This window comes from Bradyrhizobium sp. 153, assembly GCF_023073835.1.
Classification (GTDB): domain Bacteria; phylum Pseudomonadota; class Alphaproteobacteria; order Rhizobiales; family Xanthobacteraceae; genus Bradyrhizobium.
Genome location: NZ_JADPKH010000134.1, coordinates 1 through 57,671, shown reverse-complemented (window position 1 = coordinate 57,671; position 57,671 = coordinate 1). Strand labels below are relative to the sequence as shown.

Here is a 57,671-nt window from a genome sequence, read left to right as displayed (position 1 = left end):
ATCTCCGCGCGCGTGCCCGGCCCCGACCATCACTTCCTCATCAACCCATACGGGCTGATGTTCGACGAGATCACGGCGTCGAGCCTCGTCAAGGTCGATTTGCATGGCAATCAGCTCTCCGAGAGCGAATACAGCATCAACCCCGCCGGCTTCACCATCCATTCGGCGATCCACGAGGTGCGCGAGGACGCGATCTGCGTGCTGCATCTCCACACGCTCGACGGCACCGCGGTGTCGAGCAGCGCCGAAGGCCTGTTGCCGCTGAACCAGACCGCCCAGCTCGTCACCCACGACCTCGCCTATCACGACTATGAAGGCATCGCGCTCGACCATGACGAGCGGCCGCGGCTGCAGAAGGACCTCGGCGACCACAACCACATGCTTTTGCGCAATCACGGCACGCTGACGGTCGGCCGCTCGGTCGCTTCCGCCTTCGAGCGCATGTACCACCTCGAGCGCGCTTGCTCGATGCAGGTGCGCACGCGCGCGCTGGGTACGCCGATCTATCCAGTCGACGACGTCGCGATCGACAAGAATACCGAGCTACTGTCGAACCGCGACCGCGCCGAGCTGCGCGCCACCAATCTCGTGTGGCCGCCGCTGCTACGCAAGCTCGACCGCGTCAATCCGGGCTATCGGACTTGAGATTTTCGGGATTTGGTGTAGGGTAGCGTGCAACGAACCTCTACGCCTTTTGGAATGAAACGCCGCCCAATTCCGGGCGGCGTTTTTATTTAGGGGTAACTCCCCACGCCCGTCATTCCGGGGCGCGCGAAAAGCGCGAACTAAGGTGCGCAATTGCGCACCTGAGAATCTCGCGCAACAATCTCCAGATTCCGGGTTCGCCTCTTCGAGGCGCCCCGGAATGACCGCTACGCGGTCACTTCACCTCCGCCAGCGCGGCGAGGATGCGGGCCCAGGAGCGGATGCCCTTCTGGAAGCTGCGCAGATCGTACTTCTCGTTCGGCGAATGGATGTTGTCGTCGTCGAGGCCGAAGCCGACCAGCAGCGAATCGAGGCCGAGCGTGCGCTTGAAATCGGCGACGATCGGGATCGAGGCACCCGATCCCATCAGCACGGTCTCCTTGCCCCATTCCTCGGTCAGCGCCTTCTTGGCGGCGGCGAGCGGTTTCATATTCCAGTCGAGCGCGACTGCGGGCGCGGCGGAATGGTCGCCGAACTCGACCTTGCAGTCGCCCGGAATGCGCGCGGTCACGTAGTCGCGGAACGCCTTGCGGATCTTTTGGGGGTCCTGCCCCTCGACCAGACGGAACGAGACCTTGGCAGACGCGTGCGACGGGATCACCGTCTTGGAGCCCTCGCCGATATAGCCACCCCAAATGCCATTGACGTCGCAGGTCGGACGCGAGGAGGCCTGCTCGATCAGCAAGCGCCCCTTCTCGCCGGCAGGGATCGACAAGCCCACCGGCTTGAGGAACGTGTCCGGCGTGAATTCGAGCTTTTTCCACTGCACCAAGATGTCAGGGGGCGTGTCCTTGATCCCGTCATAGAAGCCGGGAATGGTGATGCGGTTGTCGTCGTCGAACAGACTGCCCAGAATTTTCGTGAGGACCCGGATGGGGTTCATCGCGCTGCCGCCGAAGACGCCGGAATGCAGGTCGCGATTGGCGGCGGTGATCTTCAGCTCCTCATAGAGCAGGCCGCGCAGCGATGTCGTGATCGCCGGCGTGTTGTGATCCCACATGCCGGTGTCGCAGACCAGCACGTAGTCGGCTTTGAACTCGTCCTTGTTGGCCTCGATGAAGGGCACGAAATTCTTCGAGCCGACCTCCTCCTCGCCTTCGATCAGGAAGGTGATGTCGACCGGCAGCGAGCCCGTCACCTTCATCCAGGCGCGGCAGGCTTCGACGAAGGTCATGACCTGGCCCTTGTCGTCCTCGGCACCGCGCGCGACGATGATCTTGCGACCATCGGCATGGTCGGTGACGACAGGCTCGAACGGCGGACGATCCCAGAGATCGAGCGGGTCGACCGGCTGCACGTCGTAATGGCCGTAGAACAGTACGTGCGGCCGTCCGCCCGCCCTGGCCTTGCCGACGATGGCGGGATGTCCGGCGGTCGGCCTCACTTCGGTGGCGACATCGAGGCTTGCGATGTCCTTGGCGAGGTGCTCGGCCGCGGCCTTGCAATCGGCGGCGAAGGCCGGATCCGCGGAGATCGACTTGATCCGCAACAACGAAAACAGACGCTCCAGGCTGTTATCGAAATCCTTGTCGATGTGGTCGAGCACGGATTGAAGCTGCGCATTGGCCATGGTCGTATTCCCGATTGTTGGTCTCAAGGTGTCTGCGCTTTTAGCGCTGGCGCGGCCTCGGGACCAGCCGGCGGATGCCAGATGTGCCATGCGAGGCTGCCGGCAAGGATGGCGGTCGCAACGAGATTATTGCCCCAGGCCTGGATGACATTGGGAAACCACGGCAGCGATAGCAGCATGAGGATGCCGGCGGCACCCAAAGCGAGCCAGGTTCCCAGCCGCACATTCGCCCGCGCGTCGAGGGTGGCCCGATGCATCAGCACCGTCATGGGCAGGAACAGCCACATGAAGTAGTATTGCCGCGCCAGAGGCGAGGCAATCGTCATCAGGCAGAACAGGATGCCGAGCTCCTCGGCGTCGGAGCGCGCCGTTCGCCGCGCTTGCCGAGGCATGATCGCGACGAAGCCGAGCCCGAGCACCGCCGACAGCGCGAGCACGATCCAGTTCGCCGTGCTGTAGTCGACGTCGATGACGTTCATCGTACGCGGCGGCTTGTTGGGGTCTTCCAGATTGTAATTGATCGGCCGGACCAGGCGATGCGTGACAGCAATGAGGGACTGGTTGACCCACGACCAATTCTGCTCGCCGCGCTGGCCAAAGCCTTGTTCCGAGTTGGTACCGACCATGGCCTGGTACCAGGTCGCAAGTTCGGCTGCGTTGCGCTCGAAGCCGCGGATCGGCGCCGGCACGACGTAAAGAAGAATGCCGGTGAAGGCGACCGTAGCGACGGCGGCCGCCCACTTCTGCCGCCACATCAGGTAGGGCAGCACCGCGATCGGAAACACCTTGATGGCCGTCGCGAGCGCAAACATGAAGCCAGCAAGCCAGGGGCGCTGATGCCGCAAGCTCCAGAAGCCGTAGAGCATCATCGCCAACAGGACGAGGTTCGGCTGGCCGAGGTCGAACATGTCGAACACGAAAGTGACGGTGACGAAGGCGGGCAATGCTTCCAGCCAGGGACCGGGCTTGCGGTCCGAGCCAGCCAGGACCTGGGAGAACATCCCGGTGTACCACCACGCCACTGCATTCAGGATGGACAGGACGGTATAGAGCGGGATCTTGCCGAACCAGCTCGGGATCGCCAACATGATCGCCGGAAGCGGCGGATAGATGAATTCGAAGTAGTCGCTGATATCGCCGGGATAGAGCGAGCGTCCCTCCAGGATCTGCTGCCCGGCCCAGTACCACAGCCCGTAATCCTTGGTCTTGCCGTGGCCGAAGATCTCGGGAATGAGCACATCGGCGGTCAGGAGGACGCAGCAGAACAGGAAAAGCAGGTCCAGCGGCGCGCGCAGCGACAGGCGTCTCGGCGCATCAGGTTTGGCTAACGGGGCGGTGGAGGTCACGGTGGAGTCCAGTCGGCGGCGGACTACCACGTAGCAGACGGGCGGATGCTTGGAGAGCCCCTCACCGGAATTTGTGCGCTGTGATGGCCTCCCGATGGCCGCTAAACCTCCGGCGGCGTGATGGCCGGGCGTGCTGCCTAAGGCGCGACGAGATCGGGATGAATCGTCATCGCGCTTCAGGTTATTGTTTGAACATGATCTTTTCGGAAAACCGCTTCACACTTTTCCGGATCACGCTCTAGCGCCGCAGCAATCCGCCGAGCGCGCCGCGAACCAGGGTGCGGCCGATCGAGCCGCCGAGCTGGCCGCCGACCGACTTGCCGATATTGGCGGCCATCCCCCCGATCACCTGGTTGGTCACCGATCGCGTCACGTCGCGCGCGATGACCTGGCCGGTTGACAGACGGCCGCGCTTGACGTTGGTGCCGAAGATAGAGCCGACGATCGAGCCGATCTGGCCGAGGATGCCGCCACCGCTTCCACCTGCCGAACCATCTGCCGTTGCCGCCGTGCCGGCGATGCGCTTCTGAAGAATCTCGTAGGCAGACTCGGAATCGACAGCGGTGTCGTATTTGCCCTTGACCGGGCTTATAGCCATGATCGCCTTGCGCTCCTCCGGCGTGATCGGTCCAATCCGGGCCGACGGCGGCCGGATCATCACCCGCTCGACCATCGAAGGCGTGCCGTTGCCCTCGAGGAAGGACACCAGCGCCTCGCCCTTGCCGAGCTCCATGATCACCTTGGCGGTGTCGAGCTTCGGGTTGGGCCGGAAGGTCTGGGCTGCGGCGGCGACCGCCTTCTGGTCGCGCGGGGTGAAAGCGCGCAGCGCGTGCTGCACCCGGTTACCCAACTGCCCGAGCACGCGATCGGGCACGTCGACCGGGTTCTGCGTCACGAAGTAGACGCCAACGCCCTTGGAGCGGATCAGACGCACCACCTGCTCGATCTTGTCCATCAGCGTTTTGGGCGCATCGTTGAACAACAGATGCGCCTCGTCGAAGAAGAACACGAGCTTCGGCTTGGGCAGGTCGCCGACCTCGGGCAGCTCCTCGAACAGCTCCGACAGCATCCACAACAGGAATGTCGCATAAAGCCGCGGGCTCTGGAGCAGCTTGTCGGCGACGAGGATGTTGACCATGCCGCGCCCGTCGCGGTCGGTCTTCATGAAGTCCTTCAGCGTCAGCGCCGGTTCGCCGAAGAATTTGGAGCCGCCCTGGTTCTCCAGCACCAGGAGCTGGCGCTGGATGGTGCCGACGGTCGCCTTGGTGACGTTGCCGAAGCCCTGCGCGGCCTTGCGGATGGCGGCGAGCGGATCCGCCGCCGCGTCCGGCCCCTTCTTCCCGCTATCGGGCACGATGGCGTCGAGCAGCGCGCGAAGGTCCTTCATGTCGATCAGGACGAGACCGTTGTCGTCGGCGACGCGGAAGGCGACGTTGAGCACGCCTTCCTGCACGTCGTTGAGGTCGAGCATGCGCGCGAGCAGCAGCGGTCCCATCTCGGTGACCGTCGCCCGCACCGGGTGGCCCTGCTCACCGAACACGTCCCAGAACACCGTCGAGAACTGGTCGGGCTGGAACGTCAGCCCCATCTCGGTGGCGCGCTTGACGATGAAATCCTTTGGTTCGCCGACCTCGGAGATGCCGGAGAGGTCGCCCTTGATGTCGGCTGCGAAGACCGGAACGCCGGCGCGCGCAAATCCTTCCGCCATCACTTGCAGCGACACGGTCTTGCCGGTTCCGGTTGCACCGGTGACGAGGCCATGGCGATTGGCGAGCGCCAGCGTCAGCCATGCCTGCTCGTTTCCCTTGCCGACGAAGATCTTCTCGTCGGTGTCACCGAGCTTGCTGTCCTGTGCGGTCATTATGGTCTCTGATCTCTGCAGTTTCGCGTATCGAAACTCGAATACACCAGTTCCGGAGTTTAACGCATGTCGCGAGCCGATTGAAACCATTCAACGTGGTCCGGACATGCGACATCGTCGGAAACATCAGCCGAAAGTCGGAAAGGTGCATTCGCACCGCGGTATTTTCTTGCTGATTCCATCTCCGCTCTTGCATCGCTGCAACACTTTTCGCGCGTTCGAAACGTTGGTCGCGTTCATCGCTTGTATTTCACATCGCACCGGCTCAAGATCATTTTCGAAAGCAATACTCCGGCATGTGAACCGGCTGAGGGGCAGGCCATATGGACGAGCTGATCGGGCGGCTGGCAACAAACGCCAGCATAGATAGTGCTGTCGCTGAAAAGACTGTCGGCATTATCCTGGGTTTCCTCCGCAGCGAGGGTCCTTCCGACAGCGTGCAGGCCCTGATCGACCAGATTCCCGGTGCGGAAGCCGTGATCGAGACGTCCGGGAGCGGCGGCGGACTGTCGCGGCTGATGGGCGGTGGCCTGATGGCCGTCGGCTCACGCCTGATGGGCCTCGGACTCGGCATGTCGGAGATTCAAAACATCGCCCGTGAACTTTTTCGCTTCGGCCGAGACAAAATCGGAGCCGATCAGATGGGCAAGATCATCGCGGGGACGCCGGGCCTCAGCCAATTCGCCTGAAGCTTTCGCATTTCATATCGAGAATCATGACATATCCCATCTCCGAGATTGAGGGCCTGTCGGCCTTTGCCGCCAACAAGTTGAAGGCGCAGGGAATCCGCACCACCGACGCGCTGCTCGAGGCTGCCGGCACCGTGAAAGGCCGCAAGGCGCTGTCTGCCAAGACCGGCATCAGCGAGCAGCTGCTGCTCGAATGGGCCAACGTCTCTGACTACATGCGCATCCCCGGCATGGGCCGGGCCAAGGTCGGCCTGGTCCGCGCTGCCGGCGTCACCACGGTGCGCGAGCTCGCTTATCGGAATCCGGCAAGGCTCGCGCAGAGCATGCGGGACGCGAACGAGAAGAAGAAGCTCCTCCGCATCCTGCCTTCCGAGAAGTCGGTCGGCGAGATCATCGCCAAGGCGAAGAAGCTGCCGCCGAAGATTACGTATTAGCCACACACTCTCTCCGTCGTACCCCGCGAAGGGGTATCCAGTACGCCGCGCCTCCTCCACATTGTCGCAATGCCTCGGAGTATTGGATTGCCCGCTTTCGCGGGCAATGACACGAGGGGTTGGTCTTGAACTCCCCCTCCCCGACCGCTAAAGCCACCCGCATGAGCGCCTCGCCCTCCCCATCCGTCCCGCCGGCCGGCTCGGCCGGGGCCGACGTGCTGCGGACGCTGTTGGAACGGCCGCTTCCGGCGGTGATGGGGGTGCTCAACGTCACCCCGGATTCCTTCTCTGACGGCGGCGCGTTCATCGCGCCCGAGCAGGCCTTGGAGCGTGCCCGGACGATGATCGCTGATGGCGTCGACATCATCGATATCGGCGCGGAGTCCACCCGGCCCTACAAGGGCGCCCAGCCGGTCACAGCGGAACGCGAGCTCGCCCGGCTGAAGCCGGTGCTGGCTGGCGTCGTGGCGCTTGGCGCGCCCGTCTCGATCGACAGCATGAAGGCGGAGGTGGTGGCGTTCGCGCTCGACCAGGGCGCGGCGATCGTCAACGACGTCTGGGGCCTGCAACGCGACGCCGCCATGGCACCGCTGGTCGCGGCTAAAGGCGTTCCGGTCATCGTGATGCACAACCGCGACAATGCCGACCCCACCATCGACATCGTCACGGACATGAAAACCTTCTTCCTGCGCTCGCTGGATATCGCGGCCAAGGCTGGTATCGCGCGGGACAAAATCGTACTCGATCCCGGCATCGGCTTCGGCAAGACGGCCGAGCAGAGCATGATCGCGCTGGCGCGGCTGCGCGAACTCGACATGTTCGGCCTGCCGATCCTGGTCGGCGCCTCGCGCAAGCGCTTCATCGCCGCGGTGTCGCCGTCGGAGCCGAAAGAGCGACTCGCCGGATCGATCGCCGCGCACGTCATCGCCGCGCAGCGCGGCGCAAAAATCATTCGGACCCATGACGTCGCCGAAACCTTGCAGGCCCTGCGTGTAGCAGCAGCAATCGAGAGCAAGCCATGACCGATACGATCTTCGTCACCGGCCTGTCGATCCACGCGCGCCACGGCGTCATGGATCACGAAACCGAAGTCGGCCAGCGCTTCGTCATCGATCTCGAACTCTATACCGACCTGTCGGAGCCTTCGCGCAGCGACCGGCTCGCCGATACCGTGTCCTACGCCGAAGTGGTGGCGACCACCACGGCGGCGTTCAAGAACACCAATTACAAGCTCTTGGAGCGCGCCGCCGGCGCGGTGGCCGATGCCATCCTGTCGCATTTCCCGCGCATCCGCGCCGTGAAGATCACCGTGCACAAGCCGCATGCGCCGATCGCCGCGATCTTCGACGACGTCGGCATCATGCTGACGCGCTCGCGGCATCCATAAGATGGCGAGCGTCTTGATCGCATTCGGCGGAAATGTCGGCGATGTCCGCGCGACATTCCGCAAGGCGATCGCGCATATCTGCGGCATGGCGCAAGCCGCGCTGATCGCGCGCTCGTCCGACTATGCAACGCCGCCCTGGGGCGATGAGGACCAGGAGCCCTTCATCAACGCGTGCATCGAGATCGAGACCAGCCTTGATCCGCATGCACTGCTGTTCGTGCTCCAGAAGATCGAGCAGAAATTCGGCCGCACGCGGGACAAGGAGCGGCGCTGGGGCCCGCGCACGCTCGATCTCGATATGATTGCCTATGACAATGTCAGCTTGCAGAAGCCCGATCTGACCCTGCCGCATCCGCGCCTGTTCGAGCGCGCCTTCGTGCTGGTGCCGCTGGCCGAAATCGCGCCCGACCGCCTCATATCAGGCGTTCGTGTGCGTGACGGGCTCGCCAGCGTCTCGACGCAAGGCATTGAGCGGCTTCCGGATACCGGTTAACCAAAAACAACCGTTTGCAGGGGCGGTCCGCCGTGGCAATTTCGCCTGCGAATAACAAGATTTCGGGAGCCCCTCGCCGCATGACCTCCGTGACTGACGACCTGCCGCTGGCGGCGGATTTCCCCAAGGCGACGATCGAAGACTGGCGCAAGCTGGTTGACGGCGTGCTGAAGGGCGCGCCGTTCGAGAAGCTGGTCGGCAAGACCTATGATGGCCTGAAGATCGAGCCGCTCTACCCACGCGCCAAGGGCCTTGCGCCCGTGGTGGGCCGGCCGCCAGCTGCGCCCTGGCAGATCATGCAGCGGATCGACCATCCCGATGCGGCTGCCGCGAATGCGCAGGCGCTGACCGATCTCGAGAACGGCGCGACGGGGCTCGCGCTGGTGTTCGCCGGCGGCAGCGGCGCCCACGGCTTCGGCCTGGAACCGTCAGCCGATGCGGTCGCAAGAGTCTTGAAGGACATCCATCTCGATGCCGGCATCGGCCTCGAGCTTCAGATCGGTCCGCAATCGCGGATGGCCGCGATCCATGTCGCGGAATATGTGAAGAGCGCAGGCTTCGATCCCGCCGCCTGCAACATCCGCTTCGGGCTTGATCCGCTCGCGGCCGGCGCGGTGTGGGGCCACAGCCCCTATACTTGGGAGGAGATCGTTCCAGCCATCACCGGCGCCATCAAGGGTCTCGCTGGGCTCGGCTTCAAGGGGCCATTCGCCTCCGCCGACGGACGCGTGATCCACGATGCCGGCGGTTCGGAAGTGCAGGAGCTTGCCTTCGTGCTCGCCTGCGGCGTTGCCTATCTGCGCGCGATCGAAAATGCCGGCATTGCGCTGCAGCAGGCGCAGGACATGGTCTATGCGCGGCTTTCCGCCGATGCCGACCAGTTCCTGACCATGGCCAAATTCCGCGCGCTGCGGCTGCTGTGGGCGCGCATCGAGCAGGCCTGTGGCCTGACGCCGAAACCGCTGTTCATCGCTGCCGACACGGCCTGGCGCATGCTGACGCAGCGCGACCCTTACGTGAACATGCTGCGCGCGACCATCGCGACCTTTGCGGCCGGGCTTGCCGGCGCCAACGCGATCACCGTGTTGCCGCATACGCTGGCGCTCGGACTGCCCGATCCGTTCGCACGACGCGTGGCGCGCAACACGCAAGCCCTGCTGCTGGAAGAAAGCAATCTCGCCAAGGTCAGCGATCCCGCGGCGGGCGCCGGCGGCATCGAGACGCTGACCGCGCAGCTCTGCGAGGCCGCTTGGGCGCTGTTCCAGGAGAGCGAGAGAGCCGGCGGCGCCTTTGCCGCGCTTCAGCAGGGTATTTTTCAAAGTAAAGTAGCGGCTACGCGAAAGGCGCGCGAGGCCAACATCGCAAAACGCCGAGACGTGCTGACCGGCGCCAGCGAGTTTCCGAACCTGCATGAGAGCGAGACGGCCGTGCTGAAGGTGACGCCAATCGCGCTTCCGCCTTACGGTGAGCAAAAATACAAATTCGATGCACTGTCGCCGATCCGGCTGGCGGAACCGTTCGAGGCGTTGCGTGACAAGTCGGATGCCGCGTTGAAAGCACGTGGCGCCCGGCCAAAGGTGTTCCTGGCCAATCTCGGCACGCCCGCCGATTTCACCGCGCGGGCGACGTTTGCCAAGAGCTTCTTCGAGGCTGGCGGCATCCAGGCCCTCGACAGCGAGGGTTTTGCCGATCCGTCCAAGCTTGCTACCGCGTTCAAGGCCTCCGGCGCGGAGCTTGCCTGCCTCTGTTCCAGCGACAAGGTCTATGCCGGTCACGCGGAACCCGCCGCCCGGGCCCTGCAAACGGCCGGCGCCCGACATATCTATCTGGCAGGCCGCCCGACCGATGCCGAGGCGGCGCTGCGTGCGGCCGGCGTCACCGGTTTCGTCTTCGCCGGAGGCGATGCGCTTGCGACGCTGCAAGACGCCTACCGGCGGATGGAGCAGCCATGACCGAAACCAGCAAAACCGTTCTCACCGGCGGCTGCCAATGCGGGGCCGTGCGCTTTCGAGTCACGACGGCACCGACCAAGGTCTCGATCTGCCACTGCCGGATGTGCCAGAAGGCGGCTGGCGCCCCGTTCGCCTCCTTCGCCGACATCAACAAGACGGACTTTGCCTGGACCAAGGGACGGCCGTCGTTCTTCCGCTCCTCCTCCATCGCCGAGCGCGGCTTTTGCGCCGCCTGCGGCACGCCGCTGAGCTTTGGCCGCATCGACGGCGACCGGATCGAGATCATGACAGGCACGTTCGACCGCCCCGACCACGTTGTCCCAACGCGGCAGTTCGGCACCGAATCTCGCCTCGGCTGGGTAGTCGGCATCTCCAATTTGCCGAGCCAGACCACCCAGCAGAATTACGGACCGGAGAAGATGGCGACCATCGTCAGCTATCAGCATCCGGATCATGATTGAGGCCGTCCGGTGTTTCAGCTGCTCGGACAAAGCTTGCTAGGTCTCGCAGAATGGAAGTTTGTCGAGCTTTTCGCGCGCTTGCCGCGGAGCGGGACTTGAGCGATGACTGAGAGCCGGCTGGATGATCCGGTCTACAAGAAGAATGTGCAAAGGCTGATCGAGCATCATCGCAGCTTTGAGGATTCCAAGAGATGAGCCGCATTCCCAATTTCGCCGATGTCGCCTTCGAGCGGACCGCAACCACAGCGCCATTAGGCAGCGCCGAGCCGTGGCTGACGCCCGAGGGCATTCTCGTAAAACCCGCTTATGGCGAGGCCGATCTTGCCGGCCTCGATTTCCTCGAGACCTATCCCGGCATCGCGCCCTTTCTGCGCGGTCCCTACCCGACCATGTATGTCAACCAGCCCTGGACCATCAGGCAATATGCCGGCTTCTCCACGGCAGAGGATTCCAACGCGTTCTATCGCCGTAATCTCGCCGCTGGACAGAAGGGCCTCTCGGTCGCCTTCGATCTCGCCACGCATCGCGGCTATGACAGCGATCATCCGCGCGTCGGCGGCGACGTCGGCATGGCCGGCGTCGCGATCGATTCCATCTACGACATGCGCACGCTGTTCGCAGGGATTCCGCTCGATCAGATGAGCGTGTCCATGACCATGAACGGCGCGGTACTGCCGATCCTGGCGCTCTATGTCGCGGCCGCCGAGGAACAGGGCGTGCCGCCGGAAAAACTCTCGGGCACCATTCAGAACGACATTCTGAAAGAATTCATGGTGCGTAACACCTATATCTATCCGCCCGCGCCATCGATGCGGATCATTTCGGACATCTTCGCCTACACCTCCACGAGGATGCCGAAATACAACTCGATCTCGATCTCCGGCTATCACATGCAGGAGGCCGGTGCGACGCAGGACCTCGAGCTCGCCTACACGCTCGCCGATGGCGTCGAATATCTGCGTGCCGGACTCGCTGCAGGCCTCGACGTCGACCGCTTCGCGCCGCGCCTGTCGTTCTTCTGGGCGATCGGCATGAACTTCTTCATGGAGGTCGCCAAGCTGCGCGCCGCGCGCCTGCTCTGGGCGAAGCTGCTGAAGCCATTCAATCCGAAAGACCCGCGCTCGCTGTCGCTGCGCACGCATAGCCAGACCTCAGGCTGGTCGCTGACCGCTCAGGACGTCTTCAACAACGTCATGCGTACCACGGTGGAGGCGATGGCGGCCACCCAAGGCCATACCCAGTCGCTGCACACCAACGCGCTCGACGAAGCGCTGGCGCTGCCGACCGATTTCTCGGCGCGCATCGCTCGCAACACCCAGCTCTTCCTCCAACAGGAGAGCGGCACCACGCGCATCATCGATCCCTGGGGCGGCTCGTATTATGTCGAGCGGCTCACGCGCGACCTCGCCGCCAAGGCCTGGAGCCACATCCAGGAGGTCGAGGAGCTCGGCGGCATGGCCAAGGCGATCGAGGCGGGCGTGCCGAAACTGCGCATCGAGGAAGCCTCGGCCAAGACACAGGCCCGCATCGATGCCGGCAAGCAGGCCGTGATCGGCGTTAACAAGTACAAGCCGACCGATGAGGCGCCGATCGAGATCCTCAAAGTCGACAACAGCAATGTCCGCCGCTTGCAGATCGACAAGCTGACGCGGCTGAAATCCGAGCGCAATCAGAAGGACGTCGATGCCGCCCTCGCCGCGCTGACGCGCTCGGCCAGAGAAGGCAACGGCAATCTGCTCGCGCTCGCCATCGACGCGGCGCGCGCCAAGGCGACCGTCGGCGAGATTTCGGAGGCGATGGAGAAGGTGTTCGGCCGGCATCGCGCCGAGATCAAGTCCATCACCGGCGTCTACAAGCGGGAGGCCTCCAGCATGGGAAACCAGGTCGAGAAGGTTCAGGCGCTGATCGACGCCTTCGAGGAGGCGGAAGGCCGCCGCCCGCGCATCCTGGTGGCCAAGATCGGCCAGGACGGCCATGACCGCGGCCAGAAGGTGATCGCGTCAGCCTTCGCCGACATCGGCTTCGACGTCGACATCGGGCCGCTGTTCGCGACCGCCGACGAAGCTGCGCGGCAGGCGGTCGAGAACGACGTGCACATCCTCGGCGTCTCCTCGCTCGCCGCCGCCCACCTCACGGCGGTGCCGGAACTGAAGGCCGCGCTGAAGAAGCAGGGCCGCGACGACATCATGATCATCGTCGGCGGCGTAGTGCCGCCGCAGGATTACGACGCGCTGTACGCGGCCGGCGCCGAAGCCATCTTCCCGCCGGGCACCGTGATCGCCGATGCGGCGGAGGAACTGATCCGCAAGCTGAACGTCCGGCTTGGGCATAGCGAGGCGGCGGAGTAGTGATGGACTGGTCGTGCGCCCGGCCAGGTTGTGTCCATGACACCTGACGAAATCATTGCTGCAATACGCAAGAACGCGGATGCCATCAAAGGCAAGGGCGTATCGAAGCTCTCCATCTTCAGCTCGCACGTCCGCGACGATTATCGTCGATATAAACGGGATAGTTGTTGAAGTCGCGAATTAGCGACCAGACTTCGTCCAGCGGGTGATCCAGCACCGTGCTGTAATAGGCTTGGGTCATGGCTTGCCTTTGGCACTTGTTGCGCGCTGAGGTTGGCGACTTGCGCCGGCAAAACCCACCCGATTTCCGACTGCCCGTCCGATGGTTTCACACAAACGGCGATCTCGCTGGTAGCGCTACCTTGCGGCGCCGCCGCAAAGCCGACTAGAATGCCGCCGTTGACAAGAGCGCTCGACGTCGCGGGCGCCGCTGGGAGGCATTCAATGTCCAAGATCACCCGCCGCGCCTTTGCGGCCTCGTCTGCCGCGGTCGCGGCATCCGCCGCTTTCGGGTTCAAGCCGGCACTCGCACAAGCCTATCCGGCGCGTCCGGTCACCGTGATCGTGCCTTGGGGCGCGGGCGGCGGCACCGATGCGACCGCGCGCATCGTCGCGGCGCTGCTGGAGAAGGATCTCGGCCAACCCTTCAACGTGGTCAACCGCACCGGCGGCTCCGGCGTCGTCGGCCATAGCGCGATCGCGAGCGCGCAGCCCGACGGCTACACGATCGGCATGCTCACGGTCGAAATCTCGATGATGCACTGGCAAGGCCTCACCGAGCTGACGCCAAAGAGCTACACGCCGCTGGCGCTGATGAACGAGGATCCGCCCGGCATCCAGGTCTCCTCCTCCTCGCCCTACAAGACGGTCAAGGAGCTCGCCGACGCGATCAAGGCGGCGCCTCCGGGCAAGTTCAAGGCTTCGGGCACCGGCCAGGGCGGCATCTGGCATCTGGCGCTGGTCGGCTGGATGCAGGCGATGGGCCTGCCTGCCAACCAGGTCGCCTGGGTGCCGTCAAATGGCGCAGCGCCCGCGATGCAGGATCTCGCCGCCGGTGGCCTCGACCTGACCACCTGCTCGGTGCCGGAAGCGCGCGCCATCATCGAGGCTGGCAAGGCCAGGAGCCTTGCCATCATGGCGCCGGCGCGCAACCCGATCTTCAAGGACGTGCCGACATTGAAGGAGGCGATGGGCATCGACTACGCGACCGGTGCCTGGCGCGGCATCGGCGCCCCGAAGAACCTGCCGCCGGAGATCGCAACGAAGCTGACCGCAGCGCTGAAGAAGGTCTACGACTCAGCCGAGTTCAAGGACTTCATGAGCAATCGCGGCTTCGGCACCGTGTGGGGCGATGCCGCCCATTTCGCCGCCTTCATGGACAAGGGCGACGCCCAGATGGGCGAGGCGATGAAGGCGGCGGGCCTGAGCAAGGCGTGATTTTCACCTCTCCGCGCGAGCGGCAGGGCTGTCGCATATGAAGAACGTGGCGAGTAGCTCGCTTGCAGCCCATCCTTCGAGACGCCTGCCTACGGCGGGCCCTCAGGATGAGGTCGCGTTTTGCGGCGAGATATCAAACCCTCATGGTGAAGAGCCCGCGAAAGCGGGCGTCTCGAACCATGCAGGCCGAGCAGCTTCATCATATGCGCTAGCCCAACCCACGCGGGGAGAGGGAGTGCACTTCTCATAGGACTCTCCCATGCGTCTTCCCGACTCCGTCACGGGATCGTTTCTCGTCGCACTCGGCGCGGCCGCCGCCTATGGCGGTTGGATCTTGCCGCCGGTGCCGGGCCAGCCGGTCGGCCCCAACGTGTTTCCGCTGGTGATCGGCACCGGGCTCGCCCTGTGCGGGCTCGCGATCGTGTTCGGCATCGGCCATTCCTTCGAGGAGGAGGAAGAGCTGGTCCCGCTCGAGAACGGTCAGGCCGCCAGCCCGCCGCCGCAGGGCAAGCTCTACGGCCTTCGCGCCTTGCTGCCGCCGGCGCTGCTGCTGTTCTACGTCTTTGCCGCCGACCGGCTCGGCTTCATCCTCGCTGCCGCGATCATGGTCTACGTGACCTCGACCGCGTTGGGGGCGAAGTGGAAGCTGGCGCTGCCGCTCGCGGCGCTCTCGCCATTCGCCATTCACCTCATTTTCGGCAAGCTGTTGCGCGTGCCGCTGCCTGCCGGCCTGCTGCCGACGCCCTGGTAATCCCATGCTGAAAACCCTGATTGATGCGTTCGCACTGATCTCGACCTGGGAGGTCATCATCGCGATGTTCGCGGCCTCCGTGTACGGGCTCGTGATCGGCTCGCTGCCGGGCCTGTCGGCGACGATGGCGACCGCCCTGCTCGTCCCCGTCACCTTTTACCTGTCGCCGATCGCGGCGATTGCGACCATCGTCGCGGCGTCCTCGATGGCGATCTTCTCCGGCGACATTCCCGGCGCGCTGCTGCGCATTCCCGGCACGCCGGCTTCCGCCGCCTATGCCGACGAAGCCTATGCCATGACCCGCAAGGGCCAGGCCGAGCTCGCGCTCGGGGCCGGCGTCTGGTTCTCCGCGGTCGGCGGCATCGCCGGCGTGCTGTCGCTGATGATCCTGGCGCCGCCGCTCGCCGAGATCGCGCTGTCGTTCTCGACGTTCGAATATTTCTGGCTGGCGCTGCTCGGCCTGATGTGTGCCACTTTGGTCGCGCGCTCCTCGCCCGTGAAGGCGATCGCCGGCATGTTCATCGGCCTGCTGGTCTCCTGCATCGGCATCGAGAATCCCGGCGGCGTCCCGCGCTTCACCTTCGGCCTCACCGATCTGTTCGGCGGCATCGAACCGATCCCGGCGCTGGTCGGCGTGTTCGCGGTGGCGCAGGTGATGCGCGCGATGCTGACGCCCGAGCCGCCACCGCTGCCGCGACGAAAATTCGGAAGCATCATGGCCGGCCAGTGGAAGCTGACCAAGAAGTATCATTGGCAGATGACGCGCGGGAATATCGTCGGCATCATCATCGGCGTGCTGCCCGGCGCCGGCGCCGACATGGCCGCCTGGGTCTCCTACGCGATGTCGAAGCGCTTCTCGAAGGAGCCTGAAAAGTTCGGCACCGGTCACGTCGAAGGCCTGGTCGAGGCCGGAGCCAGCAACAACGCCAGCATCGCCTCCGGCTGGGTGCCATCGCTGCTGTTCGGCATCCCCGGCGACACCATCGCCGCGATCGCGATCGGCGTGCTCTACATGAAGGGACTCAATCCCGGCCCGACGCTGTTCACCGAGAAGGCGTCGAGCATGTACGCGATCTATCTGATGTTCATCATCGCGAACATCATGATGATCCCGCTCGGCATCGCCATGATCCGGGTCGCGGCCTACATCCTGCTGGCGCCACGCTCCACCGTGATGCCGATCATCATGCTGTGCTGCGCGGTCGGCTCGTTCGCGATCGGCAACAACATGTTTGGCGTCGTCACCGTCGCCGCCTTCGGCGTGATCGGCTATATCATGGAAGCGAACGGCTATCCCGTGGCAGCCATGGTGCTCGGCATCGTCATGGGCACCATGGTCGAGCAGGCTTTCGTCACCTCGTTGATCAAGTCGGACGGAAGCATCCTGCCGTTCTTCGAGCGCCCAGTCGCGGCGATCCTCGCCGCGATGGCAATCGGCGCCCTGCTGTGGCCGGTAATGGTGTGGGTGTGGCGCAAGATGAAACCGCCCCAGGCGGCGGCGGCAACATCCCGGTGATTTGCAGGCGAGCGCCCTCGCCTGCCCAGCCGGGCCGTTGTAAAGCAGGGCATGACTGAGAAGAAGGCCTCGCCGGACACCCAATCCCTCGCCCGCGACGTGCGCGCCGGCAGCCGCGCGGCGCTGGCGCGGGCTATCACGCTGGTGGAGAGCCGGCGCTCCGACCATCAGGCGCTGGCGCGCGAACTGGTGCAGATGCTGCTGCCCGACACCGGCAAGGCGGTGCGCGTCGGCATCACCGGCTCTCCGGGCGTCGGCAAGTCCACCACGATCGACGCGCTCGGCACGTATCTGATCGAACAAGGCCACAAGGTCGCAGTGCTCGCGGTCGATCCGTCCTCAGCGCGCAGCGGCGGCTCGATCCTCGGCGACAAGACCCGGATGGCGCGGCTGTCGGCCTCCACCGATGCCTTCATCCGCCCCTCGCCGTCTTCGGGCACGCTCGGGGGCGTCGCGGCCAAGACACGCGAGGCAATGCTGATTTGCGAAGCCGCAGGCTTCGGCGTCGTGCTGGTCGAGACCGTCGGCATCGGCCAATCCGAGACGGCGGTCTGCGACATGACCGATTTCTTCCTCGCACTTATGCTGCCGGGCGGCGGCGACGAACTGCAAGGGATCAAGAAGGGCCTGGTCGAGCTCGCCGACATGATCGCCATCAACAAGGCCGACGGCGACAACCTCAAGCGCGCCAAGATCACGGCCGCTGACTACCGCGGCGCGCTGCACATCCTCGCGCCGCGGTCCGAGCATTGGCACCCACCGGTCGAGACCTATTCGGCGCTCACCGGCGACGGAATCGCGAGAATTTGGCAGAGGATCCTTGATCACCGCAAGGCGATGAGCGCATCCGGCGAGTTTGCCGCGCGGCGGCGCGATCAGCAGGTGAAATGGATGTGGTCGATGCTGGAGCAGCGCATGCTGGCGCGGCTGCGCAGCGAGGCGTCGGTGCGGACCAAGGTCCGGAAGATCGAGGCCGAGGTCGCCGACGGCCATCTCACGCCGGCCCTCGCCGCGGAGCAGATGCTGGAGTTGCTGCAATGAGCGAAAGGCTCCGCATTCTCCTCACCGGCTTCGGGCCGTTTCCCGGCGCGCCGTTTAACCCGACCCAGCCGCTGATAGCGCGGCTGGCGCAGCTGCGCCGCCCGGCGCTCGATAATGTTGCGATCGCAAGCCACATCTTCCCGGTCACCTATGCTGCGGTCGACCGGCAATTGCCTGACGTGCTCGCGAAGGTGAAGCCGGATGCACTTCTGATGTTCGGCCTCGCCGCACGCACGCCTTACTTGCGCATCGAGACCCGCGCCCGCAATGCGGTCACCATGCTCTGGCCGGATGCCGCCAACACCCGCTCGAGCAAGCGCGGCATCGCCGGCGATGCGGACGCGATGACGTTCGGTCCGCACACCGCAAGGCTGCTGCGCGCCGCACGCCTCACCGGCATCGATGCGCGCGCCTCGCGCGATGCCGGCGCCTACCTCTGCAACTATCTGAGCTGGCGCGCGATCGAGAATGTGAGAGCGGGCGGGCCCAGGCTTGCGGCGTTCATCCACATCCCGCTGCTCGCGCGCAGCGGCGCGGTGCGCCGCAAGGGCGCACCCCGGATCACGCTGGAGGAACTGGTGGATGCGGGCGAAGCGATGCTGATGGAGATGGTGCGATTGGCGCGGAAGGAACGGAACACGCTGGGGCCGTAACCCCTACCGCACCTTGCTTACGTAAACATTTAACCCTACCGCGAACAATCCTCACGCCACCGGCCGTCCTGAGCTACCTAGTCCCCGCGGACACGTCCCGCGTCCGCCGGAGGACGCGTCATGGACCTCAATCGCCGTCACCTCATCGAAGCCTCGACCGCGGGCATCGCCGGCGCGCTCGCCGTGCCGGCCGATGCTGCGCGCGCGGCGCCGCTGACGTCCCTGCTCGGCCGCGACGCCACGCAATACGGTGTGCGGCCCGGCGCCAGCGAGGACCAGACCCGCGCGCTCCAACGTGCGATCGATGAGAGCGCGCGGACGCAGATGCCGCTCGCCTTGCCGCCCGGCATCTACCGCACTGGACTATTACGGCTACCGAGCGGCGCGCAGCTGATCGGCGTGCGCGGTGCGACGAAATTCGTCTTCACTGGGGGCGCGTCGGCGATCCAGAGCGACGGCGCTGACTCCATCGGCCTCACCGGCATCACGTTCGATGGTGGCAACATTCCGCTGCCGACGCGGCGCGGCCTGATCCACGTCCTCGGCGGCCGCGACGTCCGCATCACCGATTGCATGATGATCGGCTCCGGCGGCAGCGGCATTTGGCTCGAGCAGGTCTCAGGCGACATCTCCGGTAACATCTTCTCCAATGTCGCAGTGACGGCGGTCGTCTCGTTCGATGCCCGGGGCCTCAGCGTCTCCCGCAACACCATCACCGGCACCAACGATAACGGCATCGAGATCCTGCGCACCGCGATCGGCGACGACGGCACGCTGGTCGCTGACAACCGCATCGAGGACATCAAGGCCGGCCCCGGCGGCTCCGGCCAGTACGGCAACGCCATCAATGCCTTTCGCGCCGGCAACGTGATCGTGCGCGGCAACCGCATCAGGAATTGCGATTACTCCGCCGTGCGTGGCAACTCCGCCTCGAACATCCATATCACCGGCAACAGCGTCAGCGACGTGCGCGAGGTCGCGCTCTATTCGGAGTTCGCGTTCGAGGCCGCGGTGATTGCCAACAACATTGTCGATGGCGCCGCCGTCGGTGTCTCCGTCTGCAATTTCAACGAGGGTGGCCGCATCGCCGTGGTCCAGGGCAACATCATCCGCAACCTGATCCCGAAACGGCCGATCGGCACCGCGCCGGACGACGATGCCGGCGTCGGCATTTATATCGAGGCGGATTCCTCGGTGACCGGCAACGTGATCGAGAACGCGCCGTCCTACGGCATCGTCGCGGGCTGGGGCAAGTATCTGCGCGACGTCGCCATCACCGGCAACGTGATCCGCAAGGCGCTGGCAGGCATCGGCGTCTCCGTGATGCCCGGTGCCGGCACCGCGCTCGTCAACAACAACATGATCTCGGAGACCCCGCGCGGCGCCGTGGTCGGGCTGGACCACGCGCGCGCCGTGACGTCCGACCTGTCAGCCGACGGTGCGCAGCGGTTCGCGCAGGTGGTGGTCGGCGGGAATGCGGTGCGGCGTTAGAACGCGTTGCGCAGCAGCGGGTATTTGGCCTCCAGGCCATCGAGGCTGAAGGTGAATTCGACGACGCGCTCGGGGGCGGCGACGATTTCGGCGGGAGGTGGGGAGAATTGCGGCAGTAGCGTTGCCGCCGTGGCCGGCGCCATAACGGCAGGTGCCGTGCGCGATGCCATCGCGGGTGGCGCGGAGAGCGGTGCGATCGGGGCTTCGGTAACGTCGGCGAGAACGTCCGGCGTGGGATCGAGCCTGACCGGCACCGCGGTCTCGGGCGCGATGTGGACGGCCTTCGGCTGCACGGTCTGCGCCTGTTGGTCGCGCGGAAATACGCGCGGCATCGTTGCCGGCGACCAGCCGAAGGCGGGCGTCACGCTGGCGGCTGCCGCAGCGACGTCCGCGCCCGTTGCAAGGGCGCGCCAGGTCTGGACCGCACGCTTGGCCTCCTGGATATTTTCGAGAAATGCGATCTCGGAGTGGTAGCGGCGCCAGCGTCCGGTCTCGAACATTTCGGAGAGATGTTGCAGCCGCTGCTCCGCGAGAGCGCACCAGCGTGCCGCAATGTCGCGGCTAACGGCCACGTCGCGAACGACTTCTTGGCGATGTGTCATGAACCAGCCCGTCAGGAGAAAACACGGACGCGGGGACGCAACGCACACGAATCAATTTAGACGCGACATGATTATTTTGTGGAAAAGTTTTGACTTGTCCAGCAACGACACCGCGTCCGCCATCGAGCACCGTAATCGTGCGGAGATTTGCTATGTTTTCGAGTCAAGCTTCGCACAAGCATGACCGGCTTGCGGCGTGCCGCGCGAGCGACGCGGCGGACGCGGGTGCGGTCCTTCAACCGGAAGCTGAACGATCGCGAGGCTTTAAAATTGGATGCCCACAAAGAAAAGACCCGTCCGGGGGGACAACCGGACGGGTCGAGCCATATGGGCGCTTGGGGTGGATGGGCGCTCGCGCCTGATATGACCGATGGGGAGGGATGACCGCTCCCACATAATTTGGTCGTGGCAGCTGGCTGAACGTTCAACGCGGCATTCGCTTTTTTGACCTTCGGCGGGCGCGCGCGTCTTGTCGCAGCCGCTACCGCGGCGCCGGCCTATCCGCCTGAGAAATCGCGGATTTTTCGTCTGCGCTCGACAACGAGGGTTGCTCGATGGCGCGGATGCCGGGCTCGTCGGGACGCTTCCCGGCATCTTCACGTTTTGTTGTACCGGATGCCGCCGCAACCGGCGTCGCACTGTCGGCCGGAACGGCCATGACCGCGGCAAACGCATCGGCCTCGCCGTCGCCGAACAGATCATCACGGCCGGGTGAACCGAGGTCGCGCGCGGTCTTCGCCAGCGTCGTGCGCAGCGCTTCCGGCTTCAAGGCATGGTTGCGCTCGAGCAGCAGCGCCGCGACGCCGGAGACATAGGCGGCGGAGAAGGAGGTTCCGGACGTCATCTGGTATTTGCCGTCAGGCGCCGGCAGGAAGATGTCGACGCCGGGAGCTGCGACCGCGATGTAGTTGCCGCGATTGGAGGCGGTGAACAGCCGGTCCTGCTGGTCGGTCGCACTGACCGCGATCACGTTGGGATTGGCGGCGGGATAGAGCGGCGGCGATTTGGCCCCGGCATTGCCGGCGGCCGCGATCAGCACGAGGCCACGCGCGGCGCTCGCGGCGATGGCCCGCTCGATCAGGGCGTCCTTGGGGCCCGCAAAGCTCATATTGACGATCTGCGCGCCGTGCTCGGCAGCATAGTTCAGCGAGCGCAGGATGATGTAGGACGAGCTCTCGGCCCCGCCCGCAGGGCCGCCGAAGGCGCGGATCGCGATGATGCGCGCCTCGGGCGCGCTGCCCATCAGCCGGCCATGCGCGACGATGGCACCCGCGATGCCAGTGCCGTGAACATGCGGTCCCTCGGTGGTGCCGAGCGCATCGAAATTGTCGGCGATGGAATCAGCGAGTTCGGGATGGCTGGCGTCGATCCCGGAATCGATCACGGCAACCGTGACGTTGGCGCCGTGCGCCAGCGTATGCGCCTGCGGCAGGCGGAGCTTTGTCAGTGCATATTGCGCAGGATCGCCTTCGGTCGGCCCCGACGGTTTCTGGTCCTGGAGCACATAACGGAAGTTCGGCTGAAGCGAGCGCACACTGCCCTCGGCCGCGAGTTCGCGCCGCACCGTCTCGTATGCCCGGCCATCGGTGATGCGGAACAGGCCGAAAGTGGCGCCGATCAGCGGGAAATTCTCGGAGGCAACGCGCGTCAAGCCGTGGCGACGGGCGAGTTCGTCGGCCTCGGCCGGCGAGAGCGCACCGTCGATCTCGGCGATGAGCTCCTTGGCGAAGCTGCGCGAGGTGACCGCGGCCGGCGTGCTGTTGCCACGCCCCTTGCCGGCGCTCTTCTTGACTGATTTTCCACCGCCCTCGCCGCCTGCGTTCGGCTGCGCCAGGCATTCGCCCCCGGCATCGCGATAGGGTGCGGTGCAGGCCGGATAGAGGTTCGGCGAATAGCGCGCATAGGGCATTACCGGCGTCGGCCGTATGCGGGACGACGTGGTGTGGGGGATGGCCGCGATCGTCCGCGGGCCGCGGCCGACGCTGACCGCGCGCGCCGCGACACCGGGGCTTACACGCGGGGCAATGCTCGGAGAGATGGTCGGCGTGCGCGAGGGAACGCTGATCGTGGGCGTACGCATGATCGCCTGCGCCTGCGCAACCTCGACGCCGAGACAGGCTGTGAGCAGCAGCGCGGCTCCGACCGACGAAACGTAGGCCCCGGCGTGTACCCTGCTCTCCGACTGGCGCGTCATCGGTTCAGCGGCGCGGTCAGGGGGTCGCGACGGCCAGATTGACGAACTTCTCGCGCTGCATCTTGCCGAGCAGCGAGGCGAGCTCGTCCTGGCTCATCGCCTTGTTGAATTGGAGGCGGAACATGCCGCCCTTGGCTCCGTCGATGATCGACGCCTGATAGCTGTCGAGCAGCGCGGTGATGTCGGCGATGCGCGCCTCGGGAGTGAAGCGCACCAGCGCACGCGCCGGCGCGGCCGTGCTTCCAAGCTCGCGTGTGATCGGCGCGCTGGTCGAGAGCGAAGCCGTCTGGAAGGTCGCCGGCTGGTTCTTGATCAGCACGGCGCCGATGATTCCGGCTTGCAGCACGAGCGCGACGGCGCCGAGGCTCGCCGACCAGGCCAGCGTCCGCGGCGACAAGCTCGCGAAGAAGGTCGAAATGCGCGCCGACAGCGGCAGCGAACCGGTCGCCCGCGCCGGCTCGGCATCGATCGCGGCGAACAGCTTCTGCAGCGCGCGCGCGGACGGAGCCCCCAGGCTCTCGTTCAGATGGATGGTCTCTTCGTACTCGCCGCGGATCGCGGCATATTGCTTCGCGAGCTCCGGATCGCGCGCCAGGGCTTCCTCGACGCGGCGGGCATCGCGCGCGTTCAGCGTGCCGGCGGCGTGCCAGGGCAGCAGCAGTTCAATTTCACTGGGCTCTTGCTCCAGCATCTTCTTGCTCAACGCCATCATGGCCAGCCTCGCTCAACGCCGGCTGCCTTCAGCAGTTCGGCCAATTTCTTGCGCGCATAGAACAAGCGCGTCTTCACAGTGTTCTCCGGTATCCCGACGATCTCGGCCACTTCTTCCACGGACTTCTCGTGGTAGTAGACGAGATCGACGATTTCCCGGTGTTCCGGCGAGAGACCCGTCAGACACTCCCGCAACGCCTCACTGGTATCCTTCTTCTGCACCAGCGTTTCTGGATCGTCGGACGTATCCTCGATCGCGTTGGCGGCCTCTTCGTCCAACTCAAAATCCTTCCTGCGCCGAAGCGCAGACAGGGCCTTGAATCGGGTGATTGCCAGCAGCCAGGTGGAAACGGCGGATCGACCCTCGAACTTGCCGGCTTGACGCCAGACGTCGAGAAACACCTCGCTGATGAGGTCTTCCGCCGCCTGCTCGTTCCGCACGAGCCTGAGCCCGAACCTGTAAACCCTGACATGGTGCCGCCCGTACAGCACCTGCATGGCGAGCCGGTCGCCTTGAGCGATCCTGGCGATGAGGACCTCGTCCGAAGCCGCCTGTGTCACGCTCAAAGGCCGTCTCGCAAGATTGGTCGGGTCGATGCGGCGGACGGTTCGACCGAAAAGGCGAAATTCTTCAACTTACCGCAGTCATACGCGAGCCTGTGTGATCTACCCCACATACGTGCATTCTTCATATTCGCCCGTGGCGGTCGGCCATTTCGGTCCAGATCGGTAGCATAGTACTGAAATATGTCCTCAGCAGAAAGCCGGTCCAGCACAGCCAGCGCGGCCAAGTCTGGATCCATAGCAGTTCTGCACGCCATATGTCTCACGACCCCCCGTTTTGGCTCGACCGCATCGCCCTGCCTCATCGCCGGCAGATGTCCCTGCCACCGATGTTCCATGACCGGAACGCCCCACACGGATTCGGTTCCGAAGGATACCAAACCTAAAGGCTTGCCACGTAGATTTTTGGGCTGACATCCACCATCGGCAGGATAATGAACACGGCCGCGACGTCCTTTCCGGAGAGGAATGCCGCTGAAGTCGCGGATCTCGTCTTCGCGCGCGAAGCGGCGGCTCCGGAAGTCGTGGCGCGCCGGGCCCGGCAGCGCCGCCAGATGTATATCGGCCAGGTCGCGAGCTACTCGCTCGGGGCCTCGGTCCTGCTGCTGTACGCCCATGACGGCGCGATCTCCATGGGCGTGCCGTCGCTGTTTTGGCTCGGCGGCCTCCTGATCATCGGTACGTTCACCGTGCTGTCGGAAGCCGGCTTCGGTGATCGGTTCGAAGATCATTACCTCACCGTCTTCCAGATATCTGCGCATACGGCGCTGCAAGTGGTGTTCCTGCTCGCGGTACCGACGGTCGGGGTCGCCTTCCTTGCCGTGCTGTTTCTGATCTTCGCGTTTGGTACGCTGCGGATGACGTCGAGCCAGGCGATGGTCACCTGGGGTCTTACCACCTGCGGGCTCGTCGTGGTCTTTCTGGGCTCGGACCTGCCGATCGGCCTGCCGGTTACGACCCGGTTGCAGCGGACCGCCTCGATGCTGTGCTTCGTGCTGGTGATCGGCCAGTGCGCCACCCTCGGCCTGTTTGGCGCAACGCTGCGCAAGATCCTGTACCGGCGCAGCATCGAGCTGAAGGCCGCCTATCAGCGCATCGAGGAGCTGGCCGAGCTCGACGAACTCACTGGCTCCTACAATCGCCGCTGCATCATGCGGCTTCTCGACACCGCGATCGAAGAGTCACGGCAGGCATCAACGCCTTGCGCGATCGCGCTGATCGATCTCGACTGGTTCAAGCGCATCAACGATGCCCACGGCCATCCCATCGGCGACGAGGTGCTGCGCACCTTCGCCATCACCATTTTTGCCAACATCGGCCCGGCCGACTGCTTCGGCCGCTACGGCGGCGAGGAATTTCTGCTGCTGCTGCCCGGAGCGGATGGCGGGGCGGCATCGCGCATGCTCGACCGCTTGCGCCAAATCGTCGCCGATCTCGACTGGAATGCATTTTCTCCGGGCATGCGCGTGACCATTTCCGCGGGCGTCGTGACGCTGCGCGACAACGATACTGCCGACACGTTTCTCGTGCGCGCCGACCGCGCGCTCTATTCCGCCAAGGCGCAAGGGCGCAACCGCGTTATAACGGACTGACCAATTCATTTTTTTCCGACGCGTGAGAAGACGGCGCCGGACCGAACGCTCCAGGACAGGGCCATGAGATCGAAATCCGCAACGTCATCCGAGAACCTGCTCGAGGAATTGCAGGCGGCGCTCTCCCACGGCACCGTTGCGCGCCGGGTCGAGACGCTGCGCCGCGTCACCGATCTCTTCGTGGGCAACGCGGTGGATTATTCCGACGACCACGTCCGCGTGTTCGACGACGTGTTCCAGTGCCTGATCGAGCAGATCGAGGTTTCGGCCAGGGCGCTGCTCGCTGACCGCCTCGCACCGATCGCGTCCGCGCCGCCCAAGATCATCCGTACGCTCGCGCTCGACGAGGTGATCGAAGTCTCCGGCCCCGTGCTGTCGAAATCGGAACGGCTGGACGAAGCGACACTGATCGAGATCGCGCGAAGCAGAGGCCAGGCGCATCTCAAGGCGATCTCGCTGCGGCGGGTGCTATCGGAGGCGTTGACCGACGTGTTGGTGACGCGCGGCAACGAGGACGTGGTGCAGTCGACCGTCAGCAATCCGGGCGCGCGCCTGTCGGAGGGAAGTCTCACCGACCTCGTCAACCGCGCCGAACGCGACGATGACCTCGCCACCTGCATCGGTCTGCGACCCGACCTGCCGCGTCATCACTATTTGAAGCTGATTGCAAAGGCTTCCTTGAGCGTGCGCAAGAAGTTAGAGGCCGCACACCCCGGGCTCGCGGAGGAAGTGTCGAGCGTCGTCCAGGAAGCCGCCCAGCGGGTCCGCGCCGCCGCCACGACCAGGCAGACCGAGACGGCGCGCGCGCTGGTGAAGTCGCTGCACGAGGACGGTCGCCTCAACGAATTTCAGGTCAGCACTTTCGCCGAGCAGGGCAAGTTCGACGAGACCAATGCGGGACTCGCAGCACTCGCGGGCGTCGCGATCGAGACCGCCGAGACCATAATGATCGACAGCCGGACCGAGGGCGTGATGATCCTCGCCAAGATCGCGGGCATGTCATGGTCGAGCGTGCGCGCCATCATCGCCATGCGCGAGAAGCTCTCCGGCGGCTCGCAGACTGACACGCTGACGCGGCGCGACACCTACGAGGCCCTGCGCTCATCGACCGCGCAGCAGGTACTGCGGTTTTACCGCATGCAGCAGAGCACGACGCCGGCGTCGTGAAGCCCGGCGCGCTAGTACCGCAGGACTTTCGAGCCCACTGCCGCGCCGATCGCGGTCACCACCGCGGTCGCGAGCGTGTACCAGGTCGCGACGAACAGCGGAGAATCGTCGGTGCAGTGCGAAGCGTAGAGCGTCGCGGCCAGCCCGGCAGACAACAGCCCGGCGAGCGCGCCGGCGAGCGCCGGGCGCGACGGCGCACCGTGGCGCAGGCCGAACAGCGCTCCCGCAAGCAGCGGCAGCGCCATCGCGGGGATCGCAAACAGGCACACCCTGGAGTTCTTGCCCATCAAGCGCATCGTCATCGGCATGGCCGGCGCCATCATCGCCTCACTGCCGATCGCCACAGCAAGCAGTCCGACGGGAAGCAGCAAGAGCCAGCCCCAGCCGCGCAGCAGGGCTTCGGGACGCGACAGATGCAGGCTGACGATGATGGCGGGAATCGCGAGCGACAGCGTCACCGCGAACTTCATGTCGAAGAACGGGTTGCGCATCGCACTCATCATGTCCGGACGCACACCGAGGAACGTCGCGAAGATCAGGATCGACAGCGGCGCGGCCACCAGCAGTGCCATGGTCAGGACGGTGCCGACGCGCGGCGCGCGATGAACGTTGTCGGCCGCGAGCGAGCGAATGAGTTGATCGGTATCCATGCCTAGTGGTCCCGCAGTTTGGCAGTCAGTGCAGCAAGTCCACGATGCAGCGCAACCCGCACCGCACCTTCGCTCATCGCAAACTTTGCCGCCGTATCCTTGATCGAGGCGGCCTCGACCGCGATCGACTGCAAAACGTCGCGCTGGCGCTGCGGCAGGGTGCTCAGCTGGGCGGCGACCTCGCCCACCGAAGCCGTCTCCTGCGGCGCCGCGCCCGGCAGCGTCTCGGCGAAATCGTCGATGTTGACGAAGACGCGCCTGCCGCGCCGCCGCAGCGTATCGATCAGCTTGTTGCGGGCGATCGCGAACAGCCAAGGCGCGAAGGGGGCTTCGCTATCCCAGGTGTGCCGCTTCAGATGCACCGCCAACAAAATCTCCTGCACGATATCCTCGGCTTGGTCGGGAGACTGGCCTGCCCGCGCCAGCCCACGTCTTGCAGCAGCGCGCAGCACCGGCGTAACCGCCTTCAACAGGCGATGATACGCCGCATTATCGCCCGCCATGGCCGACCGCATCAGGCCGGTCCATTCATCCTCACGTCCGCGCACGCGCGCCCCTCACCATGCAATTCGGCCGCTCTTTCAATTTGTTACCCCTGCGCCCGCGTGATCACGAACTCGTGATCGACGCCGAGCCTCCTCTCCGCTGCGGCCGTAAGAGCCCGCGACGCCTCATAACACCTATCAATCCGGCCCGCATCCGGCGGCCGGCGGCGAGGGGCGGTTTGCCCCGTTTTCGCCCTGTGGAGCCCGAAGAATCCCATTTTCTGCCCCGCTGTCGTCACGCCCCAGGGTCTCTGTTCGTTCTTGGGACGGGCGGAATTGGGGAGATCGTCAACATGATCAAAGCCAGCGGGCGCGCGGCCCTGATCCTTGTGGCCGGGCTTTTCTTGGTGTTTGGCGGCGTTGCACAGGCGGCGCCGAACTCAGCCGAAAGCAGCAAATCCGACAGCGCAGGCAATCAGGCCGACGCGGCCAAGCCGAGCAAGCAGCGGCACCATGAGTCGCGCCGCGCCAGCAGCAAGACGGCGCAAAAGACCGACAAGAAGGACGCTGCGGCAAATACCTCCGAGGCCAAGGCCGGCATCGACGGGAGGGCCTCAAGCCAGATGCCGCCGGAAGTCGCCAACGCGCATGCGCAGCTCACCGCCACCGATATGCCGACCGCTGCTGCGGCCACTGCGATGACGGGCCGTGCCAACGACAACGTCCAGGCGGCGGCGGCCGATGACACCGCCAATAACACCGCGGCCGAGACCCAGGTGGTGGCCCCCGATCAGCTCAACGACATCGACCGCGCCGTGCAACAGGACAACCCGCCGGCGCAGAAGGCCGTGGTCGCTGCAACCGAAGCGCAGCCGCGCCCCACGCCGGTGATGGCAAGCAGCCAGCAGAGCTCGGCCTGGGACCAGAGCTCCCTGATCGGCAAGATCTTCATCGGTGTCGGCACGTTTCTGACGCTGGCCTCAGCTGCGCGCATGTTCATGGCCTGACCGTCAGTTCCGCCAGGACGCACGGCCCCGCGAGTCCTGCGTCCGGCCCCTTGAAGCCCACCGCGCCAGCGGGCACATTGCCCACCCAATCAGAAGCGTGGGTGGACCATGAGCACGTTCGAACACATCATCGTCGAAAGCAAAGGCGCGGTCGGCATCATCAAGCTGAATCGGCCGAAGATGCTCAACGCGCTCTCTTTCGGCGTCTTCCGCGAGATTGCGGCCGCCGTCGACGATCTCGAGGCCGATGAGGCCATCGGCTGCATCGTCGTGACCGGCAGCGAGAAGGCCTTTGCCGCCGGCGCAGACATCAAGGAGATGCAGCCGAAAGGCTTCATCGACATGTTCTCCGAGGATTTTGCCGCGATCGGCGGCGACCGCGTCGCGCGCTGCCGCAAGCCGACCATTGCGGCAGTCGCGGGTTATGCGCTCGGCGGCGGCTGCGAGCTCGCCATGATGTGCGACTTCATCATCGCCGCCGATACCGCCAAGTTCGGCCAGCCCGAGATCACGCTCGGCACCATTCCAGGCATCGGCGGCACCCAGCGCCTGACGCGCGCAATCGGCAAATCGAAGGCGATGGACCTCTGCCTCACCGGCCGCATGATGGATGCGGCGGAGGCTGAGCGCGGAGGCCTCGTCAGCCGCATCGTGCCGGCCGACAAGCTGATGGACGAGGTGATGGCGGCAGCCGAGAAGATCGTGGCCATGTCGCGCCCTGCCGCCGCGATGGCCAAGGAAGCGGTGAACCGCGCCTTCGAGACCACGCTCGCCGAGGGTATGAGCGTCGAACGCAACCTGTTCCACGCGACTTTCGCGCTGGAAGACCGCTCCGAGGGCATGGCCGCGTTCATCGAGAAGCGCAAGCCGGTGAACAAGAACCGGTGAGGGACAAGTCCATCAGGCTGGTGTAAGGCTCTGCCGCGTTCTCGCCGAAACCCTGTGACGAAGCTGCAACAAGCACGGATTTCATGGGGGTTTTCCCCGCGGCAGTTTGCCTGCGGGACCTGCGCTGGTTAAACAGTTAAGAGGGCCCCGTCGGCGGGGGCGGACAGCCAGGATTTTGCGGGATTACATGATTGGGCGTACCGCCAGAGCTGGTCGCGTGATGACGCGGCATCGATCGGGCGTGGCTCCCGTGCTTGCGACATGGACCATGCTGGCGCTCTCGTGCGTCCTTTCCTCCCCAGCGTGGGCCGAGGCCCTGCCAGAGGCGCTCGCCAAGGCCTACCAGACCAACCCCCAGCTCAATGCCGAGCGCGCACGGCAGCGTGCGACCGACGAGAACGTGCCGCAGGCACTTGCCGGCTATCGACCGCAGATCGTGGCCAGCCTCAGCGCCGGCCTGCAATCGGTGCGCAATCTGCTGCCCGACAACACCATCCAGACCGCCAATCTAAAACCCTGGATCATCGGCGTCACCGTGACGCAGACCCTGTTCAACGGCTTCCGCACCGCCAACAGCGTGCGCGCCGCCGAACTCCAGGTGCAGTCGGGCCGCGAGGCGCTGCGTAATGTCGGCCAGGGCGTGCTGCTCGACGCGGTCACCGCCTACACCAACGTGCTCGCCAACCAGTCGCTGGTCGAAGCGCAGCGCTCCAACGTCGCCTTCCTGCGCGAAACACTCGCCGTGACCCAGCGCCGCCTCAATGCCGGTGATGTCACACCGACCGACACCGCCCAGGCCGAGGCGCGCCTCAACCGCGGCCTTGCCGATCTCAACGCGGCGGAAGTCGCGCTCGCCGTGAGCCAGGCAACCTATACGCAAGTGATCGGCAACGCGCCGTCGCAGCTTCGGCCCGCCGAAGCCGTCGACCGCTATCTGCCGAAGAGCCGCGAGGATGCCATGACGATGGCGATCCGGCAGCATCCGGCGGTGACGGCCGCAAGCTTCGACGTCGACGTCGCCTCCACCAACATCCGCATCGCCGAAGGCACGCTGCTGCCGAGCGCCAGCATCCAGGGCAGCGCCAGCAAGAGCCGCAACAACGACCCGACGCTCGGCACCTTCGCCGAGGATCAGGCCTCGATTGTCGCCAACGTCACCGCCCCGATCTACGACGGCGGCCAGGCCGCGGCGCAGACCCGGCAGGCCAAGGAGATCACGGCGCAGAGCCGGCTCGTGCTCGACCAGGTGCGCAACCAGGCGCGTACGGCCGCAGTCAGCGCCTGGGTTGCCAATGAAGGCGCCAAGATCACGGTCTCGGCCTCGGAGTCCGAAGTGAAGGCGGCTACCGTCGCGCTCCAGGGCGTGCAGCGTGAGGCCGCCGGCGGACAACGTACGACGGTCGACGTGCTGAACTCGCAAGCCGACTTGATCCAGGCCAAGGCGCGCCTCATCAGCGCCAACCGCGACCGCGTCATCGCCTCCTACACGCTGCTCAGCGCGGTCGGCCATCTCGATGTCAAGACGTTGAACCTGAACACGCCGGATTACCTGCCCGAGGTGCACTACCACCAGGTCCGCGACGCCTGGCACGGCTTGCGCACGCCGTCGGGGCAGTAGCAGCCGGCGACGCAGGATCTCCAGCGCGCTGCCCTGCTCGCCCGTCTTGACGTACCCGGTCGTGCGTGTTGACGGCTCACGCCCGCTTGCGGACCTTGTTGAGCAGCTATGCAGCGAAGTGGAGCGGCTTCCGGGCTGATGTGATACTGTCCCAGCCCTATTGCCAAAGATCGTATTACAGGGAGAGAAACCATGCTCAGCCGACGCGGCGTCCTGTTCGCCTCGCTTGCCGCCGGAGTAGCCATGACCAACAGAGCCAACGCCCGTGCGGCGCAGCCTGAGACGCCGATCAATTTCGATGTCCCGGCGCATGCCTGCGACTGCCACACCCACATCCATGGCGATGTCGAAAAGTTTCCGTTCTTCGCAGGGCGCGTCTACACGCCGGAGCCGGCGAGCCCCGAAGAAATGGCCGCGCTGCACAAGGCGCTGCATATCGAGCGAGTGGTGATCGTGACACCAAGCGTCTACGGCACCGATAATTCATCGACCTTGTTCGGCATGAAAGCACGCGGCGCGACCGCGCGCGGAGTGGCCGTGATCGACGACAAGACCACCGAGGCCCAACTCGACACGATGCATCAGGACGGATTCCGCGGCATCCGCCTCAATCTTGCGACCGGCGGCGTCAATGACCCCAATGTCGGCCGACCGCGCTTCACTGCCGCCGTCGAACGGATGAAGGCGCGCGGCTGGCACGTGCAACTCTACACCACGCTCGCCATGATCTCGGCGATCAAGGACCTCGTCGAGACGGCGCCGGTGCCCGTCGTGTTCGACCATTTTGGCGGTCTCGAAGCCTCGCGGGGCCTGGAGCAGCCGGGCTTTTCCGATCTCGTCGCGCTGGTGAAATCCGGCAAGGCCTATGTCAAGATTTCGGCCGCCTACCGGTCATCAAAGCTCGCACCCGACTATCAGGACATGGTGCCCTTCGCGAAGGCGCTGATCGCGGCGAACGCGGATCGCATCGTCTGGGGCACCGACTGGCCGCATCCCGATTCCAGCCGCGTCGAGGGACGCAAGCCCACCGACATCGCGCCGCTCTATCAGATCGACGACGGACGTCTGCTCAATCAGCTGCCAGTATGGGCGCCAGATGCGGACGTGCGCAAGAAGATCCTGGTCGACAATCCGGCGCGTCTCTACGGGTTCTGACGATCAGCGCGCGGGCGGGAGAAAAAGGAGATCAGGACCGGCAAGGTCACGAGGATCACGACCGGCGCCAGCATCATGCCGGTGACGACCACGACCGCGAGCGGCTTCTGCACCTGCGAGCCGATGCCGTCCGACAGCGCCGCCGGCAACAGGCCGACGCCGGCGACGACGCAGGTCATCAGCACCGGCCGAAGCTGCAATTCGCCGGTACGCACCACCGCGCTCATGCGGTCCATGCCTTCCTCGATGAGCTGGTTGAACTGCGACAGGATGATGATGCCGTCCATGACGGCGATGCCGAACAGCGCGATGAAGCCGATCGCCGCGGAGACGCTGAAGGCCGTGCCGGAAATCAAAAGGCCCAGCACGCCGCCGAAGATCGCCATCGGGATCACGCTCATCGCGAGCAGCGTGTCGGTCATCGAGCCAAAATTGAACCAGAGCAGGACGCCGATCAGCGCCAGCGAGATCGGCACCACGATCGACAGCCGCCGGATCGCATCCTGGAGGTTGCCGAACTCGCCGACCCACTCCATGCGCGAGCCGGGGGGCAGCTGCACCTGCTCGGCGATCTTTTGCTGCGCCTCGCGGATCGCGCTGCCGAGGTCGCGTTCGCGTACCGAGAACTTGATCGGCAGATAGCGCTCCTGCTGCTCGCGATAGATGTAGGCGGCGCCGGAGACGAGGCTGATGTTGGCGACCTCGCTCAGGGGGATCTGCGTGACGGTGCCGTTCGGTCCCGGCGCGCCGATCCGCAAATTCTGGATCGCCTCCGCGCTTCTGCGGTATTCCGGCGCGAGGCGCACGATGATCGGGAAGTGGCGGTCGCTGCCAGGCTCATAGAGATCGCCCGCAGTGTCGCCGCCGATTGCGACCTTGATCGTGGCGTTGATGTCGCCGGGGGCGAGACCATAGCGCGCAGCCTTGGCACGATCGATGTCGATCTGGATAGTCGGCTGCCCGAGCGAGGTGAACACCGCAAGATCGGTGACGCCCTGCACGGTGGCCAGCACCGACTTGATCTTGTTGGCGGTGTCGGTCAGCGCCTGGAGGTCGCTGCCGAACAGCTTGATCGAGTTCTCGCCCTTCACGCCGGAAACGGCTTCGGAGACATTGTCCTGGAGATATTGCGAGAAGTTGAACTCGACGCCGGGGAAGCGGTCGTCGAGCTGCTTGAACAGTTGCGCGGTCAGCTCTTCCTTGTCGCGCGTGCCGGGCCACTGGCTCGCGGGCTTGAGCGGCGCGAAGAACTCGGCGTTGAAGAAGCCGGCGGCGTCGGTGCCGTCGTCGGGACGGCCGTGCTGCGACACCACGGACTCGACCTCGGGCCGGGCGCGGATCACCTTGCGCATCTCGTTGACGTAAGAATTGCCTTCCTGGAGCGAGATGGTCGGCGGCAGCGTGGCGCGGATCCAGAGATTGCCCTCTTCCAGTTTGGGCAAAAATTCGAGACCCAGCAGCCGGCCGAGCGCAACCGTCATCAGCACGAGGCCGACGGCGCCGCCGAGCACGATGTTTCGATTGGCGACCGCCCAATGCAGCAGCGGCGAGTAAAGCCTGTGCAGGATCTGCATGATCCTGGTCTCGGTTTCCTCGACATGGGCGGGCAGGATGATCGCCGATAGCGCCGGGGTGACGGTGAACGTCGCAAGCAGCCCGCCCGCAAGCGCATATGCGTAGGTGCGCGCCATCGGCCCGAAGATATTGCCCTCGACGCCTGACAGCGTGAACAGCGGCAGGAAGGCCGCGATGATGATGGCCGCTGCAAAGAAGATCGAGCGCGAAACGTCGGCCGCAGCGCTGAGGATGGCATGGCTCTTCATGCCGAACAGCGTCTCATGCGACATCTGCTCGGCTTCCGACATCGGCGTGGTCTGGGTCAGGCGTCGAAAGATCGCCTCCACCATGATGACGGTAGCATCGACAATCAAGCCAAAATCAATGGCGCCGACGGACAGCAGGTTCGCCGATTCTCCGCGGAGCACCAGGATGATAACGGCGAAGAAAAGCGCGAACGGAATGGTGGCGCCGACGATCAGCGCGCTGCGCAAGTCACCGAGGAACATCCACTGCAACAGCACGATGAGCAGAATGCCGACCACCATGTTGTGCAGCACGGTGTGGGTGGTGAGCTCAATCAGGTCTCCGCGGTCGTAGATCCGCTCGATGCGCACGCCTGGCGGCAGGATGCTGGAGTTGTTGATGGTTTGAACGAGTTGGTGGACGCGCTTGATGGTCGGCGAGCTCTGCTCGCCGCGGCGCATCAGGACGATGCCCTGCACGATGTCATCGGAATCGTCGATGCCGGCAATGCCCAGACGTGGCTTCTGGCCAACGGTTACGGTGGCGACGTCCTTGACCAGCACCGGATTGCCGCCGGACTGCGCCACCATGGTGTTGGCGAGATCATCGATCGAGCGGATCAGGCCGACGCCGCGCACCACCGCCGATTGCTGGCCGATATTGACGGTGTTGCCGCCGACATTGACGTTGGAATTGCCGACCGCTTGGAGCAATTGCGGCAGCGTCAAGCCGTTGGCGACCAGCTTGTTGAAATCGACCTGGAGCTCGTAGGTCTTGCTCCTGCCGCCCCAGCCGGTGACGTCGATGACGCCCGGCACGGCGCGGAAGCGGCGCTGCAGGATCCAGTCCTGGATGGTCTTTAGGTCAAGCACGCTGTAGTTCGGCGGTCCGACGAGACGATACCTGAAGATTTCGCCGACCGGACTGAGTGGCGATATCTGCGGCTGCACGTTGCCGGGCAGCGGCGCGAGTTGCGCCAGCCGGTTCAGCACCTGCTGCAGCGCCTCGTCATAGGTATAGGCGAAGGAGAACTGGAGTTTGACGTCGGAGAGGCCGTAGAGCGAGATTGTGCGGATAATCGTGAGGTTCTTCAGGCCCGCGACCTGTGTCTCGATCGGAATCGTGATGTAGCGCTCGATCTCCTCTGCCGAGAGGCCCGGACTCTGCGTCACGATGTCGACCATCGGCGGGGTCGGATCGGGATAGGCTTCGATGTTGAGCTGGTTGAACGCGATCAGACCGCCGATCATGACGGCGACGAACATGCCGACCATCAGAAAGCGCCGATTGACGGCAAGGGCAACGAGACGATCCATCAGGTCTTCAGTTTTCTTGGGTCGTCGATCAGCTGCCGGACGCCGCGCGGTCGATGAACAGGCTGCCCCTGGTGACGATCTGCTCGCCAGGTTTCAGATTGCTAGTGACCTCGACGAGGTTGCCGTTGATGAGGCCGATCTTGATCTGGCGCAGCTCGACCGATTTGTCCTCGCGCGCGACCCAGATGCGGACCTTGTCGGCTTCATAGATCAAAGCCTGCTTCGGCACCGCCGGCGCGGCACGGTCGCCGGCCGAGTAGATCGTGACGTTGGCGAACATCTCCGGCTTGAGCAAGCCGTCCTTGTTGTCGATGGTGGCTCGGACCAGGAGGCGGCGGGTGTTGGGATCGATCGCGGCGGCGACGTAGTTGATCCTGGCGGTCAGCGGCCGCCCGGGCAGCGCCATCACGTTGACGGTGATGTCCTGACCGATGCACACCGCGGCCGCATCACTCTCGCGCACGAAGGCGGTGAGCCAGACCGTGGAGAGGTCGCCGATCACGAAGACCGGATCGCTGGCACCGGAACTGACGTACTGGCCAGGGCCGATCTTGCGCTGCACGACCGTGCCCGCGATCGGCGAATAGATCGTGATTTCCGGATTAATGACGCCCTTTTCCTGGAACGCCTTGATGGTCTCGTCGGTGAAGCCGAGGATGCGCAGCTTGTTGCGCGCCGCTTCTAGCGCCGTCATCGAGGAGCGCATGTCGTTCTGCGCCTGAACCTGGGTCGCCTCCGCCTGCTGATAGTCCTTCAGCGGAATGGCATGGCCCTCATAGAGGTCCTTAGCGCGCTTGAACTGGATGTCGGAGAGCTCAAGCGCCGACCTTGCCTTGTTCTGCGAGGTCATGGCCGCGACGAAATCGTTCTGAGCCTGCACAGTGTCGGCGGCCTCGATCGTGAACAGCGGTTGGCCTTGCTTCAGCATCTCACCCGGTTTGGCGAGCAGCTTGGTGACCCGGCCCGCATAGGGCGAGAACACCGGCGTCGAACGGTCCTCGTCGACCGCGACTTTGCCCTCGGTGACATACTCGGCCCGGAAGCTCTTGGCCTTGACCGGCTCGATCGTCAGCGTCGCCCATTCGGACGGCGTCGGTGTGAAGGTCTGCGCATTCCTGCGCGATTGGCTCGAGATTTCGGAGTGTTTCTTTTCCTTAGATCCCGAATACAGGAAGCCGTAGGCCCCGGCACCGGCGAGCGCTAGTAAAACTACGGAGGTGATCATCCGTTGTTTTGTAAGCACCTGCAATCGCTTGGTATTTTCAACCACCATTGAGCCCGGTCGTGTTTGCGACGATCTCGGCAAATGACTGCCTTATCGGTCGCGCTAATAGTGCTGAATTCCGATTTCAAACAACCTAAAAAACGCTGGGCGCCTCTTGGTCGACGTTAAAATTTCGCGATGTGTCAGCTTCATGTCAGCTTCGCGCCGGCCACTGTGCCGGATGACTGCCGAGCGGCATCGCCGGACGACTCCATTGTGCCGGCGTCGTCGATAGCACCGCCGAATGGCGCACCGCCTTCAACATGCCGAAGCCAGATGGCATGCTCTCGATGAACGCAGCATGTATGGCCTCCCCCGTAAGATCCGGGGTGTCCAGTCCGCCGTCAAGCCGGCCGAGATTCCACAGCCAGCGTCCGGTCTGCGCCAGCGACACGCGGACGTGCCAGCTGCCACCTTCGCGAGCCTGGCGCACTTTGGCCATCATGGCGCCGAACGCCATCAGATAACCGGTGGCGTGGTCGAGCATCTGAGCCGGCAATTCCTTGGGACCGTCGATGCCGGCGGCCTGTCCCTCCGCCTGGTTGAAGCCGGTCGCGGTCTGCACCAGTGAATCGAAGCCGCGCCGCTCTGCCCACGGACCGGCATGGCCATAGGCCGACAGCGTGACATAGACGATGCCGGGATTGGTTTGCGCTGCGTCCTCCGGCGCGAAGCCGAGGGCGGCGAGCGCGCGCGGGCGGTAGCCTTGCGAGAAGACGTCGGTGTCTTGCAACAGGGCGCGCAATTGCGCCCTGCCCGCCTCGCTTTTCAGTTCGATGAAGGTGGTAAGCTTGCCGCGGCCGGTGTCGATGGTGAGCCAGGGGATGGCGGGTAGTTCGGGCCCTGAGACGAGCAGCACGTCCGCGCCGTGCGCAGCGAGCGTGCGGCCTGCGACAGGGCCCGCGATGACGCGGGAGAGATCGAGCACGCGCAGGCCCGCGAGCGGACGATCGCTGTTCGACAATCCCAGGGGCCACGGTTTCGCCGGGGCCTCGCCGATCTTCTCGATCGAGACCAGCGGTAGTTCGGCGAGCGCCCACGCTTGCGGCAGCGCCGACCATTCGTCGTAGCTGCGCATCAGGGCAACGACGCCGCCCGCGGCGTAAGCCGCAGCCTCGAAATCCTCGCCTTTCCATTGCATGAGCGCCGCCTGCACCTTCTCGCGCTCGGGCACGCAGCCGAGTACCTTGCAGACGGCCTCGCGGTGATGCGGGAAATTGGTGTGGCAGCGGACGAAGCGGCCGTCGCCGGTTCTGTAGACGCCGGCGATGGCGTCCCAGGCCGGGGGCGGCGGCTTGTCGTCCACGCGCAAATAGCGCTCGGATCGGCATTCGACGACCGCATGACGCATGTCGACGGAGACGTCCTGCGCCTCACCGCTGCGCAGTCGCCAGATCTCCGCGGCGGCGAGGCCGGCGGCGGCGATCGTCGTCTGGCCGGCGACGGCGACGCGAAAGGAGGATGGGATCTGCGGCTCCTCACCGGTCAGCTGCACGCGGTCGAGCGCGGCGGCCTCGCCGCCTGCGGAGGTCCAGATGCTCTTGAGAATATCGGCCGGGCTTTGCATGGCCGCTTCTCTCCCTGCTCGTTTGCTGTACTTTTCGCGACCATGTCATGATCACAGAAAGGATTGCAATGGCCGCCGTCGATCCCCTCACCGCGGGTGCCGTGTTCGTCGCGACGGCGGCGACGGACGCGGTCTACGTGATGTTCACCTCGGCCGTGGTCGCGCGCAAGCGCGTGCCCGCCGCGACCTGGAGCGCGATCTGGTACCTGCTCTCGTCTTACGCCGTGATCAGCTACACCGAGAACGCCTTCTACGTCGCGTTCGCCGCGATCGGCTCCTGGGTCGGCGCCTACGTCTCGCTGACCTTCCTGCACCGCCCGCCCGGCGGCCCGCCGGTGGGAGCGGCGCTGGAGTGAATGGGCCCCGCCTCTCTCCGCGTCATTGCGAGGAGCCCTTGCGACGAAGCAATCCAGAGTGCTTCCGCGGATGCATTTTTGGATTGCTTCGCTGCGCTCGCAGTGACGAATTGGAGAGTTCAGCATATCTCCCAAAAGAGCTACACTCCCGGCACCAACAACAAGGAAAACCAGACAATGGATCTCGGTCTCAAAGGAAAGAACTCCATCGTGCTCGGCGGCACGCGCGGCATCGGGCGGGCGATCGCGGCGACACTTGCCGGTGAAGGCGCCAATGTCGCTATCTGCGCGCGCAACGCCGATCAGGTTGCGGCCACCGTGGCCGAGCTGAAGGCGAGCGGAATCCGTGCGACCGGCAGTCCAGTCGATGTCACCGACGGCGCGGCGCTGAAAGCCTGGATCGAGAATGCCGCAAAGGAGCTCGGCGGCATCGACATGCTGTTCTCCAATGCCGGCGCGATGGCGCAAGGGCACGACCCCGCGTCCTGGGAGCAGAATTTCCGGCTCGACGTGCTCGGTGCGGTGCATGCCTTCGATGCCGCGCGACCGTTCCTGGAGACAGGCGGCGCCAGCAGTGGCGACGCCGCCTTCGTCATCATCTCGTCGATCTCCGCGGCGCAAGCGGACACCGCCAGCTCCTACGGCCCGATCAAGGCGGCGCTGATCCACATGGCCAAGGGACTAGCGCGGCAATATGCCAAGAAGAAGATCCGGGTCAACGTGGTCTCGCCCGGCACGGTCTATTTCAAGGGCGGCGTCTGGGAGATGATCGAGCAGAACATGCCGGAGCGCTACAAGGATGCGATGAGCCGCAACCCGACCGGCCGCATGGCGACGCCGCAGGAGATCGCGAGCGCCGCGGTGTTTCTGGCAAGCCCGGTGTCAGGGTTCACCACTGGGTCCAATCTCGTCGTGGACGGCGCGATTTCGAACCGAGTGAATTTTTAGGGCACGGCATCATCATCGAAGAACTCGTAGGGAGGGCAAAGCGAAGCGTGCCCACCGCTTTCGCGACAGCCGCTGGAAGGTGGGCACGGCGCTTACGCGCCTTTGCCACCCGACGGCAGTAAGCGTGTGGCGGCATCTCGCGTCACATCTCAATGAAAATCCCGCGATGGCGGCAGGGTGCGGACGTTGCGGGGGTGGCGGATTTTCTGCGCCGGGCTATCCGCGTGAGCACGGGGATCGTCGTTGAGCGGCTCGACCAGGGCGGTGCCTGCCGGCACCGGATGCTTGCGGCTTAAGGCATCGTTGGCGAGACCTATCAGATCGTGCGAGCGGTCGATCATGCGCTGAGCGATGAGATGCGTCACCTTTTCAGGGCTGCTCTGGATGTAGCCTTCAACTAGGATGAGGCGCGCGCCCATCACCTCCTTGCGGTATTGCTCCATGATCTTGGGCCACACCACGACATTGGCGATGCCGGTTTCGTCCTCTAGCGTCATGAACACGACGCCGCTGGCGCTGCCCGGCCGCTGCCGCACCAAGACCACGCCGGCGCAGCGGACGCGGCGCCGCTCGTTCTCATGGCTGACATCCTTGCAGGCGATGACGCGCTCGCGCGAGAACATCTCGCGGAGGAATTCCATCGGGTGGCCCTTCAGCGACAGGCGGATGGTCTGATAGTCGGCGACCACTTGCTCGGCGCGCGGCATCACTGGCAGCGGCCTTGCGTGCTCGTCCGGCTGCTCGCGCGCGGTGGCCGCCTCGAACAGCGGCAGCGGCACGTCGTCGGGCAGCCGCCGCACCTGCCATAGCGCCTCGCGGCGGTCGAGCCCGAGCGAGCGGAACGCATCGGCATCCGCCAGCAGGATCAGCGCGCGCTTGGGCAGGCCGGTGTCGCGCGCAAAATCTTCGAGCGAGGTGAAGGGACGGCGGTTGCGGGCGGCGACGATGCGGTCGGCCCAGTCCTCTCTCCTGTCATTCCGGCGCGATGCGGCGGCGTCGAGCCCGGAATCCATTACGTCAGGCGTATGCGGCCCGACGGCTTCCGGGCTCGCGCCAAGTGGCGCGTCCCCATTGCGCAATTGCGCAATGGGGAATGACGACTGAGAGCACTTTAGCCTCTCCTCATCCTCGTCCAACCAGTGAAAGCCGTCGATCTGGCGGAAGCCGAGGCGCACGGCGCAGTATTTGCCTCTCCCCTGCTCCAACGTGTTCTGCGCAAAACTGTAGGACACGTCGATGTCGCGCACCTCGACGCCGTTCTTGCGAGCATCCCCGACGATCTGCGCCGGGGCATAAAAGCCCATCGGCTGCGAGTTCAAGAGGCCGCAGCAGAAGGCGTCGGGGTGGTAATGCTTCAGCCATGAAGAAATGTAGACGAGCTGCGCAAAGCTCGCGGCATGGCTCTCCGGAAAGCCGTAAGAGCCAAAACCCTTGATCTGATCAAAGCAGCTTCGGGCAAAGTCGGGATCGTAGCCGCGCGCGACCATGTTGCCGATCAGCTTGTCCTCGTATTTGCCGATGGTGCCGATATTGCGGAAGGTCGCCATCGAGCGGCGCAGGCCATTGGCCTCCTCGGAGGTGAATTTTGCCGCCTCGATCGCGATGCGCATCGCCTGTTCTTGGAACAGCGGGACGCCCTTGGTCTTATGCAGAACCTTGTAGAGCTCGTCCGCGGGACCATGCTCGGGCGATGGCGAGGGATAGCTCACTTTTTCCAGGCCGTTCCGCCGCCGTAAGTAAGGATGCACCATATCGCCCTGGATCGGGCCCGGACGTACGATCGCGACTTCGATGACGAGATCATAGAACGTCCGCGGCTTCAACCGCGGCAGCATGTTCATCTGTGCGCGGCTTTCGACCTGGAACACGCCGAGCGATTCCCCGTCGCAAAGCATGTCATAGACTTTGGGGTCGTCCTGCGGGACGCTCGCCAGCACCCAGCGCTCGCCCTTATGCTCCGCGATCAAATCAAAACACTTGCGGATACAGGTCAGCATGCCCAGCGCCAGCACGTCGACCTTCATCATGCTGAGCGCGTCGACGTCGTCCTTGTCCCATTCGATGAAGGTGCGATCGTCCATCGCGGCGTTGCCGATCGGCACATAGGTGTCGAGCCGGTCCTGCGTCAGCACATAACCGCCCACATGCTGGGAGAGATGGCGCGGGAATTCGATCAGTTCGGTTGCGAGCTCGACCGCGAGGTTGATCATGGGATTGTTGGGATCGAGCCCGGCCTGCCTGACTTGCATGTCGTTAAGACCCTTGCCCCAGCTTCCCCAGACGGTGTCGGCGAGCGCGGCAGTGACATCTTCGGTCAGGCCCAGCGCCTTGCCCACGTCGCGAATGGCACTGCGCGGGCGATAATGGATGACGGTGGCGATGATCGCGGCGCGGTGGCGGCCGTAGCGACGATAGACATATTGCATCACCTCCTCGCGCCGCGAATGCTCGAAATCGACATCGATATCGGGCGGCTCCAGCCGCTCCTTGGAGATGAAGCGCTCGAACAACAGATCGACCTTGGTCGGATCGACCGAGGTGATGCCAAGCACGTAGCACACGGCCGAGTTCGCCGCCGATCCCCGCCCCTGGCACAGGATATTCTGGCTGCGCGCGTAGCGCACGATGTCGTGCACGGTGAGGAAGTAATGCGCGTATCTCAGCTCGGCAATCAGCGTGAGCTCTTTCTTCAGCGTAGCGTACAGTTTCTCGTCGATTTTGGTGATGCCGCCGAAATATTTGTCGACACCGGCCCAGGTCAGATCCTCAAGATGACCTTGCGCGGTCTTGCCCGGCGGCACCGGCTCGTCCGGATATTGGTATTTGAGCTGATCGAGCGAGAAGTCGATTGCATCGGCAAAGCGCATGGTCTCCGCGATCGCCTCGGGGAAATCGCGGAACAGCCGCGACATCTCCTGCGGCGCCTTCAAGAACCGCTCGGCATTGGCTTCCAGCTTCCGTCCGACCGCTTCGATCGTGGTCTTTTCCCGGATGCAGGTCAGCACGTCCTGGAGAGGACGGCGCGCGGGATGATGATAGAGCACCTCGTTGGTCGCGAGCAACGGCACTCTTGCTTTTGCCGCGAGATCATCGAGCCGCGCCAGCCGGCGCCGGTCGTCGCCGCGATAGATCAGGCTCGCCGCCAGCCACACGCCCTCGGCGCGGCTGTCCTTGAGTTTTGCAAGAACATCCAGCGCCTGTGCGGGTTCGAAACGATGCGGCAGCGTCAGGACCAGGAGCTGGCCTTCTGAAAACTCGATGAGGTCGGCGAAGGTGAGACGACACTCGCCCTTCTCGATCCGCGTGATGTCGTCGCCGCGCTTGCCCTTGGTGAGAAGCTGGCACAGCCGACCATAGGCCCCGCGGTCACGCGGATAGACCAGAATGTCCGGCGTGCCGTCGATGAAGACGATGCGCGCACCGATCAGGAGTTTCGGCTTGTGCAGCACCTCGGCATTGTCGAGCTCCTTGTAGGCGCGCACCACGCCGGCCAGCGTGTTGTGATCGGCGATGCCGATCGCGGGAATGCCGAGGATGCTGGCCTGATGCACATAGGCGCGCGGATCCGAGCCGCCGCGCAGGAAGGAAAAATTGGTGGTGATGCCGATCTCGGCATAGGCAGGCGTATTCATGCGAAGAGACCGTGCACATACCAGCCGGGAGAAGCGGGTTTGCCGTCGTCGTCGAACACCTCCCCCTCATAAAGACCGTCGCGAAAGATCCAGAAGCGCAGGCCTTCGGCATCCTCGATGCGGAAATAGTCCCGCGTGAGCTGCTTGCCGTCCTGCCGCCACCATTCCATCGCGATGCGCTCGGGCCCTTCCACCCGCACCACCGCATGCAGCGCGCGGCGCCAGGTGAATTGATGCGGCGGGCCGTCCGGCACGGTCGCAAATGGCACCTTGATCGGCTCCGGCTTGTCGAACAGCCGCAAGGGACGCAGCGGCGGCTCGTTCTCGGCCCGCGCAGGCCATTCCGCCTGCATGGCGGCGGCGAGATGATGCTGCGCCGGCGCGGCTACAACCGCGCATTCAGGGATATGGGTGTCCTGCGGCAGGTGCACGACGACACGCTTGCCGCCGATGCGCGCGGCAATGCGGTCGATCAGTGCGGCGATTTCGTCATTGTCGTGGGCATGGGCATCGAGATCGCGCTGCTCCTGCACCACGATTTCTGTACGGTTCGCCGACAGCCGCACCATGTCGAAGCCGAAGCCAGGATCGAGCGGATCGGCGAGCGCATCGAGACGCTCGCGAAACAGCCGGTCGATGACCGCGCTGCGCGTCACCGGACGCCCGGTCTCGACCGTAATCGCGCGCACCACGCCGTCGGTGCGGAAGAACGCGGCTTCCAGGCGTCGCGCGCCCTTGCCCTGCTTCTCCATGGATGCGATCAACGTGTCGGCAAGCCGCGACAGCGTCATCGCGATCATGGTGTCGGTCGCGATCGGCTCGGCGAAACGTTTTTCCACGATGTAGTCGGGCAGCGGTTTTCGCGGGTTGATCGGCGCATCGCCCTGCCCCAGCGCATGCGCCAGCAGCGTGGAGAACCGGGCGCCGAACCGCGCCGTGATCTCGCTCGGCGAGCGCGAGGCGACGTCGCCGATGGTCTTCAAACCGGCGCGACGCAAGCCTGTGGTGATGACTTCACCTGCACCGAGCGCGGAAATCGGAAATCGGCTGATCGCCTCCGCCTCCTCGCCATCGGCCACGATGGTGCCCGTGGCCTGCCGCGTCAGCGTGCGTGCGCAGATCGAGGTGCCGGCGATCGCCGCGCTGATGGCAAACCCCTGCCGGGCCAATGCGCGAACCAACGTCCGTAACAACGCGGCCTCACCACCGAATAGATGCGCGCAGCCGGTGATGTCCAGAAACAGGCCGTGCGGCGGATCGAGCGCCACCAGCGGCGTGAAGCGGTCGCACCAGTCCGCGACATCGCTCAGCGTCTTCGCATCGGCCACAATATCGGCGTCGAACACTTTCAGGTCCGGACACATCGCCCGCGCATTGGCCAAGGGCTGACCTATATACAGGCCGAGGCGCTCGGCGGCCTCGTCGAGCGCATGGATCACCAGCGCATTGTTGTCCTTGATGACGACGATGCTTGGATCATTGCTCTTATGCAGTCCGACGTTCCCAAAGAACCGCTGAATCCGGTCGATGGGCAGGCGTGGCAGCCACAGGCTGAGAATACGTCGACGGCTCACTGAACTGGCACTCATCACATTTCCATTCCATGGTCCACCGGCCACATGGGCCATGACGATTGCGCAAGAGCTCGGCATCGAAGCGCGGCGCGCCCCAGGCACTCGACACCGGGCCCGGCGGTGAATGCGCTGCGCGCAGCATCCATCGTGTTTCCGCGGTCGAGGGCAGCGGCTGCGCCGCCATGCGCAGCAAGAGCCCGGTGACACCGGAAGCTTGCGCGGCCAGCGTCAGCTTGCGGCTCGCCACGAGATCGAACTGCCTGGTCTCGCCCCAGAGCTCGAGCACCAAGGCCCCCAGCGCATCGCAGGCAAGCGCGTCGGCTGAGCTGCGCAGTGCGCTCTCGACATCAGCGGCGCGCACCATCACCACGCGGCGCGGATCGAGACCGAACTCGGCGAGCCCGCTCATCGACAGCGCGCCGGTTTCGATTTCCGAAAAATCCTGCCGCACCCACAGCAGCGGCCGGCGCGCCGAAACGCGGCCCGCAAGCCCCATGACAAAGCCCGTTGCGGCCGTCCCCTGCCGGCCCTCACAAAACACCTCATGGATCGCCGCACGTGCGAGCCCGCCCTTCAGCGCGCTGTCCGCCTCGCTGTGGCCGAGCGCGACGCGATCGCGCTGATGCACGACCTCCGCCGTCTCGATGCGCTCGATCTGGCTGCGCAAGGTCGCAAGCGCGCTTCTGCGTGCGCCGCTCATGCTCGCCGCTCCTTCAGGGGTGATTGCCGGTGGCTCTCAAAAAGAGAACCAGCGGCTGGCTCATTTGTTCATGATATGTTCTAATATAAAGCTAACGCCGCCCTGGGAGTCAATCGAATTGGCGCGCTTTAGGATTCATGAGTGGAATCAAAGAGATTCAAACATGGACGTACAACGCAAGCTGGAAATCCTGGCGGATGCTGCCAAGTACGACGCATCCTGCGCCTCCAGCGGCACCGAGAAGCGGGATTCCAGCGACGGCAAGGGCATGGGCTCGACCGCGCCGGGCATGGGCATCTGCCATTCTTACGCGCCGGATGGACGCTGCATCTCCCTGCTCAAGGTGCTGCTGACCAATGCCTGCAATTACGATTGCCTCTATTGCGTCAACCGCGCCTCCTCCAACGTGCCGCGCGCCCGCTTCACCATCGACGAGGTCGTCAAGCTGACGCTCGACTTCTACCGGCGCAATTACATCGAGGGCCTGTTTCTCTCCTCCGGCATCATCCGCAGTCCCGATTACACCATGGAGCAAGTGGTCAGCGTCGCGCGAAAACTGCGCGAGGAGCATCACTTCCGCGGCTACATCCACCTCAAGACGATTCCCGAAGCCGACGATGCGCTGATCGCAGCAGCCGGCCAATATGCCGACCGTCTCTCCATCAACATCGAGATGCCGCAGGAGACGAGCCTCAAGCAATTCGCGCCGGAGAAGGACGTGCGCGCGATCCGCCGCACCATGGGCCGGCTGCGGCTCAAGCTCGATGAAGCCGAGGAAGGCCGCAGCGCGAAAACGAAGGCCAAGCCGCAGCGCTTTGCGCCGGCTGGGCAAAGCACGCAGATGATCGTCGGCGCCGACACGGCCTCCGATCACACCATTCTCCACACCAGCGCCAATCTCTACGGCGCCTATTCCGCGTTCAGCCCGATCCCCGACGCCAGCCGCGCCCTGCCCTTGCGCGCGCCGCCCTTGCTGCGCGAGCACCGCCTCTATCAGGCCGACTGGCTGATGCGGTTCTACGGCTTCGACGTCGGCGAGATCGTCGACGACAGCGCGATGCTGCCGCTCGACATCGATCCAAAGCTCGCCTGGGCACTGCGCCACCGCGACCGCTTTCCGCTCGATGTCAACCGCGCCAGCCGCGAGGAATTGCTGCGCGTGCCGGGCTTCGGCACCAAAGCAGTCGAACGCATCATCGCGACGCGGCGCACGACAATGATCCGCCTCGCCGATCTCGCGCGGCTGCACGTGCCCCGGCACAAGGCGCTGCCGTTCATCGTCCTCAGCGATCACCGCCCCTCACCGCATTGTCTCGACGAGGCGCGGCTGATCGAGCGGTTCAAGCCAAAGGCGACGCAACTGGGATTTGGCTTCTGATGCAATTCATCACTCTCGATCATGAAACCGATTTCGAAGGCTGGCGCAAAGCCGCACGTAGCCTCGTGCTTCACCGCGTCAGGCCAGCCGATGTCACCTGGGCCGTGCAGGGAGGCGAAGCGGAGCTGTTCGCGCCGCCCTCGCCGTCTCTGCTGCCGGAGGGCAGCGATAGCACCTTCAACGTCTCCGCGAAATTCGTCGAGCTCGCCAAAGCGGCAATCCTGCACCGCGACCGCGAACGCTTTGCGATCCTCTATCGCCTGCTATTTCGGCTGAAGGACAATCACGATCTCATCGAGGTCGCAACCGATCCCGATGTCGCGCAAGTCACGGCCATGGCGAAGGCAGTCTACCGCGACGAGCACAAGATGCATGCCTTCGTGCGCTTCCGCGAAATCGGCAGGGAACGCCAGGCGCATTACGTCGCCTGGTTCGAGCCGGAACATCACATCGTCGAGCTCGCCGCGCCATTTTTCGCCAAGCGCTTTGCCGACATGCCCTGGTCGATCCTGACGCCCGACCTCTGCGCGCATTGGGATGGCCACGCACTCTCGTTCACGCCGGGCGTCAGCAAGAGCGAGGCGCCCGGCGAAGACCGTCTGGAGGAAACCTGGCGGCGCTATTATGCCAGCATCTTCAATCCGGCCCGGCTCAAGGTGAAGCCGATGCAGGCCGAGATGCCGAAAAAATACTGGAGGAACCTGCCCGAGGCTTCGATCATTAAGCCCTTGATCGAGGACGCCGAGCGCATGACCGGCGCCATGATCGCCAATGCCGCAACCGATCCGCACAAGCCTCAGAAGCGGCCGGAGGCTCCGATGAAACGCAAAACCACAACCGACGATCTCGACGCGCTTCGCGAGGAGGCCGCGCATTGCCGCGCCTGCCATCTCTACAAGGACGCGACCCAGACGGTGTTCGGCGAGGGCCCGAAGTCCGCCAACATCATGCTGGTCGGCGAGCAGCCCGGCGACAAGGAAGACCTCGCCGGCCATCCCTTTGTCGGCCCGGCCGGCCAGATGCTCGATCGCGCGCTCGAGGAAGCCGGCGTCGATCGCAAGAAGGTCTATGTCACCAATGCCGTCAAGCACTTCAAATTCGTGCCGCGCGGCAAGATCCGCCTGCACCAGAAGCCGAATACGCCGGAGATCCGGGCGTGCCGGCAATGGTATGAGCGGGAGCTGGCGGCCGTTCAGCCCGATCTCGTCGTCGCGATGGGCGCCACCGCCGCGCAAAGCGTGTTCGGCAAGATCACGCCCATCGGCAAAAACCGAGGCCGGTTGATCGACCTTCCCGACGGGCGCAAGGCTTTGGTGACGGTGCATCCGTCTTATCTGCTGCGGCTGCCCGATCCCGAGGCCAAGGTGCTGGAATATCAGCGCTTTGTCGAAGATTTGAAGATCGCGGCCGGCTTGCAGAAGAAGGCTGCACGGGCTGCTTAAATACTGGCAGGAAGGCGGCTTTCACGCCTTGGTTGTCATCCAGCCTTCAAATCCATCGCGGACAATACCCTTACCTGAAGGTTAAGGGGCGTCCAGAGATGACCGATGTAGCATTCGACCGCGCCGTAACAGATCGCGCGCCCGTCCAGCAGGCGTCGCGGCCAAATCTCGACAAGGGCTTCAATCCGCTGACGCTGATCCTGTTCTTCGGCATCCTCGCCGCGGGCGCGCTGTTCGTCGCCTACAGCATCTATGTCGACATCAACGCGACCGGCACGCGGGTGACGACCTACCTGCCCTACATCCTCCTATTCGTCGCGCTCCTCATCGCGCTCGGCTTCGAGTTCGTCAACGGCTTCCACGACACCGCCAATGCGGTGGCCACCGTGATCTACACCCATTCGCTGCCGGCCGAAGTCGCGGTGATGTGGTCGGGCTTCTTCAACTTCCTCGGCGTGCTCTTGTCCTCCGGCGCGGTCGCGTTCGGCATCGTCTCGCTGCTGCCGGTCGAGCTGATCCTCCAGGTCGGCTCCAGCGCCGGTTTCGCCATGGTGTTCGCGCTTCTGATCGCCGCGATCCTCTGGAATCTCGGCACCTGGTTCTTCGGCCTGCCCGCCTCGTCCTCGCACACGCTGATCGGCTCGATCATCGGCGTCGGGGTCGCCAACGCCGTCATGCGCGGCCGCGACGGCACCTCCGGCGTGGACTGGAGCAAGGCGACCGAGATCGGTTACGCGCTGCTGCTGTCGCCGCTGTTCGGCTTCATCTGTGCCGCCGTGCTGTTGCTGCTGCTCAAGTTCATCGTGCGCAATCCGTCTCTGTACGCGGCACCTGAGGGCAACAAGGCGCCGCCACTCTGGATCCGGGGCCTGCTGATCCTGACCTGCACCGGCGTCAGCTTCGCCCACGGCTCCAATGACGGCCAGAAGGGCATGGGCCTGATCATGCTGATCCTGATCGGCACCGTGCCGACGGCTTACGCCCTCAACCGGGCGCTGCCGGAATCTCAGGTCGCCCAGTTCCAGAAGGCCTCCGAGGCTGCCTCCAAGGTGATCTCGGCGAAAGGCGCCGGCCACAGCATCATCGGCGATCCTCGCCCGGCGGTGACGCAATACATCGCCCTGCACGAGCTCAACGATGGTACCTATCCCTCGCTCGCCCTGCTGGTGAAGGACGTTGGCGATCAGGTCGCTCGATACGGCACGTTGAGCAAGGTACCCGCCGAAGCCGTCGGCAACACCCGCAACGACATGTACCTGACCTCGGAAGCGATCCGCTTCCTGATGAAGGATAAGGCGAACGATCTCAACAAGGACGAGATCGCGGTGCTCAACACCTACAAGGGCTCGCTCGACGCCGCGACCAAGTTCATCCCGACCTGGGTGAAGATCGCAGTCGCCATCGCGCTCGGCCTCGGCACCATGATCGGCTGGAAGCGCATCGTTATCACCGTCGGCGAGAAGATCGGCAAAAGCCATCTCACCTATGCGCAGGGAGCCTCGGCCGAGCTCGTGGCCGCCGCCACGATCGGCGCGGCCGACGTGTTCGGCCTGCCCGTCTCGACCACTCACGTGCTGTCGTCCGGCGTCGCCGGCACCATGGCGGCCAACGGCTCGGGCCTGCAATGGTCGACCATCCGCAATCTGCTGATGGCCTGGGTGCTGACGCTGCCCTGCGCGATCATGTTGTCGGCCACGCTCTACGTGATCTTCTCGCGGATGTTCTGAGAAGAACGACACTTCATAAATGCGGATGGCCGGGCCTTAGCCCGGCCATTTGCATTCAAGATTGTCATTCCGGGGCGGCTCGAAGAGCCGAACCCGGGATCTCGAGATTCCAGGTCTGATCCTGCGGACCATCCCGGAATGACGACTCAGAAGCCTTAAGACGCCGCCAGCTGTTCCTCGACCAGCTTGACCCAGTAGGACGTACCGAAGACGATCGCCTCGTCGTTGAAATTGTAGGCGGGGTGATGCAGGCCGGCGCTGTCGCCGTTGCCGCAGAAGATGAACGCTCCAGGCCGCGCTTCCAGCATATAGGCAAAATCCTCGCCGCCCATCAGCGGCGGCATCTCGTGCACGTTGGCGTCCCCTGCGACCTGCTTGGCGATGCGCCTTGCCACCTCGGTCTCCGCAGCGTGGTTGTTCACCACCGGATAATTGCGCTTGTAGCGCAGATCGATCTTGGCGCCGGTGATCTGCGCCACGCCGGCCACAACTTCGCGGACGCGCTTCTCGACCAGCTGGCGCACCTCCGGCGACAGCGTGCGGATAGTGCCCCTCAGCGTCGCCGTCTGCGGAATGACGTTGCGGGCATTGCCGGCGTGGAACTCGCAGATCGAGATCACAGCCGATTCCAGGGGATCGACGCTGCGCGCAACGATCGATTGCAGGGCAGTGATCACCTGTGCACCGACCAGCACGGAGTCCACGCATTTGTGCGGACGCGCGGCATGGCCGCCGACGCCCTCGATCAGAATGTCGACCTCGTCGGTCGCCGCCATGATCGGTCCCGGCCGGATCGCAAACGAGCCGATCGGGATGCCCGGGCCGTTGTGCATGCCATAGACCTGCTCGATGCCGAAACGCTCCATAAGGCCATCCTTGACCATGGCCTCGCCGCCGGCGCCGCCCTCCTCGGCCGGCTGGAAGATCACCACGGCATCGCCGGCGAAGTTGCGGGTCTCGGCCAGGTAGCGCGCCGCACCCAGCAGCATCGCGGTGTGGCCGTCATGGCCGCAGGCGTGCATCTTGCCCGGGTTCTTCGAGGCGTAAGGCAGGTTGGTCTGCTCCTCGACCGGGAGCGCGTCCATGTCGGCGCGCAGACCGATCACCTTGAGCCCGTCGCCGGCCGGCTTGCTGCCTTTGATGACGCCGACCACGCCGGTCTGGCCGAGGCCAGTCACGACCTCATCGCAGCCGAACTCGCGCAGGCGGTCAGCGATAAATGCTGCGGTGCGGTGAACCTCGTACAGCAGCTCCGGATGCTGATGGATGTCCCGGCGCCAGGCCTGAATATCCGGTTGGAGGTCGGCGACGCGGTTCACGATAGGCATGGAGGATCTCAAGCTTTTTTGGGAACACAGGATTGTCCTACCATGCAAGCGCCGGTCCACCTAACTCCGGCGGATCGAAGGTAACCTGTCCTTTCGTCATGGCCGGGCTTTTAGCCAGCTTGTCTTGGCCATCTACGTCCGACTATTACGACAGAAAGCGCGTGGATGGCCGGGACAAGCCCTGGCATGACGCCTGTTGGGATGGACGCAGAATGCCAAGACGGCTCGAAGGTGAGTTTGACTACATTATCGTCGGAGCCGGCACCGCGGGATGTATCGTCGCGAACCGGCTGTCGGCCGATCGCAACAACCGCGTCCTCATCCTCGAAGCCGGCGGCGACGACAATTGGATCTGGTTCCACATCCCGGTCGGCTATCTCTTCGCGATCGGCAATCCGCGCTCGGACTGGATGTTCAAGACTGAAGCCGAGCCGGGCTTGAACGGCCGCGCGCTCGCCTATCCCCGCGGCAAGGTGATCGGCGGCTGCTCGGCGATCAACGCCATGATCTCCATGCGCGGACAGGCTGCCGACTACGACCATTGGCGCCAGCTCGGGCTGACCGGCTGGGGCTATGGCGACGTGCTGCCGCTGTTCAAACGGCTGGAGGATCATTTCCTTGGGCCGAGCGAGCATCATGGCACAGGAGGCGGCTGGCGCATCGAGGCGCCGCGACTGTCGTGGGACATTCTCGACGCCGTTGGGGACGCCGCCGAGGAGATGGGCATCAAGCGCATCCCGGACTTCAACACCGGGGACAACGAAGGCACCAGCTATTTCCACGTCAACCAGAAGCGCGGCCGGCGCTGGTCGTCGGCGCGCGGCTTCCTCAAGCCCGCGCTGAACCGTCCCAATCTGCGGCTGGAAAAGCATGTGCTGGTCGACCGCCTGGTCATCGAGCAGGGCCGCGCCGTCGGCGTGCGCTTCATCCAGAATGGCGAGATCATCGAGGCGCGCGCCAAGCGCGAGGTGATCCTCTCGGCCGGTTCGATCGGCTCGGTGCAGGTGCTGCATCGCTCCGGCATCGGCCCCGCCGACTGGCTTTCGCCGCTCGGCATCGACATCGTCGTGGACCGGCCCGGCGTCGGGCGCAACTTGCAGGATCATCTCCAGCAGCGCGCGATCTACAAGGTCGAAGGGGTGCGCACGCTGAACGAGACCTATTACAACCTGTTTCGCCGCGGCCTGATGGGGCTCGACTACGCCTTCCGCCGCCGCGGGCCGCTGACCATGGCGCCATCGCAGCTCGGCATTTTCACGCGCTCCGATGCGACGCGCGCACGCGCCAACATCCAGTTTCACGTGCAGCCGCTGTCGCTCGACAAGTTCGGCGATCCCCTGCACCGCTTCCCCGCGATCACGGTGAGCGCGTGCAATCTCCAACCGACCTCTCGCGGCACCGTGCGGCTGCGCTCGGCAACGCCTGAAGAGAAGCCGATCATTGCGCCGAATTACCTGTCGACCGACGACGATCGCCAGGTCGGCGCCGACGCCATCCGCACCACGCGACGCCTGATGCAGCAGAAGGCGCTGGCAAAATACCGCCCGATCGAATATCTGCCCGGCCCCACCGTCGGCGACGACGATGCCTCGCTTGCGAAGGCTGCCGGCGACATCGGCACCACCATCTTCCATCCCGTCGGCACCGCGAAGATGGGCGCGGCGAACGATCCGATGGCGGTGGTCGACGAACGCCTGCGCTTCTACGGCCTCGGCGGTCTTCGCATCGTCGATGCCTCGATCATGCCGACCATCACCTCGGGCAACACCAACACGCCGACCGCGATGATCGCGGAGAAAGGTGCGGCGATGATTTTGGAGGATGCGAAGTAGCATCCGGCCACCATGATCAATTCGTACCGCTTTTCAATCGGCCCAGCCGACGCGCAGATCGCCATGTTGCAATGGGGCGAGAGCGGGAAACCACCTGCCCTGCTCCTGCATGGCACTGGCTTCGTCGCTGACGTCTGGGACGAGGTCGCGCGCGAGCTTGCATCGACCTACACCGTCTATGCGCTCGACCGCCGCGGCCATGGCGCCAGCCACAAGCCCGGCGCCTATCACTTCCTGGATTACGCCGATGACGTGAGCCGGGTGATCGAGACACTCGAGCTGCGCGACGTCTATGGCATCGGCCACAGTGCTGGTGCAACCGACCTACTCCTCGCGGCAAAACTTCGTCCCGGATGCTTCACGCGCCTGTTCGTGATGGAGCCGACCGTGATGGACCCGCGCGCGGCGCGCTCCGGCGCATTGAGCGACGAATCCCTTTCCCGCGTGCACGGCACGCTGCGGCGACGGGCCGAATTCGAGAACGCTGCGGCCGTCTTCGCGCGCTACCGGGCGGCGCCGGCATTTGCGGATTGGACCGAGACGTCGCTTTGGGCTTACGTGCGCCACGGCTTCGTGCCGCTCGACGACGGCCGGGTAAAGCTCTGCTGCACGCCGGAGATCGAGTCGGCAATCCTGTGTCCGATCTACGAGGCGATGGAGCAGGTTTACGTTGGCGATGCCCGCGGCAATCCGTTTACCTCGCTCACCGAGATCGACTGCCCGGTGCGCGTCACGACCGCCGCGAAGTCGGGGCCGATCTACAAGGAAATGTCGGCGCGCGCCGTATCGCTGATTCCGCGCGTCAGTACGTTGGTCTTCGATGATGCCGGGCATTGCGTGGCGCAGGAAGTGCCGCAGGCCGTGGTGCAAGCCGTGAGAGATTTTTCAAAGTAAGTCTCGTGCCGGACGCGGCGCAGATGCGCCGCCGAGCCGGGGCCCATCTCACGGCGCACCGCGCGGCTTTCAGGGTCCCGGCTCTGCAACGCATCACCAAGAGGTGCTGCGTTGCGTCCGGGACACGAGAATTTCCCCCTCACGAAATCGTCATCGCATTCGGGAATAAGACGCTTCCTTCCCCGATCACCTTCCCGAAGCCCAATTCCGGGCGAGAGGAGATGCGCGATGAGCGGACACGATCACGGGGACGACGGTGTCAGCCGCCGCAAGGTGCTGGAATGCATGACCTGGGCCGGCACCGGGGTGCTCTGGACCATCACCGGCGGCGTGCCGCGCTCGTTCGGCATCATCGATAGTGCGCAAGCTGCTACCGCGGCCGCGCCCGGCATGACCTTCCTCCAGATCAGCGACAGCCATGTCGGCTTCGACAAGCCGGCCAATCCCAACGCGCTCGGCACGCTGGAGGAAGCCGTGGGCAAGATCAACGCCATGCCGGTCAAGCCGTCCTTCATGATCCACACCGGCGACATCACGCATCTGTCGAAGGCCGCCGAATTCGACAATGCCGAGCGCATCATCTCGCAAACCAAGCTCGACGTGCATTACGTGCCGGGCGAGCACGACATCATCGACGAGGAGGTGAAGCTCTATCGCGAACGCTACGGCCGTGGCACCAAGGGTCGCGGCTGGTACTCGTTCGACGCCGGCGGCGTGCACTTCATCGGCCTCGTCAACGTCGTCGACCTCAAGGCCGGCGGCCTCGGCAATCTCGGCGCCGAGCAGCTCGCCTGGCTCGAGGACGATCTGCGCGGCAAGTCAAAATCGACTCCGGTCGTGCTGTTCGCGCACATCCCGCTCTGGACCGTCTATCCCGAATGGGGCTGGGGCACCGAAGACGGCGGCCGCGCGCTGGAATACGTCAAGGGGTTCGGCTCGGTCACGGTGCTCAACGGCCACATCCACCAGGTGATGCAGAAGGTCGAGGGCAACGTCACTTTCCACACTGCGCGCTCGACCGCCTTCCCGCAGCCGGCGCCGGGGGCCGCTCCCTCACCAGGACCGATGAAGGTCGAGAACGCCAGGCTCCGCTCCATGCTCGGCGTTGCCAGCATCAACTTCAAGCAGAACGAGCAGCGCCTCGCCATCATCGACACGCCGCTCCAGGGCTGAGAGAAAAGCTGATCATGAAGACACTCAATCGGCGCGACTTCGGTGTCGACTTCGGTCTCGCTTTGGCCGCGGCCATCCTGTTGCCCACAACAGCTGCCCGTGCCGACGAGACGGAGGTGCATATCGATAATTTCGTTTTCCAGCCGGCCGAGCTCACGATCAAGGTCGGCACCACCGTGACCTGGACCAACCGGGACGACATCCCGCACACCGTGGTGTCGGCCGGCAAGTTCAGGTCCAAGACCCTGGACACCAAGGACAAGTTCTCGTTCACCTTCACCAATGCGGGCGACTACAAATATTTTTGCTCGTTGCATCCGCACATGACGGGGATGATCAAGGTTGAGTAACGTCTCCAACCAAGGCACCCACGTCTTGCCCGGCCGGTTGTCCCACGCCGGCCGGGCTCAGACCTATTCGATCACGGCAAAAGAAGTGGCAAAGCAAAAGGCAAAGCGAGGAGCGATGCCCGGCACCGACGATTTGCAGAAGGCGCTGCGCTTCCGCGAAGCGGCGCTGCCCTATCTCGACGACGTCTACACGCTCGCGCGCTATCTCTTGCGCGATGCCTCCGACGCCGAGGACGCGGTGCAGGAGTGCTATCTGCGAGCGCTGAAGCACTTTGACAGCTATCATGGACCGGCGATGAAGCCGTGGCTGTTCGCGATCCTGCGCAACGTCTGCAACGCCGAATATGCGCGGCGCGCGCATTCCCACAGCGCGATCGAGGAGACGCCCGGCGCCGCCGAGCAGACACCAATCTGGCAGGAGAGCGAGGCAAGCCCGGAAACCGAAGTGCTGCGCAGCCGCGATGCCGGCGCGATCCGCAAGCTGATCGACGCGCTCGCCGAACCGTTCAAGGAAACCTTCGTGCTGCGGGAGATCAACAATCTTTCCTACCGTGAAATCGCCGAGGTCGTCGGCGCGCCCATCGGTACCGTGATGTCCCGCCTCGCCCGCGCCCGCGCCATGCTGCGCGCGGCCTGGAATGTGGAAGAGGAGCACTCAAGATGACTTGCGAAGAAGCGAGGAACCTGCTTCACGCGCTGCTCGACAATGAGCTCGATGCGGGCCATGCGCGCGAGGTCGAAGCCCACATCGCAAGCTGCCCGGACTGCGCTGCGGAGTTCGCCGCGCAGCGCGACATGCAACGCGTGCTCGCCCACGCCAGTTTGCGCTACACCGCGCCCGCAAGCCTGCGCAGCCGGATCGAGGCCTCGTTGCCCGAGCCGCAGCGCCAACAACCAACCCGCCGCTCCGTGCTGCGCGGCTTTGCAATGGGCTCAGCCGTCTCCGCGCTTGCTGCTTCGGGCATCGTCGCGGTGGTGCTGCGCCAGGACGACCAGCAGCGTATCCTGTCGGAGGTCGTCTCCGCGCATCTGCGCTCGCTTCAGGCCGGTCACCTTACCGACGTGCTTTCCACCGACCAGCACACCGTCAAGCCATGGTTCAACGGCAAGCTCGACGTCGCCCCGCCCGTGATCGACCTCACCGCGCAGGGTTTCACGCTGGTCGGCGGCCGGCTCGACTATATCGATGCGCGCGCCATCGGCGCCGTCGTCTACCGGCGCCGGCAGCACGTCATCAACCTGTTCGTGTCGCAGACATCGAACGCGGAATATCGCGCGCCAAAGACCGAAACCATGCAGGGCTTCAACTGCCGTCGTTGGGGCAATCGCGGCCTGAACTTCTGGGCCGTCAGCGATCTCGGCGCCGACGAGCTCGCCGAGTTCGTCGACAGGTTCGAGGCGGCGATCAAGGCGAATGTGGAGGGATAGAAGGGTCTCGCCGTCACTGCGAGAGCGTAGCGACGAAGCAATCCAGGTTCTTTCCGCGGAACGATCCTGGATTGCTTCGCTTCGCTCGCAATTGTGCATGTTCACTAATTCGCTGATTGGATCGCTCCAGCGGAGGACGATCCGATGCGCGACAACAGCTATGACCGGACGATTGAGCGCAACTATCTGCA

Annotated in this window: 49 protein-coding genes (1 of these 49 running past the window's edge); 32 read left to right on the top strand and 17 right to left on the bottom strand. The window is 64.7% G+C overall.

What is annotated here, in order from left to right; all coding sequences use genetic code 11:
* Positions 1-645 carry the 3' portion of a class II aldolase/adducin family protein gene (locus IVA91_RS31790; RefSeq protein ID WP_247276647.1) on the top strand. Its footprint begins 135 nt before the window's first position, so only the last 645 of its 780 coding nucleotides appear in the window; the start codon falls outside the window, past its left edge; the stop codon is at positions 643-645.
* Between the two features lie 235 nt (positions 646-880).
* Here IVA91_RS31790 and IVA91_RS31785 read toward each other — a convergent pair whose 3' ends face one another.
* The 3 genes from IVA91_RS31785 to IVA91_RS31775 form a co-directional block, all read right to left on the bottom strand.
* Positions 881-2,275 (bottom strand): M20/M25/M40 family metallo-hydrolase, encoded by a 1,395-nt coding sequence (locus IVA91_RS31785; protein ID WP_247276648.1) that lies wholly within the window; start codon positions 2,273-2,275, stop codon positions 881-883.
* A 23-nt stretch (positions 2,276-2,298) separates the two neighbouring features.
* Positions 2,299-3,621 (bottom strand): glycosyltransferase family 87 protein, encoded by a 1,323-nt coding sequence (locus tag IVA91_RS31780; RefSeq protein ID WP_247448575.1) that lies wholly within the window; start codon positions 3,619-3,621, stop codon positions 2,299-2,301.
* A gap of 238 nt (positions 3,622-3,859) precedes the next feature.
* Positions 3,860-5,482 (bottom strand): helicase HerA-like domain-containing protein, encoded by a 1,623-nt coding sequence (locus IVA91_RS31775; protein WP_247276650.1) that lies wholly within the window; start codon positions 5,480-5,482, stop codon positions 3,860-3,862.
* Positions 5,483-5,805: 323 nt separating this feature from the next.
* Between IVA91_RS31775 and IVA91_RS31770 the strand changes: the two genes are divergently transcribed.
* The 8 genes from IVA91_RS31770 (at position 5,806) to scpA (ending at position 13,246) form a co-directional block, all read left to right on the top strand.
* Positions 5,806-6,171, top strand: coding sequence for a DUF2267 domain-containing protein (locus tag IVA91_RS31770; RefSeq protein WP_247276651.1), 366 nt, complete (start codon positions 5,806-5,808; stop codon positions 6,169-6,171).
* A 26-nt stretch (positions 6,172-6,197) separates the two neighbouring features.
* Positions 6,198-6,605, top strand: coding sequence for a DUF4332 domain-containing protein (locus IVA91_RS31765; RefSeq protein ID WP_247276652.1), 408 nt, complete (start codon positions 6,198-6,200; stop codon positions 6,603-6,605).
* 161 nt (positions 6,606-6,766) lie between these two features.
* Positions 6,767-7,627: a dihydropteroate synthase gene (folP, locus tag IVA91_RS31760; RefSeq protein WP_247276689.1), complete on the top strand. Its 861-nt coding sequence runs from the start codon at positions 6,767-6,769 to the stop codon at positions 7,625-7,627.
* The gene (folB, locus tag IVA91_RS31755; protein ID WP_008553485.1) at positions 7,624-7,992 is read left to right on the top strand and encodes a dihydroneopterin aldolase; all 369 of its coding nucleotides are present in this window, start codon (positions 7,624-7,626) and stop codon (positions 7,990-7,992) included. The genes folP and folB overlap by 4 nt, the downstream gene beginning before the upstream one ends.
* Position 7,993: 1 nt before the next feature.
* Positions 7,994-8,485: a 2-amino-4-hydroxy-6-hydroxymethyldihydropteridine diphosphokinase gene (gene folK, locus IVA91_RS31750; RefSeq protein WP_247276653.1), complete on the top strand. Its 492-nt coding sequence runs from the start codon at positions 7,994-7,996 to the stop codon at positions 8,483-8,485.
* Positions 8,486-8,565: 80 nt separating this feature from the next.
* Positions 8,566-10,437, top strand: coding sequence for a methylmalonyl-CoA mutase family protein (locus IVA91_RS31745; protein WP_247276654.1), 1,872 nt, complete (start codon positions 8,566-8,568; stop codon positions 10,435-10,437).
* Positions 10,434-10,898, top strand: coding sequence for a GFA family protein (locus tag IVA91_RS31740; protein ID WP_247276655.1), 465 nt, complete (start codon positions 10,434-10,436; stop codon positions 10,896-10,898). The genes IVA91_RS31745 and IVA91_RS31740 overlap by 4 nt, the downstream gene beginning before the upstream one ends.
* 191 nt (positions 10,899-11,089) lie before the next feature.
* Entirely contained in the window at positions 11,090-13,246 is a 2,157-nt protein-coding gene (gene scpA, locus IVA91_RS31735) for a methylmalonyl-CoA mutase (RefSeq protein WP_247276656.1), read from the top strand.
* Positions 13,247-13,364: 118 nt separating this feature from the next.
* On the opposite strand, the gene IVA91_RS36900 is transcribed toward scpA, so the two are convergent.
* Positions 13,365-13,487: a hypothetical protein gene (locus tag IVA91_RS36900; RefSeq protein WP_256464535.1), complete on the bottom strand. Its 123-nt coding sequence runs from the start codon at positions 13,485-13,487 to the stop codon at positions 13,365-13,367.
* A gap of 203 nt (positions 13,488-13,690) precedes the next feature.
* Here IVA91_RS36900 and IVA91_RS31730 point away from each other — a divergent pair, with 203 nt between their 5' ends.
* The 6 genes from IVA91_RS31730 to IVA91_RS31705 all read left to right on the top strand — a co-directional run bounded on the left by IVA91_RS31730 (position 13,691) and on the right by IVA91_RS31705 (position 20,135).
* The gene (locus IVA91_RS31730) at positions 13,691-14,683 is read left to right on the top strand and encodes a tripartite tricarboxylate transporter substrate binding protein (RefSeq protein WP_247276657.1); all 993 of its coding nucleotides are present in this window, start codon (positions 13,691-13,693) and stop codon (positions 14,681-14,683) included.
* Positions 14,684-14,942: 259 nt separating this feature from the next.
* Positions 14,943-15,434 carry a tripartite tricarboxylate transporter TctB family protein gene (locus IVA91_RS31725; RefSeq protein WP_247276658.1) on the top strand — a complete coding sequence of 164 codons (492 nt, stop codon included), beginning with the start codon at positions 14,943-14,945 and terminating at the stop codon, positions 15,432-15,434.
* Between the two features lie 4 nt (positions 15,435-15,438).
* The gene (locus IVA91_RS31720) at positions 15,439-16,950 is read left to right on the top strand and encodes a tripartite tricarboxylate transporter permease (protein ID WP_247276659.1); all 1,512 of its coding nucleotides are present in this window, start codon (positions 15,439-15,441) and stop codon (positions 16,948-16,950) included.
* A 51-nt stretch (positions 16,951-17,001) separates the two neighbouring features.
* Positions 17,002-17,991 (top strand): methylmalonyl Co-A mutase-associated GTPase MeaB, encoded by a 990-nt coding sequence (meaB, locus tag IVA91_RS31715; protein WP_247276660.1) that lies wholly within the window; start codon positions 17,002-17,004, stop codon positions 17,989-17,991.
* Positions 17,988-18,644, top strand: coding sequence for a pyroglutamyl-peptidase I (locus IVA91_RS31710; protein ID WP_247276661.1), 657 nt, complete (start codon positions 17,988-17,990; stop codon positions 18,642-18,644). Before meaB ends, IVA91_RS31710 begins: the two co-directional genes overlap by 4 nt.
* Before the next feature lie 120 nt (positions 18,645-18,764).
* On the top strand, positions 18,765-20,135 hold the full coding sequence (locus tag IVA91_RS31705; protein WP_247460146.1) for a TIGR03808 family TAT-translocated repetitive protein: 1,371 nt from the start codon (positions 18,765-18,767) through the stop codon (positions 20,133-20,135).
* Here the strand turns inward: IVA91_RS31705 and IVA91_RS31700 are convergent.
* From IVA91_RS31700 to IVA91_RS31685, 4 genes are all read right to left on the bottom strand, one after another.
* Positions 20,132-20,707: a TIGR03809 family protein gene (locus IVA91_RS31700; protein ID WP_247276690.1), complete on the bottom strand. Its 576-nt coding sequence runs from the start codon at positions 20,705-20,707 to the stop codon at positions 20,132-20,134. The two genes, IVA91_RS31705 and IVA91_RS31700, sit on opposite strands and share 4 nt — an antisense overlap.
* A 511-nt stretch (positions 20,708-21,218) precedes the next feature.
* A complete protein-coding gene (locus tag IVA91_RS31695) occupies positions 21,219-22,931 on the bottom strand; it encodes a S8 family serine peptidase (protein ID WP_247276663.1) in 1,713 nt (570 codons plus the stop codon).
* A 16-nt stretch (positions 22,932-22,947) separates the two neighbouring features.
* Entirely contained in the window at positions 22,948-23,643 is a 696-nt protein-coding gene (locus IVA91_RS31690; RefSeq protein ID WP_247276664.1) for a hypothetical protein, read from the bottom strand.
* Positions 23,640-24,209, bottom strand: a complete 570-nt coding sequence (locus IVA91_RS31685; protein ID WP_247276665.1) for a sigma-70 family RNA polymerase sigma factor — start codon at positions 24,207-24,209, stop codon at positions 23,640-23,642. The genes IVA91_RS31690 and IVA91_RS31685 overlap by 4 nt, the downstream gene beginning before the upstream one ends.
* 431 nt (positions 24,210-24,640) lie before the next feature.
* Between IVA91_RS31685 and IVA91_RS31680 the strand changes: the two genes are divergently transcribed.
* Together IVA91_RS31680 and IVA91_RS31675 are read left to right on the top strand one after the other, a co-directional pair.
* The gene (locus IVA91_RS31680; protein ID WP_247460144.1) at positions 24,641-25,798 is read left to right on the top strand and encodes a GGDEF domain-containing protein; all 1,158 of its coding nucleotides are present in this window, start codon (positions 24,641-24,643) and stop codon (positions 25,796-25,798) included.
* Between the two features lie 63 nt (positions 25,799-25,861).
* Complete coding sequence (locus IVA91_RS31675; RefSeq protein WP_247276667.1) at positions 25,862-26,965, top strand: DUF2336 domain-containing protein; 1,104 nt, start codon at positions 25,862-25,864, stop codon at positions 26,963-26,965.
* Between the two features lie 11 nt (positions 26,966-26,976).
* Here the strand turns inward: IVA91_RS31675 and IVA91_RS31670 are convergent, their stop codons facing one another.
* Both IVA91_RS31670 and IVA91_RS31665 read right to left on the bottom strand, forming a co-directional pair.
* Positions 26,977-27,615 carry a DUF1109 domain-containing protein gene (locus IVA91_RS31670; RefSeq protein ID WP_247276668.1) on the bottom strand — a complete coding sequence of 213 codons (639 nt, stop codon included), beginning with the start codon at positions 27,613-27,615 and terminating at the stop codon, positions 26,977-26,979.
* A gap of 2 nt (positions 27,616-27,617) precedes the next feature.
* Positions 27,618-28,163, bottom strand: a complete 546-nt coding sequence (locus IVA91_RS31665) for a sigma-70 family RNA polymerase sigma factor (RefSeq protein WP_247276669.1) — start codon at positions 28,161-28,163, stop codon at positions 27,618-27,620.
* 290 nt (positions 28,164-28,453) lie between these two features.
* On the opposite strand from IVA91_RS31665, the gene IVA91_RS31660 reads away from it, so the two are divergent.
* From IVA91_RS31660 to IVA91_RS31645, 4 genes are all read left to right on the top strand, one after another.
* Positions 28,454-29,107 carry a hypothetical protein gene (locus IVA91_RS31660; protein WP_247276670.1) on the top strand — a complete coding sequence of 218 codons (654 nt, stop codon included), beginning with the start codon at positions 28,454-28,456 and terminating at the stop codon, positions 29,105-29,107.
* A gap of 108 nt (positions 29,108-29,215) precedes the next feature.
* Positions 29,216-29,995: an enoyl-CoA hydratase gene (locus tag IVA91_RS31655; RefSeq protein ID WP_247276671.1), complete on the top strand. Its 780-nt coding sequence runs from the start codon at positions 29,216-29,218 to the stop codon at positions 29,993-29,995.
* 268 nt (positions 29,996-30,263) lie between these two features.
* Positions 30,264-31,613, top strand: a complete 1,350-nt coding sequence (locus IVA91_RS31650; RefSeq protein ID WP_346015545.1) for a TolC family outer membrane protein — start codon at positions 30,264-30,266, stop codon at positions 31,611-31,613.
* 192 nt (positions 31,614-31,805) lie between these two features.
* Positions 31,806-32,768 (top strand): amidohydrolase family protein, encoded by a 963-nt coding sequence (locus IVA91_RS31645; RefSeq protein ID WP_247276672.1) that lies wholly within the window; start codon positions 31,806-31,808, stop codon positions 32,766-32,768.
* Here IVA91_RS31645 and IVA91_RS31640 read toward each other — a convergent pair.
* From IVA91_RS31640 to IVA91_RS31630, 3 genes are all read right to left on the bottom strand, one after another.
* Entirely contained in the window at positions 32,756-35,887 is a 3,132-nt protein-coding gene (locus IVA91_RS31640; protein ID WP_247276673.1) for a CusA/CzcA family heavy metal efflux RND transporter, read from the bottom strand. The two genes, IVA91_RS31645 and IVA91_RS31640, sit on opposite strands and share 13 nt — an antisense overlap.
* Positions 35,888-35,915: 28 nt before the next feature.
* Positions 35,916-37,160: an efflux RND transporter periplasmic adaptor subunit gene (locus tag IVA91_RS31635; protein WP_247419285.1), complete on the bottom strand. Its 1,245-nt coding sequence runs from the start codon at positions 37,158-37,160 to the stop codon at positions 35,916-35,918.
* 145 nt (positions 37,161-37,305) lie between these two features.
* Positions 37,306-38,718: a CoA transferase gene (locus IVA91_RS31630; RefSeq protein ID WP_247276675.1), complete on the bottom strand. Its 1,413-nt coding sequence runs from the start codon at positions 38,716-38,718 to the stop codon at positions 37,306-37,308.
* Between the two features lie 68 nt (positions 38,719-38,786).
* Between IVA91_RS31630 and IVA91_RS31625 the strand changes: the two genes are divergently transcribed.
* Together IVA91_RS31625 and IVA91_RS31620 are read left to right on the top strand one after the other, a co-directional pair.
* A complete protein-coding gene (locus IVA91_RS31625) occupies positions 38,787-39,074 on the top strand; it encodes a hypothetical protein (RefSeq protein ID WP_247276692.1) in 288 nt (95 codons plus the stop codon).
* A gap of 177 nt (positions 39,075-39,251) precedes the next feature.
* The gene (locus IVA91_RS31620) at positions 39,252-40,022 is read left to right on the top strand and encodes an SDR family oxidoreductase (protein WP_247276676.1); all 771 of its coding nucleotides are present in this window, start codon (positions 39,252-39,254) and stop codon (positions 40,020-40,022) included.
* A gap of 149 nt (positions 40,023-40,171) precedes the next feature.
* On the opposite strand, the gene IVA91_RS31615 is transcribed toward IVA91_RS31620, so the two are convergent.
* Genes IVA91_RS31615 through IVA91_RS31605 form a run of 3 tightly spaced genes read right to left on the bottom strand, consistent with a single transcriptional unit; the run spans position 40,172 to position 45,928 of the window.
* Positions 40,172-43,654, bottom strand: coding sequence for an error-prone DNA polymerase (locus IVA91_RS31615; RefSeq protein ID WP_247276677.1), 3,483 nt, complete (start codon positions 43,652-43,654; stop codon positions 40,172-40,174).
* Positions 43,651-45,243 carry a DNA polymerase Y family protein gene (locus tag IVA91_RS31610; RefSeq protein WP_247276678.1) on the bottom strand — a complete coding sequence of 531 codons (1,593 nt, stop codon included), beginning with the start codon at positions 45,241-45,243 and terminating at the stop codon, positions 43,651-43,653. The genes IVA91_RS31615 and IVA91_RS31610 overlap by 4 nt, the downstream gene beginning before the upstream one ends.
* Positions 45,140-45,928 (bottom strand): DNA repair protein, encoded by a 789-nt coding sequence (locus tag IVA91_RS31605; protein ID WP_247276679.1) that lies wholly within the window; start codon positions 45,926-45,928, stop codon positions 45,140-45,142. The genes IVA91_RS31610 and IVA91_RS31605 overlap by 104 nt, the downstream gene beginning before the upstream one ends.
* 163 nt (positions 45,929-46,091) lie before the next feature.
* Between IVA91_RS31605 and IVA91_RS31600 the strand changes: the two genes are divergently transcribed.
* The 3 genes from IVA91_RS31600 to IVA91_RS31590 all read left to right on the top strand — a co-directional run bounded on the left by IVA91_RS31600 (position 46,092) and on the right by IVA91_RS31590 (position 50,475).
* Positions 46,092-47,306 carry a putative DNA modification/repair radical SAM protein gene (locus IVA91_RS31600; RefSeq protein ID WP_247460142.1) on the top strand — a complete coding sequence of 405 codons (1,215 nt, stop codon included), beginning with the start codon at positions 46,092-46,094 and terminating at the stop codon, positions 47,304-47,306.
* Positions 47,306-48,748, top strand: a complete 1,443-nt coding sequence (locus tag IVA91_RS31595; RefSeq protein ID WP_247276681.1) for a UdgX family uracil-DNA binding protein — start codon at positions 47,306-47,308, stop codon at positions 48,746-48,748. The genes IVA91_RS31600 and IVA91_RS31595 overlap by 1 nt, the downstream gene beginning before the upstream one ends.
* A gap of 98 nt (positions 48,749-48,846) precedes the next feature.
* Positions 48,847-50,475 (top strand): inorganic phosphate transporter, encoded by a 1,629-nt coding sequence (locus tag IVA91_RS31590; protein ID WP_247276682.1) that lies wholly within the window; start codon positions 48,847-48,849, stop codon positions 50,473-50,475.
* Positions 50,476-50,630: 155 nt separating this feature from the next.
* On the opposite strand, the gene IVA91_RS31585 is transcribed toward IVA91_RS31590, so the two are convergent.
* Positions 50,631-51,803, bottom strand: coding sequence for a M20 aminoacylase family protein (locus IVA91_RS31585; protein WP_247276683.1), 1,173 nt, complete (start codon positions 51,801-51,803; stop codon positions 50,631-50,633).
* Positions 51,804-52,015: 212 nt separating this feature from the next.
* Here IVA91_RS31585 and IVA91_RS31580 point away from each other — a divergent pair, with 212 nt between their 5' ends.
* The 6 genes from IVA91_RS31580 (at position 52,016) to IVA91_RS31555 (ending at position 57,480) form a co-directional block, all read left to right on the top strand.
* Complete coding sequence (locus tag IVA91_RS31580; RefSeq protein ID WP_247276684.1) at positions 52,016-53,635, top strand: GMC family oxidoreductase N-terminal domain-containing protein; 1,620 nt, start codon at positions 52,016-52,018, stop codon at positions 53,633-53,635.
* A gap of 12 nt (positions 53,636-53,647) precedes the next feature.
* Entirely contained in the window at positions 53,648-54,529 is an 882-nt protein-coding gene (locus IVA91_RS31575) for an alpha/beta hydrolase (protein ID WP_247276685.1), read from the top strand.
* Positions 54,530-54,757: 228 nt separating this feature from the next.
* Complete coding sequence (locus IVA91_RS31570; protein WP_247276686.1) at positions 54,758-55,702, top strand: metallophosphoesterase; 945 nt, start codon at positions 54,758-54,760, stop codon at positions 55,700-55,702.
* Positions 55,703-55,716: 14 nt separating this feature from the next.
* A complete protein-coding gene (locus tag IVA91_RS31565; protein WP_247276687.1) occupies positions 55,717-56,052 on the top strand; it encodes a cupredoxin family copper-binding protein in 336 nt (111 codons plus the stop codon).
* 115 nt (positions 56,053-56,167) lie between these two features.
* On the top strand, positions 56,168-56,716 hold the full coding sequence (locus tag IVA91_RS31560) for a sigma-70 family RNA polymerase sigma factor (RefSeq protein WP_247276693.1): 549 nt from the start codon (positions 56,168-56,170) through the stop codon (positions 56,714-56,716).
* Complete coding sequence (locus tag IVA91_RS31555; RefSeq protein ID WP_247448571.1) at positions 56,713-57,480, top strand: anti-sigma factor; 768 nt, start codon at positions 56,713-56,715, stop codon at positions 57,478-57,480. Before IVA91_RS31560 ends, IVA91_RS31555 begins: the two co-directional genes overlap by 4 nt.
* Positions 57,481-57,671: the final 191 nt, after the last annotated feature.

Coding starts and splice junctions, on each gene's coding strand:
- folP (WP_247276689.1), top strand. CDS start 6,767: ATGAGCGCCTCGCCCTCCCCATCCGTCCCGCCGGCCGGCTCGGCCGGG.
- IVA91_RS31690 (WP_247276664.1), bottom strand. CDS start 23,643: ATGATGGCGTTGAGCAAGAAGATGCTGGAGCAAGAGCCCAGTGAAATT.
- scpA (WP_247276656.1), top strand. CDS start 11,090: ATGAGCCGCATTCCCAATTTCGCCGATGTCGCCTTCGAGCGGACCGCA.
- meaB (WP_247276660.1), top strand. CDS start 17,002: ATGACTGAGAAGAAGGCCTCGCCGGACACCCAATCCCTCGCCCGCGAC.
- IVA91_RS31730 (WP_247276657.1), top strand. CDS start 13,691: ATGTCCAAGATCACCCGCCGCGCCTTTGCGGCCTCGTCTGCCGCGGTC.
- IVA91_RS31600 (WP_247460142.1), top strand. CDS start 46,092: ATGGACGTACAACGCAAGCTGGAAATCCTGGCGGATGCTGCCAAGTAC.
- IVA91_RS31625 (WP_247276692.1), top strand. CDS start 38,787: ATGGCCGCCGTCGATCCCCTCACCGCGGGTGCCGTGTTCGTCGCGACG.
- IVA91_RS31605 (WP_247276679.1), bottom strand. CDS start 45,928: ATGAGCGGCGCACGCAGAAGCGCGCTTGCGACCTTGCGCAGCCAGATC.
- IVA91_RS31710 (WP_247276661.1), top strand. CDS start 17,988: ATGAGCGAAAGGCTCCGCATTCTCCTCACCGGCTTCGGGCCGTTTCCC.
- IVA91_RS31720 (WP_247276659.1), top strand. CDS start 15,439: ATGCTGAAAACCCTGATTGATGCGTTCGCACTGATCTCGACCTGGGAG.
- IVA91_RS31705 (WP_247460146.1), top strand. CDS start 18,765: ATGGACCTCAATCGCCGTCACCTCATCGAAGCCTCGACCGCGGGCATC.
- IVA91_RS31630 (WP_247276675.1), bottom strand. CDS start 38,718: ATGCAAAGCCCGGCCGATATTCTCAAGAGCATCTGGACCTCCGCAGGC.
- IVA91_RS31590 (WP_247276682.1), top strand. CDS start 48,847: ATGACCGATGTAGCATTCGACCGCGCCGTAACAGATCGCGCGCCCGTC.
- IVA91_RS31775 (WP_247276650.1), bottom strand. CDS start 5,482: ATGACCGCACAGGACAGCAAGCTCGGTGACACCGACGAGAAGATCTTC.
- IVA91_RS31610 (WP_247276678.1), bottom strand. CDS start 45,243: ATGAGTGCCAGTTCAGTGAGCCGTCGACGTATTCTCAGCCTGTGGCTG.
- IVA91_RS31635 (WP_247419285.1), bottom strand. CDS start 37,160: ATGGTGGTTGAAAATACCAAGCGATTGCAGGTGCTTACAAAACAACGG.
- IVA91_RS31785 (WP_247276648.1), bottom strand. CDS start 2,275: ATGGCCAATGCGCAGCTTCAATCCGTGCTCGACCACATCGACAAGGAT.
- IVA91_RS31620 (WP_247276676.1), top strand. CDS start 39,252: ATGGATCTCGGTCTCAAAGGAAAGAACTCCATCGTGCTCGGCGGCACG.
- IVA91_RS31670 (WP_247276668.1), bottom strand. CDS start 27,615: ATGGATACCGATCAACTCATTCGCTCGCTCGCGGCCGACAACGTTCAT.
- IVA91_RS31650 (WP_346015545.1), top strand. CDS start 30,264: ATGCTGGCGCTCTCGTGCGTCCTTTCCTCCCCAGCGTGGGCCGAGGCC.
- IVA91_RS31680 (WP_247460144.1), top strand. CDS start 24,641: ATGAACACGGCCGCGACGTCCTTTCCGGAGAGGAATGCCGCTGAAGTC.
- IVA91_RS31595 (WP_247276681.1), top strand. CDS start 47,306: ATGCAATTCATCACTCTCGATCATGAAACCGATTTCGAAGGCTGGCGC.
- IVA91_RS31660 (WP_247276670.1), top strand. CDS start 28,454: ATGATCAAAGCCAGCGGGCGCGCGGCCCTGATCCTTGTGGCCGGGCTT.
- IVA91_RS31565 (WP_247276687.1), top strand. CDS start 55,717: ATGAAGACACTCAATCGGCGCGACTTCGGTGTCGACTTCGGTCTCGCT.
- IVA91_RS31725 (WP_247276658.1), top strand. CDS start 14,943: ATGCGTCTTCCCGACTCCGTCACGGGATCGTTTCTCGTCGCACTCGGC.
- folB (WP_008553485.1), top strand. CDS start 7,624: ATGACCGATACGATCTTCGTCACCGGCCTGTCGATCCACGCGCGCCAC.
- IVA91_RS36900 (WP_256464535.1), bottom strand. CDS start 13,487: ATGACCCAAGCCTATTACAGCACGGTGCTGGATCACCCGCTGGACGAA.
- IVA91_RS31655 (WP_247276671.1), top strand. CDS start 29,216: ATGAGCACGTTCGAACACATCATCGTCGAAAGCAAAGGCGCGGTCGGC.
- folK (WP_247276653.1), top strand. CDS start 7,994: ATGGCGAGCGTCTTGATCGCATTCGGCGGAAATGTCGGCGATGTCCGC.
- IVA91_RS31645 (WP_247276672.1), top strand. CDS start 31,806: ATGCTCAGCCGACGCGGCGTCCTGTTCGCCTCGCTTGCCGCCGGAGTA.
- IVA91_RS31585 (WP_247276683.1), bottom strand. CDS start 51,803: ATGCCTATCGTGAACCGCGTCGCCGACCTCCAACCGGATATTCAGGCC.
- IVA91_RS31675 (WP_247276667.1), top strand. CDS start 25,862: ATGAGATCGAAATCCGCAACGTCATCCGAGAACCTGCTCGAGGAATTG.
- IVA91_RS31555 (WP_247448571.1), top strand. CDS start 56,713: ATGACTTGCGAAGAAGCGAGGAACCTGCTTCACGCGCTGCTCGACAAT.
- IVA91_RS31615 (WP_247276677.1), bottom strand. CDS start 43,654: ATGAATACGCCTGCCTATGCCGAGATCGGCATCACCACCAATTTTTCC.
- IVA91_RS31640 (WP_247276673.1), bottom strand. CDS start 35,887: ATGGATCGTCTCGTTGCCCTTGCCGTCAATCGGCGCTTTCTGATGGTC.
- IVA91_RS31560 (WP_247276693.1), top strand. CDS start 56,168: ATGCCCGGCACCGACGATTTGCAGAAGGCGCTGCGCTTCCGCGAAGCG.
- IVA91_RS31695 (WP_247276663.1), bottom strand. CDS start 22,931: ATGACGCGCCAGTCGGAGAGCAGGGTACACGCCGGGGCCTACGTTTCG.
- IVA91_RS31575 (WP_247276685.1), top strand. CDS start 53,648: ATGATCAATTCGTACCGCTTTTCAATCGGCCCAGCCGACGCGCAGATC.
- IVA91_RS31745 (WP_247276654.1), top strand. CDS start 8,566: ATGACCTCCGTGACTGACGACCTGCCGCTGGCGGCGGATTTCCCCAAG.
- IVA91_RS31580 (WP_247276684.1), top strand. CDS start 52,016: ATGCCAAGACGGCTCGAAGGTGAGTTTGACTACATTATCGTCGGAGCC.
- IVA91_RS31740 (WP_247276655.1), top strand. CDS start 10,434: ATGACCGAAACCAGCAAAACCGTTCTCACCGGCGGCTGCCAATGCGGG.
- IVA91_RS31770 (WP_247276651.1), top strand. CDS start 5,806: ATGGACGAGCTGATCGGGCGGCTGGCAACAAACGCCAGCATAGATAGT.
- IVA91_RS31570 (WP_247276686.1), top strand. CDS start 54,758: ATGAGCGGACACGATCACGGGGACGACGGTGTCAGCCGCCGCAAGGTG.
- IVA91_RS31765 (WP_247276652.1), top strand. CDS start 6,198: ATGACATATCCCATCTCCGAGATTGAGGGCCTGTCGGCCTTTGCCGCC.